Annotated in this window: 44 protein-coding genes and 2 pseudogenes; 21 read left to right on the forward strand and 25 right to left on the reverse strand. The window is 72.6% G+C overall.

Translation table 11 applies throughout. From position 1 onward, the window contains the following. Window positions 1-45: 45 nt before the first annotated feature. From ACFV20_RS33870 to ACFV20_RS33905, 8 genes are all read right to left on the reverse strand, one after another. On the reverse strand, window positions 46-378 hold the full coding sequence (locus ACFV20_RS33870; RefSeq protein ID WP_385664140.1) for a TcmI family type II polyketide cyclase: 333 nt from the start codon (window positions 376-378) through the stop codon (window positions 46-48). Between the two features lie 20 nt (window positions 379-398). After that, complete coding sequence (locus tag ACFV20_RS33875; protein ID WP_385664143.1) at window positions 399-902, reverse strand: SRPBCC family protein; 504 nt, start codon at window positions 900-902, stop codon at window positions 399-401. A 1-nt stretch (window position 903) separates the two neighbouring features. Continuing rightward, window positions 904-1158 (reverse strand): acyl carrier protein, encoded by a 255-nt coding sequence (locus ACFV20_RS33880; RefSeq protein WP_385664145.1) that lies wholly within the window; start codon window positions 1156-1158, stop codon window positions 904-906. Window positions 1159-1191: 33 nt separating this feature from the next. Beyond that, window positions 1192-2445, reverse strand: a complete 1254-nt coding sequence (locus ACFV20_RS33885; RefSeq protein WP_385664147.1) for a ketosynthase chain-length factor — start codon at window positions 2443-2445, stop codon at window positions 1192-1194. Continuing rightward, complete coding sequence (locus tag ACFV20_RS33890; protein WP_385664151.1) at window positions 2442-3710, reverse strand: beta-ketoacyl-[acyl-carrier-protein] synthase family protein; 1269 nt, start codon at window positions 3708-3710, stop codon at window positions 2442-2444. The genes ACFV20_RS33885 and ACFV20_RS33890 overlap by 4 nt, the downstream gene beginning before the upstream one ends. Next, a complete protein-coding gene (locus ACFV20_RS33895) occupies window positions 3707-4150 on the reverse strand; it encodes a cupin domain-containing protein (RefSeq protein ID WP_385664153.1) in 444 nt (147 codons plus the stop codon). The genes ACFV20_RS33890 and ACFV20_RS33895 overlap by 4 nt, the downstream gene beginning before the upstream one ends. 69 nt (window positions 4151-4219) lie before the next feature. Beyond that, a complete protein-coding gene (locus tag ACFV20_RS33900; protein ID WP_385664156.1) occupies window positions 4220-5374 on the reverse strand; it encodes a SchA/CurD-like domain-containing protein in 1155 nt (384 codons plus the stop codon). Window positions 5375-5704: 330 nt separating this feature from the next. Then, window positions 5705-7360 (reverse strand): FAD-dependent oxidoreductase, encoded by a 1656-nt coding sequence (locus ACFV20_RS33905; protein WP_385664252.1) that lies wholly within the window; start codon window positions 7358-7360, stop codon window positions 5705-5707. 285 nt (window positions 7361-7645) lie between these two features. Here ACFV20_RS33905 and ACFV20_RS33910 point away from each other — a divergent pair, with 285 nt between their 5' ends. Both ACFV20_RS33910 and ACFV20_RS33915 read left to right on the forward strand, forming a co-directional pair. Further along, window positions 7646-8107 carry a DUF6325 family protein gene (locus ACFV20_RS33910; protein WP_385664159.1) on the forward strand — a complete coding sequence of 154 codons (462 nt, stop codon included), beginning with the start codon at window positions 7646-7648 and terminating at the stop codon, window positions 8105-8107. 41 nt (window positions 8108-8148) lie between these two features. Further along, window positions 8149-8424, forward strand: a complete 276-nt coding sequence (locus ACFV20_RS33915; protein ID WP_385664162.1) for an SHOCT domain-containing protein — start codon at window positions 8149-8151, stop codon at window positions 8422-8424. Between the two features lie 120 nt (window positions 8425-8544). On the opposite strand, the gene ACFV20_RS33920 is transcribed toward ACFV20_RS33915, so the two are convergent. Continuing rightward, the gene (locus ACFV20_RS33920; RefSeq protein ID WP_385664165.1) at window positions 8545-8985 is read right to left on the reverse strand and encodes a MarR family winged helix-turn-helix transcriptional regulator; all 441 of its coding nucleotides are present in this window, start codon (window positions 8983-8985) and stop codon (window positions 8545-8547) included. 108 nt (window positions 8986-9093) lie between these two features. On the opposite strand from ACFV20_RS33920, the gene ACFV20_RS33925 reads away from it, so the two are divergent. Then, window positions 9094-9621 carry a phenolic acid decarboxylase gene (locus tag ACFV20_RS33925; protein WP_385664168.1) on the forward strand — a complete coding sequence of 176 codons (528 nt, stop codon included), beginning with the start codon at window positions 9094-9096 and terminating at the stop codon, window positions 9619-9621. A gap of 94 nt (window positions 9622-9715) precedes the next feature. Beyond that, on the forward strand, window positions 9716-10756 hold the full coding sequence (locus ACFV20_RS33930; RefSeq protein WP_385664170.1) for a VWA domain-containing protein: 1041 nt from the start codon (window positions 9716-9718) through the stop codon (window positions 10754-10756). Between the two features lie 69 nt (window positions 10757-10825). On the opposite strand, the gene ACFV20_RS33935 is transcribed toward ACFV20_RS33930, so the two are convergent. Next, window positions 10826-11890 (reverse strand): enoyl-CoA hydratase/isomerase family protein, encoded by a 1065-nt coding sequence (locus ACFV20_RS33935; RefSeq protein ID WP_385664173.1) that lies wholly within the window; start codon window positions 11888-11890, stop codon window positions 10826-10828. A gap of 228 nt (window positions 11891-12118) precedes the next feature. On the opposite strand from ACFV20_RS33935, the gene ACFV20_RS33940 reads away from it, so the two are divergent. The 14 genes from ACFV20_RS33940 (at window position 12119) to ACFV20_RS34005 (ending at window position 26571) form a co-directional block, all read left to right on the forward strand. Beyond that, window positions 12119-12541, forward strand: a complete 423-nt coding sequence (locus ACFV20_RS33940; RefSeq protein ID WP_385664175.1) for a DUF350 domain-containing protein — start codon at window positions 12119-12121, stop codon at window positions 12539-12541. A gap of 209 nt (window positions 12542-12750) precedes the next feature. After that, window positions 12751-14655, forward strand: coding sequence for a protein-arginine deiminase domain-containing protein (locus tag ACFV20_RS33945; protein ID WP_385664255.1), 1905 nt, complete (start codon window positions 12751-12753; stop codon window positions 14653-14655). A 280-nt stretch (window positions 14656-14935) separates the two neighbouring features. Further along, window positions 14936-15427: a hypothetical protein gene (locus ACFV20_RS33950; protein WP_385664178.1), complete on the forward strand. Its 492-nt coding sequence runs from the start codon at window positions 14936-14938 to the stop codon at window positions 15425-15427. Between the two features lie 202 nt (window positions 15428-15629). Continuing rightward, on the forward strand, window positions 15630-18329 hold the full coding sequence (locus ACFV20_RS33955; RefSeq protein WP_385664181.1) for a LuxR C-terminal-related transcriptional regulator: 2700 nt from the start codon (window positions 15630-15632) through the stop codon (window positions 18327-18329). Between the two features lie 162 nt (window positions 18330-18491). Continuing rightward, on the forward strand, window positions 18492-20120 hold the full coding sequence (locus ACFV20_RS33960; protein ID WP_385664184.1) for an MFS transporter: 1629 nt from the start codon (window positions 18492-18494) through the stop codon (window positions 20118-20120). A gap of 20 nt (window positions 20121-20140) precedes the next feature. Then, a complete protein-coding gene (locus ACFV20_RS33965; protein WP_385664187.1) occupies window positions 20141-20665 on the forward strand; it encodes a hypothetical protein in 525 nt (174 codons plus the stop codon). Between the two features lie 121 nt (window positions 20666-20786). Further along, entirely contained in the window at window positions 20787-20984 is a 198-nt protein-coding gene (locus ACFV20_RS33970) for a hypothetical protein (protein WP_175437358.1), read from the forward strand. Between the two features lie 261 nt (window positions 20985-21245). After that, complete coding sequence (locus ACFV20_RS33975) at window positions 21246-21908, forward strand: HdeD family acid-resistance protein (RefSeq protein WP_385664190.1); 663 nt, start codon at window positions 21246-21248, stop codon at window positions 21906-21908. Between the two features lie 126 nt (window positions 21909-22034). Further along, window positions 22035-23381 carry a hypothetical protein gene (locus tag ACFV20_RS33980; RefSeq protein WP_385664193.1) on the forward strand — a complete coding sequence of 449 codons (1347 nt, stop codon included), beginning with the start codon at window positions 22035-22037 and terminating at the stop codon, window positions 23379-23381. A gap of 3 nt (window positions 23382-23384) precedes the next feature. Further along, on the forward strand, window positions 23385-24317 hold the full coding sequence (locus ACFV20_RS33985; protein WP_385664196.1) for a ribonuclease BN: 933 nt from the start codon (window positions 23385-23387) through the stop codon (window positions 24315-24317). After that, window positions 24314-24781: an SHOCT domain-containing protein gene (locus ACFV20_RS33990; protein WP_385664199.1), complete on the forward strand. Its 468-nt coding sequence runs from the start codon at window positions 24314-24316 to the stop codon at window positions 24779-24781. Before ACFV20_RS33985 ends, ACFV20_RS33990 begins: the two co-directional genes overlap by 4 nt. 133 nt (window positions 24782-24914) lie before the next feature. Next, entirely contained in the window at window positions 24915-25556 is a 642-nt protein-coding gene (locus tag ACFV20_RS33995; protein ID WP_385664201.1) for a carbonic anhydrase, read from the forward strand. A 122-nt stretch (window positions 25557-25678) separates the two neighbouring features. Then, entirely contained in the window at window positions 25679-26248 is a 570-nt protein-coding gene (locus ACFV20_RS34000; protein ID WP_385664204.1) for a dihydrofolate reductase family protein, read from the forward strand. A gap of 134 nt (window positions 26249-26382) precedes the next feature. Further along, window positions 26383-26571, forward strand: a complete 189-nt coding sequence (locus ACFV20_RS34005; protein WP_385664207.1) for a hypothetical protein — start codon at window positions 26383-26385, stop codon at window positions 26569-26571. A gap of 124 nt (window positions 26572-26695) precedes the next feature. Here ACFV20_RS34005 and ACFV20_RS34010 read toward each other — a convergent pair whose 3' ends face one another. Next, window positions 26696-28519, reverse strand: coding sequence for a thiamine pyrophosphate-requiring protein (locus ACFV20_RS34010; protein WP_385664210.1), 1824 nt, complete (start codon window positions 28517-28519; stop codon window positions 26696-26698). A 195-nt stretch (window positions 28520-28714) separates the two neighbouring features. Between ACFV20_RS34010 and ACFV20_RS34015 the strand changes: the two genes are divergently transcribed. Further along, window positions 28715-29392, forward strand: a complete 678-nt coding sequence (locus ACFV20_RS34015; RefSeq protein WP_385664212.1) for a 2-phosphosulfolactate phosphatase — start codon at window positions 28715-28717, stop codon at window positions 29390-29392. Here the strand turns inward: ACFV20_RS34015 and ACFV20_RS34020 are convergent. The 9 genes and pseudogenes from ACFV20_RS34020 to ACFV20_RS34060 all read right to left on the reverse strand — a co-directional run bounded on the left by ACFV20_RS34020 (window position 29370) and on the right by ACFV20_RS34060 (window position 39818). Further along, window positions 29370-29888 carry a hypothetical protein gene (locus ACFV20_RS34020; protein WP_385664215.1) on the reverse strand — a complete coding sequence of 173 codons (519 nt, stop codon included), beginning with the start codon at window positions 29886-29888 and terminating at the stop codon, window positions 29370-29372. The genes ACFV20_RS34015 and ACFV20_RS34020 overlap by 23 nt on opposite strands. 112 nt (window positions 29889-30000) lie before the next feature. Continuing rightward, window positions 30001-31290 (reverse strand): ABC transporter substrate-binding protein, encoded by a 1290-nt coding sequence (locus ACFV20_RS34025; RefSeq protein ID WP_385664217.1) that lies wholly within the window; start codon window positions 31288-31290, stop codon window positions 30001-30003. Next, window positions 31287-32381, reverse strand: a pseudogene (locus tag ACFV20_RS34030) (branched-chain amino acid ABC transporter permease). The gene ACFV20_RS34025 and the pseudogene ACFV20_RS34030 overlap by 4 nt, the downstream one beginning before the upstream one ends. Window positions 32382-32427: 46 nt before the next feature. Then, entirely contained in the window at window positions 32428-33324 is an 897-nt protein-coding gene (locus ACFV20_RS34035; RefSeq protein WP_385664219.1) for a branched-chain amino acid ABC transporter permease, read from the reverse strand. Further along, a complete protein-coding gene (locus tag ACFV20_RS34040) occupies window positions 33321-34121 on the reverse strand; it encodes an ABC transporter ATP-binding protein (protein ID WP_385664221.1) in 801 nt (266 codons plus the stop codon). The genes ACFV20_RS34035 and ACFV20_RS34040 overlap by 4 nt, the downstream gene beginning before the upstream one ends. Continuing rightward, window positions 34118-34939, reverse strand: a complete 822-nt coding sequence (locus ACFV20_RS34045; RefSeq protein WP_385664224.1) for an ABC transporter ATP-binding protein — start codon at window positions 34937-34939, stop codon at window positions 34118-34120. The genes ACFV20_RS34040 and ACFV20_RS34045 overlap by 4 nt, the downstream gene beginning before the upstream one ends. A 186-nt stretch (window positions 34940-35125) precedes the next feature. Beyond that, the gene (locus ACFV20_RS34050) at window positions 35126-36406 is read right to left on the reverse strand and encodes a PucR family transcriptional regulator (RefSeq protein ID WP_385664227.1); all 1281 of its coding nucleotides are present in this window, start codon (window positions 36404-36406) and stop codon (window positions 35126-35128) included. Between the two features lie 196 nt (window positions 36407-36602). Continuing rightward, the gene (locus ACFV20_RS34055; protein WP_385664230.1) at window positions 36603-38627 is read right to left on the reverse strand and encodes a LuxR C-terminal-related transcriptional regulator; all 2025 of its coding nucleotides are present in this window, start codon (window positions 38625-38627) and stop codon (window positions 36603-36605) included. 249 nt (window positions 38628-38876) lie between these two features. Beyond that, complete coding sequence (locus ACFV20_RS34060; protein ID WP_385664232.1) at window positions 38877-39818, reverse strand: dienelactone hydrolase family protein; 942 nt, start codon at window positions 39816-39818, stop codon at window positions 38877-38879. A gap of 233 nt (window positions 39819-40051) precedes the next feature. On the opposite strand from ACFV20_RS34060, the pseudogene ACFV20_RS34065 reads away from it, so the two are divergent. After that, a pseudogene (locus ACFV20_RS34065) lies at window positions 40052-40580 on the forward strand (hypothetical protein). 313 nt (window positions 40581-40893) lie between these two features. Here ACFV20_RS34065 and ACFV20_RS34070 read toward each other — a convergent pair. Both ACFV20_RS34070 and ACFV20_RS34075 read right to left on the reverse strand, forming a co-directional pair. Next, window positions 40894-41445, reverse strand: a complete 552-nt coding sequence (locus ACFV20_RS34070; protein WP_385664235.1) for a snapalysin family zinc-dependent metalloprotease — start codon at window positions 41443-41445, stop codon at window positions 40894-40896. Between the two features lie 79 nt (window positions 41446-41524). Next, a complete protein-coding gene (locus ACFV20_RS34075; protein WP_385664238.1) occupies window positions 41525-42175 on the reverse strand; it encodes a LysE family translocator in 651 nt (216 codons plus the stop codon). A 255-nt stretch (window positions 42176-42430) separates the two neighbouring features. On the opposite strand from ACFV20_RS34075, the gene ACFV20_RS34080 reads away from it, so the two are divergent. Beyond that, the gene (locus tag ACFV20_RS34080; RefSeq protein WP_385664241.1) at window positions 42431-43825 is read left to right on the forward strand and encodes a hypothetical protein; all 1395 of its coding nucleotides are present in this window, start codon (window positions 42431-42433) and stop codon (window positions 43823-43825) included. A gap of 14 nt (window positions 43826-43839) precedes the next feature. Here ACFV20_RS34080 and ACFV20_RS34085 read toward each other — a convergent pair whose 3' ends face one another. Genes ACFV20_RS34085 through ACFV20_RS34095 form a run of 3 tightly spaced genes read right to left on the reverse strand, consistent with a single transcriptional unit; the run spans window position 43840 to window position 45404 of the window. Further along, window positions 43840-44646, reverse strand: a complete 807-nt coding sequence (locus tag ACFV20_RS34085) for a rod shape-determining protein (protein WP_385664244.1) — start codon at window positions 44644-44646, stop codon at window positions 43840-43842. After that, complete coding sequence (locus tag ACFV20_RS34090; protein WP_385664246.1) at window positions 44643-45017, reverse strand: TraR/DksA family transcriptional regulator; 375 nt, start codon at window positions 45015-45017, stop codon at window positions 44643-44645. Before ACFV20_RS34090 ends, ACFV20_RS34085 begins: the two co-directional genes overlap by 4 nt. 45 nt (window positions 45018-45062) lie before the next feature. After that, complete coding sequence (locus tag ACFV20_RS34095) at window positions 45063-45404, reverse strand: TraR/DksA family transcriptional regulator (RefSeq protein WP_385664249.1); 342 nt, start codon at window positions 45402-45404, stop codon at window positions 45063-45065. Window positions 45405-45585 lie beyond the last annotated feature (181 nt).

The following is a 45585-nucleotide window of genomic DNA, read 5'->3' on the forward strand; positions in this document are numbered from 1 at the left end:
GTCCGCAGCGTCGCGGACCCGGCGACCGGTCGTCACCGGCGGCGGTCAGCCGGCCGGTTCGCGCTCCCAGACGTAGAAGCGCTGCGCCATGGCGTCCTTGGGAGAACGCCAGGTCTCCGGGTCGTACGCGCTGACGTACGCGGCCAGTCGCTCGCTGACGTCCCGGAACTCGGGGTGCCCGGCGACCTTGGCGATGGCCGGTCCGGGGTCGCGCTCGGCCTCGATCAGGTGCATGTAGACATCGCCGAACTGGAAGAGACTGCGACGGGTCACACCGACGAGCCGCGGCAGCTCTCCCCGGTCGGACTCCTCGAAGATCTTGGCGATGTCGGGCGCCGATCCCGGGGCCATCCGGGCGACGATCAGAGCTTGGTGCATGGGATCGTTCTCCGTCCGGCTCAGTCGCCGCGACCGCGCGCCGCACCGCCGTGCAGCCCGTGCGTCGCACCGCGCTCCGCGGCGATCTTCTCGATGCGGTCCCGGATCAGGGCCATCTGCACCTTGGAGTTCCGGTTGATGTTGTCCGTCATCCACGCGTCGTCGACCGGCGCGTCCGGCTTCATCGCGAAGTCCTGCGTCCAGACCATGCGCGTGCCGGCCGGTACCTCCTCGTACTCCCAGTGGATGTCCATGTGGGCGAAGGGGCCCGTCTCGACCCGGCGGGCCTTGACGGTGAGCGACTCGCGGTCCGGCTCGCGCTCCGAGACCCAGCTCCACACGGTGCCGTTCTCGTCGGGGTGCATGGTCAGCCGGAACGTCGTCTTGTGGCCCTCCCGGGAGAGGATCTCGACGGAGGCGTACTCGCTGAACAACTGCGGCCAGTTCTCCAGGTCGTTGGTCACCTCCCAGACCAGGTCCAGGGGCGCGGCGATGGTGATCTCGTTCTGCGTGTGTCCCGTCATCTCACGCTCCTGCCATGAGGGCACTGTTGACCAGGTCGAGGAACTGCCGGGGGCTCTTGCTGCGTTCGGCGTCCGGCGGCATGGGCGTGCCGTACCGGTTCTCCAGCTCGCCGACGATGCCCAGCAGGCCCAGCGAGTCGACGCCCATGGGTTCGAAGAGCGCTCCGTCGCGGCGGAGTTCCTCCGCGGTGACAGTGGCACCGGCGCACTTCTTCATCAGTTCGGCCAGCTCTTCCTCAGTGATGCGGTCAGTCATGCCATTCCCTTTCCTTGCCTGTTCCGCGGCGCCTCACGACGAGGCGTCGGTGGCGGCGTGCCGCAGCACGAGCGCCGAGTTCGACCCCATGAGTCCCCGGCTCAGCAGCAGGGCCGTGCGCACCTCTGCGGTACGGGCCCGGCCGGTCACCAGGTCGAGGTCGTGGCAGATGTCGAAGACATTGGGGGTGGGCGGGATCAGGCCGTGCTCCATCGACAGCACCGCTGTCGCGGCGTCCGTCAGCGGTGCCGCGCAGTAGGCCCTGCCGATCCCCGTCTTCGGGGCGGTGACGGGCACCCGGGTGCCGTGGGCGCCGAGCGCGTCGGCGATGGCCAGGGCCTCGGCGCGGTCCGCCTCCGGTACGCCGAGGGCGTCCGCGAAGACCACGTCGATCTCCTCGGGGGCGCAGCGGGCCTCGGCCAGTGCGCCTCGGACGGCCTGGGCGAGGCCCTCCCGGGACTCCTCCCAGCGGGAGGCGCCGGTGAAGGTCGCCGCGTGCCCGGCCAGGTGGGCCCGCACCCGCGCGCCCCGTTCCCGGGCGGTGTGCTCCGCCTCCACCACGACCATGGCGCCGCCCTCCGCGGGGACGAAACCGCTGGCCGCTGACGTGAACGGGCGGTAGGCGCAGGCCGGGTCGTCGGCCGTGCTGAGTTCCGGGTAGCCGAGCTGGCAGACCACCGAGTAGGGCGCGATCGGCGCCTCGGTCGCCCCGGCCACGATCACGTCGGTGCCGCGGTGCACGGCCCGCGCCGCGTGGGCGAGGGCGTCCAGGCCGCCGGCCTCGTCGGCGGCGACGACCGAGCAGGGGCCCTTGAAACCCCGGCGGATGGAGATCTGGCCGGTGCTGGCGGCGTAGAACCAGGCGATGGACTGGTACGGGCCGACGAAGCGGCTGCCCTTGCCCCACAGCTGCTGCAGTTCGCGCTGTCCGAACTCGCCGCCGCCGGAACCGGCCGCGGTGACCACGCCCACGGAGAACGGCGCCTCGTCGGTGTCGGTCCGGTGCAGGCCCGCGTCGTCCAGGGCGAGGTCGGCCGCGGCCATGGCGAAGTGGGTGAACCGGTCGGTCTGGACCAGGAAGCGTTCCTCGATCGCCGCCGACGGATCGAAGTCGCGCACCTGGCCCGCCACGCGCAGCGGCAGGTGTTCACAGCCGTCGCGGGTGATCCGGTCCAGGGCGCTGATGCCCTCCCTGGTGGACTTCCAGAAGGTCTCGGTGCTGGCTCCGTTGGGCGCGACCACACCGATTCCCGTGACGGCCGCGCGCCGTGTCCCGGGTTCGCTCATCGTGTCTTCTCCCTCGGCCGGTTCATGACCACCGCGGACTGGAAGCCGCCGAACCCGCTGCCCACCGAGAGCACGCTGGTCAGCTTGCGCTCGCGGGCGACGCGGGGGACGTAGTCCAGGTCGCACTCGGGATCGGGGGTCTCGTAGTTCGCGGTCGGCGGTACCACCTGGTGGGCCAGGGCCAGCACACAGGCGACGAGTTCGATCGCTCCGATGGCGCCCAGGGAGTGGCCCACCATCGACTTGATGGAACTCATGGGGGTCTCGTAGGCGTGGGGGCCCAGGACCCGTTTCACCGCGGCGGTCTCGTGGCGGTCGTTCTGCTTGGTGCCCGACCCGTGCGCGTTGACGTAGTCGATCGCGGTGGGGTCGAGCCGTGCGCGCTCGAGGGCGTCCTCGATGGCCCGGGCCATCTCCAGGCCCTCACTGGTCAGGCCGGTCATGTGGTACGCGTTGCCGAAGGTGGCGTACCCGCCGAGTTCGCAGTAGACGCGGGCGCCGCGGGCCCTGGCGTGCTCCAGTTCCTCCAGGATCAGGACGGCGCCGCCCTCGCCCATGACGAATCCGTCCCGGTCGGCGTCGAAGGGACGCGAGGCGTGGGCGGGGTCGTCGTTGTTGGGTGAGGTGGCCTTGATCGCGTCGAAGCACGCCATGGTGATCGGGGAGATCGGCGAGTCCGAGGCGCCGGCGATGCACACGTCGGCCCGGCCCTCCTGCACGGTGTGGAAGGCGTATCCGACGGCGTCGAGCCCGGAGGTGCAGCCCGTGGAGACGGTCTGCACCGGGCCGCGCGCCCCGAAGCGCTCCGCCACGGTCGAGGCGAGGGTGCTGGGCGAGAACGCGCGGTGCAGGTCCGGGCCCGCCTTCCGGTGGTCCACGTCCCAGCGCTGTCCGCTGCTGCTGACCAGGACGTAGTCGTTCTCCAGCCGGGTGGTGCCGCCGACCGCGGTGCCCAGCGAGACCGCCACGCGCCACGGGTCCTCGGCGTCGATGTCGAGTCCGGCGTCCCGCACCGCCTCGTCCCCCGCGACCATCGCGAACTGGATGTAGCGGTCGCACCGTTCGGCGTCACGCGCGTCCAGGCCGTGGGCCGCGGGGTCGAAGTCGCACTCGGCGGCGATCCGTGAACGCAGACCGGCCGGGTCGAAGAACGTGATGGCCCGGGTCGCCGTGCGTCCGGAGGCCAGCAGGTCCCAGAAGGCCGGTACGCCTATGCCGCCCGGTGCGACGATGCCTATGCCGGTGACCACCACGCGTCTGGTCATGACCGGACCTGACGTCGTGCGGCCGCCTCCGCTCCCACCACCGCGGACTCGGCGTCGGTCTCCTCGGTGTCGACGTGGCCCAGTGGCGGGCTCGGGGCCAGCGGGCCGAGGTGGAAGACCAGCCGTGCCTCGACGTCGCCGACGTTGCGGAAGCGGTGGCGCACGTTGAGGGGGATCAGCAGACCCTGCTCGGGGCGCAGCGGGTGCGGCTCGCCGTCGAGGTCGACCTCCAGCTGCCCGCACACGACGTACACGAACTCCTCGGAGTACGGGTGGTAGTGCTCGGCGATGCGGTCACCGGGCTCGATGAGGGCCACGCCCATGAAACCGCTGGTGGCGCCGACCGCGGCCGGAGTGAGCATGGCGCGCAGGTCACCGCCTCGCCGCCGGTTGGGCTCGACGTCGCTCATGCTCACGATTCTGGGACGAGATGTGATCACGCGTTCCTCCGTTGATGTGCTGCACCACCGTGGGAGAGGCGGGCACCGCCTCTCCCACAGGACGGTGAATCAGGCGTCGGGCGACCGGCGGTCGGTGACGAGGTCCATGCGCGCGAGTTCGAGGAGGCGCGCCATGCCGGCGTCCCCGGACGCGGACGCGGGGGTGCCCGCGTCGTCCAGGAGCGTCGTCAGCTCGGCCACCTGCGCCGAGTCGGAGAGGCCCAGGATCCGCACGGGGTCGGCGGCTTCGATTCCGTCGCGCACGTCGATGAGCCGTACGACGACGTCGTCGCGCTGGAAGATGGTGCTGCGCAGGACCGGGCTGTGCGGGTCGTCCGCCGCCGCCTCGTCCTGACGGGCCAGGAGTTCGGCCAGCTGCATGCCGAGGTCCGGCCGGGCCGGGTAGTACAGGGCGTACCGCTCGGCCTGGGGATGCTGTCCCTCCGCCGTCACGTGGTGGACGGCGGGCAGCGCGGCCCTGGTGAAGAAGACCCGGGCGGATTCGGGGTCGTTGAGGTCCCGGTCCTGCTCCAGATGGGGGTTGATGGCCTCCTCGACGGCCCGCACCTCGGGCTGCCGGGCGACGTGGCGCAGCGCGGCCAGCAGGTCGCCCCGTACCTCGATGGCCCGCACCACGCGGTTGCCGTGCATGAACAGGGAGGTGCGGCACAGCCGGGTGGTGTCGTCGACCTGCGGCTCGGGCGAGGCGTAGTCGGCGAGGATCTTGGCGACGATCTCCTCGCTGCCCGGCTTGACGGTGAAGGTGAGCGCGTGCCGGATGAGGCCGTCGCCGATCCTGGGTGCCGTCTGGAGCCGGCGCTCCTCCTGGCCGGCTTCGGCCGCCGGGCCGCCGGTCTCGCGGACGACGTGGAAGCGCAGCGAGCGGGTGTCGCGCACACAGCTGTGCAGCGGCTCCACCATCCGCACGTGCTCCTCGCTGTTGACCCAGGCGAGGAACGGCGGGGCGCTCTCCCACTCGCTGGTGATGAGCCACTGGGATGGGTTCTCGATCGACTGGCAGAGCTGGTCGCTGACATGTCCGGGGACGGACGCGACCTGGTTGCACAACTGCTCGTAGGCCTCGAGGAACTCCTGCTGGGCGCCGTCGTGGACGTCGACCAGGAGGACGACCCGGAGCCGGGAACCGTCGAACACGGACTGCGAGACATGGTGCGACGCCTGCCGCGTTCGCGAACCTGCAACCCGTTCGGATGTGGTGGTCATCCTGCGCACATCTCCTTCGCGGAGGGGAAAGTGAACGTTGGCCGCAGTGATGCGACGTCAGCGTTCCTCGATCCTGTGCCCGTCCCCGCACATCGCGCGACTCGGATGAAGTACGTGAGTGACAAGGCCGGGGGCGTCCGGTCGAGAGAGGCGAAGGGACCTCGGCCGTCGAGGCGGTCCTCGACCCGCCGGCCGCTGTCCCCCGCACAGGTGACGTGCCGTGTCACCGCCTTCGCCACCGGCGCCCGGCATGCCGGTGGCGAAGGCTGCCGACGCGCGACCGCGGGCAGGTCGCGTTCCGCGGCCGGCGCGAGCGGAGCCCGGGGTGCCTCAGCCGACGGCCAGAGCGGTCCGCAGGACCTCGCGCAGCACCGACTCGGCGTCCGTCTCGGGGCCCGGCGCACGCCATGCGACGAACCCGTCGGGCCGGACGAGCACGGCGCCGCCCGGTCCGGTGCCGTGGCGCTGCGCCCAGTCGGCGTCGTCCTCGGGCACCAGGTCGGCCCGGGCGCCGGTGCCCACCCGGTACGACGTGAGCGGGAGGGACAGCTCGTCGGCGAGGCGGAGGGCCGCCTCGTGCCACGCGAGGGGCTCCGTGGCGTCACTGAGCAGCACGAGGGACCGCTCGTAGAGGTCGAGCGTCGAGATCCGCTCGTCCCCGCGGCGCACCCACAGGTGCGGTGCCCTGCTGCCGGGGCCGCCGGTCAGGTCCAGGCTCTCCGGCACGACCGGCACGTCGGGGTCGGCGCCGACGACCGCGCCCTGCGGATAGCGGTAGCCGAGGGCCACGTTGAGGATGCCCTGGCGGGGGCCGCCGCCCGCACCGGGCGGCGGGGCGAAGCCGGGGTGGCTGTGCTCGGCCGACCGGGCCGCGGCCCGTGCGCTGGTGGCCTCGGCGACGGGTCGGCGCTCGGCGTCGTAGGTGTCCAGCAGCCGGTCCCCCGCCCAGCCGTCGAGGACGGCGGCCAGCTTCCAGGCGAGGTTGTGCGCGTCCTGGATGCCGGTGTTGGACCCGAAGGCCCCGGTGGGGGACATCTCGTGGGCCGAGTCACCGGCGAGGAAGACCCGCCCCGACCGGTAGCTGCGGGCGACCCGCTGGGCGGCGTGCCAGGGGGCCTTGCCGGTGATCTCCACATCGAGGTCGGGGACGCCGACCGCCCGGCGGATGTGGTCGGCGCACCACTCGTCGGTGAACTCCTCCAGGGACTGTCCGTGCTCGGGGTGCCAGGGGGCGTGGAAGACCCAGTTCTCGCGGTTGTCCACCGGGAGCAGGGCGCCGTCGGCCTCCGGGTCGGTCAGGTAGCAGACGATGAAGTGCCGGTCGCCCACGACGTCGGCGAGACGGCGGGAGCGGAAGGTGAGGCTGACGTTGTGGAAGAGGTCGCCGGGCCCGCTCTGTGCGATGCCGAGCTGCTCCCGTACGGGGCTGCGGGGGCCGTCCGCGGCGACGAGGTACTCCGCGCGGATGGTGGTGTGCTCGCCGGTCTCGCGGCTCTTGACGACGGCGGTCACGCCGGTGGGGTCACTGTCGAACGACAGCAGCTCGGTGGAGAAGCGCAGGTCGCCGCCGTATCCGCGAGCGTGGTCGAGGAGGACCGGTTCGAGGTCGTTCTGGCTGCACAGGCACCAGGCGCTGGGGCTGAAGCGGGCCAGCCCGCCGCCCGGGTCGATGTCCCTGAACAGCCACTCACCGGCGTCGCCGACCAGGGTGGGCGCCTGCAGGATGCCGTGGTTGACGGACAGGGTGGCGGCCGCCTCGTGGATCGCCTCCTCCACGCCCGCCACCCGGAACAGCTCCATGGTGCGGACGTTGTTGCCTCGTCCGCGCGGGTGGATGGAGGTGCCCGCGTGCCGTTCCACCAGCAGGTGCGGTACGCCCAGCCGTCCCAGGAACAACGAGGTCGACAGGCCGACCAGGGAGCCGCCCACGATGAGGACCGGGACGTCGATGGTCTGGGAGCCCGCCTGTCCGGCTCGATGATTCATCACTCTCGCCTCCAGTGCGTCGATGCCGCCGACCCAGCCGGATACGGCGGAGATCCTCATGCATGCCCCGGGACCGTGGCAGCGGCCCAGGCTTCACCCGCGTGCTGCGCGGCGCGGCCCTGCGGACGGGACCCCCGACGACCGCACTCCGCCTCGCGTGTGATGCCGGCTCCGTCACGCGGAAGGGAACGGCACGGGTCGCACCGGGGGGTGGTCCGTCCACGGAGTGCGAAGCAGGGGGCCCGATGCTGGAATGGTGGCGGGGGCGGTAGGAGAACAGCCGCGATGACCAGAGGTGACGCCGTGAGCGAGGAACTCGAAGAAGTGGGGCCCATCGACTACCTGGTCGTCGAGTTCCCGGGGAATCGCATGACCGGCGAGGGCTTCCCCCTGCTGGTCGATCTGGTGGATCGCGGTCTGATCCGGATCCTGGACCTGACGTTCGTCAGGAAGGACGAGGACGGAACCGTGACCGGCCTGGAGATCGCCGACCTCACCGGTGACGGGGCGCTCGACCTGGCCGTGTTCGAGGGCGCCTCGTCGGGCCTGCTGGGTCAGGACGACCTCGAGGAGGCCGCCACCGCGCTGGAACCCGGGAGCTCCGCCGGCATCCTGGTGTACGAGAACGTGTGGGCCGCGCCGTTCGCCGCCGCCCTGCGCCGCGGCGGGGCCCAGCTGGTCGCCTCGGGGCGCATCCCGGTCAATGCGGTCGCCGCCGCCCTCGACCGGATCGAAGCCCCCGACTGAACGATGTTCGACGACGCCGACGGCCAGAAGGGAACGCAGCCATGCCAGGTCTGATTCGCGGGGTCGCGCGCACCGCCGTCGTCGCGGGCACGGCGACCGCCGTGTCGAATCGCGTCACACGGCGCCAGCAGGGGCGATGGGCAGCTCAGCAGGGCTCCGGGCAGTACGCGCCCGAGCCCCCGGCTGCGGCCGCGCCGTCGTCCCCGGACATGACGGACAAGATCGAACAACTGAAGCAGCTCGGTGAGCTCAGGACCCAAGGGGTGCTTACCGAGGCCGAATTCGAGGAGCAGAAGCGCAGGCTCCTGCAGGCGTGATCGAAAAGGGGGAAGGGCCACTTCGACCTCCCCAGGTGTCGCGGCCCTTCCCGTCCAGCTGCAAACGCTTACCCCGACATCCGGGTCTCATGCCCCGCTTCGGCGTGCGCGACCGCGGAGTCAATCCTGCTGTGCTTCCAGGGCACCGATCAGCTCCCTGAGCGCCGGCAGGGCCTCCTCGATGGCCCCTCGGCGGTCGGGTGCGAGGGCCGCGAGGGCCTGCCTCAGCTCCTGCGTGCTCACCCGGTCGTACCGGCCGAGCAGATCCAGGGCGTGCGGGGAGGCCACGAGGGTCACCGTGCGCAGATCGGTGGACGACTGCCTGCGCTCGACGAGACCCGACGCGGTCATGACGCGGACCAGGTTGCTGACCGTCGAGGAGGCCACCCGCAGACGGGTCGCGACCTCACCCGGCGCGAGGGGTCCGGCCTCGGACAGGACCCTCAGGAGTTCGATCTGGGCCTCGGGAAGATCCGGCAGGTCCTCCGCGCGGCGGGTGCGCAGCAGTACGGCGCGCCGCAGGGGTCCGATGAGGCGGCCGAGATCAGTCGCGGTGTCCATGTGCCCATGATGACGCCGATATGGTTTTGTCGCAAAATACTTTTGTGACAAAATAGATGTCCGCACGGCACGCCCCGACATCACGACGCACGGCAGGAGACGCCCCGCATGACCGGCTACGCAGCACACCGGAACCCCGTCCCGCCGCAGGACCTCTCCGGGATCGTCGGCCACCGCCTCATCTACACCTATGCCAACGGCTGGCAGTACGAGATGTACGTGAAGAACGCGACCACCATCGACTACCGCATCCACTCCGGCATGGTGGGCGGCCGGTGGGTCAAGGACCAGCGGGTCGACCTGGTCCGGCTGGACGACGACCACTACAAGGTGTCCTGGAACGAGCCCACCGGCACCTCGGTGTGCGTGAACGTCATGCCCGGCAAGCGCCGGCTGCACGGCGTGATCTTCTTCCCGCGCTGGGTCGAGGAGCACGGCGAGCGCACCGTCCTCTACCAGAACGAGCACCTCGACGAGATGCGCCGCCTCCGCGACGAAGGCCCGACCTACCCGATCCACGTGGTCCCGGAGTTCGCCGAGATCACCCTGTTCGAGTGCGTGGGCCCTGATGACGACACCGTCATCGCGACGGCCCCGGGCGACCTCCCTCCGGGGTGGTCGGACCGCACCGGCTGACCGCCGGGTTCGGGCCGCAGGGTTCCGCTCAAGATCGATTGTCAGTGGTGGGTGAGAAGGTAGGAACATCAAGCCGGAACGAGGGGGAGCTGTGATGTCCGCAACCCAGAACTACATCAACCACGTTGCTCTGGTGCTGGATGCCAGTTCATCGATGTCGCACCTGAGCCGCAAGGTCGTCGAGGTCGCCGACCAGCAGATCGCGTACCTCGCACGCCGTTCGAGGGAGCTCGACCAGGAAACGCGCGTCACGGTGTACGTCTTCGCCGACAAGGTGGAGTGCGTCATCTACGACAAGGACGTGCTGCGCATGCCGTCCCTGAAGCAGCTGTACCGGACCGGTGGGATGACGGCCCTCCTGGCGGCCGCCCTGAAGTCACAGAGCGAGCTGGCCCGGACGGCCCAACTGTACGGCGACCACAGCTTCCTGACGTTCGTCCTGACCGACGGACAGGAGAACGCGAGCCACCGCTGCCCGGGCACCCCCGGCACGGACCCACGTCAACTGGTGCAGGCCGTGGCGGAGATGATCCGCACCCAGCAGGACAACTGGACGCTGGCGGTGCTGGTGCCCGACCAGATGGGCAAGCGCGAGGCCATGCAGTGCGGCTTCCCCAAGGACAACATCGCCATATGGGACGCGACCAGCACACAGGGCCTGGAGGAGGCCGGGCAGGTCATCCGGCAGGCCACCGAGAACTTCATGATGGGCCGCACCCAGGGCATCCGGGGGTCGCGTGCGGTGTTCTCCACGGGCGCCGAAGCGGTCAACGAGGACACCATCAAGGCAGCCGGCCTCACCCCGGCCGACCCGTCGAAGTACCAGCTGATCCCGGTGGCCCGTGACGCGGCGATCAGGGAGTGGGTCATCGAGTGCGGGCACACCTACCAGACCGGCGCCGCCTACTACCAGTTGAGCAAGTCCGAGAAGATCCAGGCGCAGAAGCAGATCGCGGTGCTGGAGAAGAAGACCGACCGCGTGTACACCGGCCCCCAGGCCCGGGCCCTGCTGGGGCTGCCCCACACGGAAGTGCGCGTCAAGCCCGACCACAACGAGCACTTCACGATCTTCGTGCAGAGCACCAGCGTCAACCGGAAGCTCGTGCCCAACACGCGGCTGCTGCTCATGCTCTGACCATCCGCCGGCCGACGGGTGCCGGAGCCGGATCCGGCACCCGTCATGGTCTTCCGTGCGGGTGTTCCGTCAGCAAGCACCCGGCGACAGCCCGAGCTCGCGCGCGCCGAGCGGGGTGAAGAAGCGCGCCACGTCGGCATCGGTGACCTCGGCCAGGGTCTTCGGCGACCAGCGCGGCGTGCGGTCCTTGTCGACGACCTGGGCGCGGATTCCCTCCACCAGGTCGGAGGTCTCCAGGGCCGCGCAGGAGACGCGGTACTCCTGGTCCAGGACGGGCTCCAGCCGGCCGAGCTCCCGGGCGCGGCGCAGGGAGGCGAGGGTGACCTTGAGGGCGGTCGGCGACCTGCCGAGCAGGGTCTGCGCGGCCTCTTCGGCGGCGGGGTCGCCGTGCGCCAGCAGCCGACGCACGATCTCCTCGACGGTTCCGGCGCCGTAGCAGGAGTCGATCCACTCGCGCCGGGCTGCCAGGACGCCCTCCGGCGGCGTCCGCGCACAGCGGGCCAGGGCCTGCTGCGCGGGGAGTTCGGCCAGGGCGTCGAGGAGGCCCGGCAGCGCGGCCGTCGGTACGAAATGGTCGGCGAGGCCGCACAGCATCGCGTCGGCGGCGCCGATCCGGTCCCCTGTCAGGGCCAGGTGGGTGCCCAGTTCACCGGGGGCGGCGGCGAGCAGGTGGGTGCCGCCCACGTCCGGCACGAAACCGATGCCCGTCTCCGGCATGGCGACCCGGGACCGTTCGGTGACGACCCGCACGTCGCCGTGCGCCGACACACCGACACCGCCGCCCATCACGATGCCGTCCATCACGGCGACGTAGGGCTTGGGGTAGCGGGCGATACGGGCGTTGAGGTGGTACTCCTCGCGCCAGAACAGGGCCGAGGCGCTGCCGTCGCCGTCGCGGGCGTCGTCATGGATGGCACGGATGTCACCACCGGCGCACAGACCGCGCTCCCCCGCGCCGGTGATCACGACGGTTTCCACGGCGGGGTCCCGCTCCCACGCGTTCAGCGCCTCGTCGATGCGGCGGACCATGGTGTGGGTGAGTGCGTTGAGGGCCCGCGGCCGGTTGAGCGTGATGTGGGCGGCGCGCCCGACGGTGTGGAAGAGGACAGGTTCCGTTTCCGCGGCTCCGCTCATCGGAACGTCTCCCCCGGCTCGTGGACCACGGTGACGTGCATGCGCTGTCCATCCCTTCCCTTTGAGGTGGAGGGTACTTCGTCCCCTCGTCGGTGATCTCCCGGGGGCGGGCTCGCCGGTGGTCTCCCAGGGTCAGGCGCCGTTCGCCGCCCGGCACGGGTGCGCTAGATTTTGCCTCTCCTTGACCGCGATCACTCACGATCCCTACGTTTCGGAGTTGGCATCCCCATGAGCGACATCGTCAACGGACTCGGCCGGGCGACTGCATACGGCGGTCTGGGACTGGTCCTGTTGCTCCTCGGCATCGTCCTGGTCGACGTGCTGACACCCGGGAAGCTCGGCCGGCAGATCTGGCAGGAGCGCAACCGCAACGCCGCGACGGTCCTCAGCTCCGCGCTGCTCGGTATCGGCGGCATCGTGTTCACGTCCATATGGACGACGTACGAGGACTTCGGCAAGGGACTCGTCTCGACCGCAGCGTTCGGGGTGCTGGGTCTGATCATGATGGCGGTGGCCTTCCTGGTGGTGGACCTGGTCACGCCGGGACGCCTGGGCGCCACGCTGGTCGAGGAGGAGCCGCACCCCGCGGTCTGGGTGACGGCGTCCTGCAACCTCGCCGTCTCCGCGCTCATTTCGGCGTCCATCGCCTGAACCGGCGTTTCAGGCGGGCCCGTCAGCGGTGCGGACGGGCCGTCAGCGGTTTCCCCGGCTTCGTGGGCAACAACCCGCGCGGCACAGTGAACGCACAGCCGCCGTCCTTCCTCTTGCAGGGCGAAACCCGCAACCGAGAGGAACCTGCTGTGCGTTCACGTAGACGTCTGCGTCCGCTGCTGTACCCGGCCGGGTCGGTGGTCCTGGCCATGGCTGCCGCCGGTTCCGTGCTGGCGGGACCGGCGGGCTCCGCCGTGGCCGCCGAGTCGGGCGGGCGCGCCGATCTGCGGGCGGATGTGAACCGCGACGGGCGGGTCGATGTCACCACCGGCAGCGACACCAGGGGCGAGGACGGCTGGTCCGTCGGGCGGGGGGCTCTGTACCTGCCCAACATCGATGACGACGCCCGGCGGTGCCCGGTCTCCGGGCCCGGCGGTACACCCCTGTCCGACGCTCGGCTGGCCGCGTGCAACGACGGTTCCGACACGAAGGTCAACGGCGCCGCGGACGCCGCCGACCTGGCCCGGATCCGTTCCGTGCCGTTGCCGGACCTTCCCTCCGGGGCGACGGGCAGCCTGAAGGTGGCGGCGGGGGGTGCGCATGTGCACCTCTTTCTCAAGCGGGACGGCAACTGGGTGCTGGTGACGTCCGGGACCCGGCTGACGGCCGCCGAGTTGCGTGCCGGTGCGGAGTTCGGTGTCGAGGCGACGGATGTCGTCCGGGACCGTGCGAAGTGGGACGGCCGTGCGGTGGTCCGGCTGACCGTGACGACCGGGCAGAAGTCCACGTCCGACGCGGTGACCCTGCGGGTGGCACCCCTGCTGACGCAGCATCACCTTCAGGACACCCGGCAGGTGATGGTGTCCGAGGTGCAGGGCGACGGCCCGGACAGCCGCCTGCAGCGGACGTTCGTCGCCGCCCTCGAGAAGGAGGTCCGCAAGGCCGGCATCACCACGCCGCTGGTGACCTTCGAGAAGTACGCCGACCGCTGGGCGCAGGACTTCGTCGAACCGGCCTACGTCAGCATGACCGGGCCGGACGGCCGGCGGCAGGTGATGCGTGTGATGCTGCGTTCCGCCCAGCCGGACCGGGACGCGGGCCGGGAACTCTTCGAGCGGATGCGCGGCCGGGACATCGGCGTCGTGCAGGTGACCGACCGGGCGGAGCCGGACGACTGGTCGCTCAACTCCATGGGGAACCTGGAGACCATCCCGCCCTACACGCACGGCGGACGCTCCTTCCCGGCCGGGCGGATCATCATGGGCGAGCGCAAGGACAGCGGGGCGCGTCCGTCGAAGGTGATGCGGACGCTGCTCGCGTCGCAGGGACTGCAGGACCCGCTGCTGCTGGACACCTCGTGGCTCGGGGTGGGGCACGTCGACGAGTTCGTGCAGTTCCTGCCCGCCGACACGCCGCGGGGCTGGCGGATCGGCGTCGCCGACCCGCAGGCGGGGCTGAAGCTGCTGCGCGACGCCGAGCGGGACGGGCACGGCGGCACGAAGATGTTCTCCGTACCCGGCCGCAGCGGTGCTCCGGCGCCCAAGGAGACCATCGACCAGGCGCTCGCCTCCCGTCATCTCGTGGCCGACAACGAGATGGCGGCGCGACGCATCGCGGCGAACCTGGAGATCCTCAAGCGCGAGACGGGCGTCACCGACGCGGAGATCGTACGCGTGCCCGCGCTGTACACCCGCGACTCGGAGGCGCTGACCGCCGAGGGCCGGGAGATCCCCGTGCCTCGCCTGACGCGCATGGGCGCCGGTTCCGACCTCGTGAACGGGCTCGGGGACCACGGGCAGCAGAAATGGCTCGCCGGGAACCCTGCCGCCGGACGGGCCGGGGCCGCGGCGACGGTGACGACCAGCGCGTACGTCCCGGGTGCGGTCAACGGCGTGCTGCTGACCCGCGACCGCTACCTCGCCCCGCGCCAGTGGGGTCCGGTCGTCGCCGGCAAGGACCTCTTCACGGAGGCCGTCACCGCCGCCTACCAGCGGGTCGGCATGAAGGTGTCGTACATCGACGACTGGTACACGTACCACCTGGGAATGGGCGAGGTGCACTGCGGGACCAACACCCTGCGCGACACGGCGTCCGCGTGGTGGCGGCAGGCGTAGACAGCGGGGCCCGGTCCCGTCGCCGGGGACCGGATCGCCTTCTCGGCCGCCACGTCCAGCCCGTACGTCCGCCGGCCCCCTCCCGCCCCGTACGAGCCACCGGGCGAGCCGCTTCCACAGCGGGTACTGACCGGCGCACACTCACCCGCCTCGGGTGAGGCGGCCCCGCGCTTGCCGTGGGCACGCTGATGGGGACACCGGAGCGGCCGGGGCGGCGGCCTGCACGTCAGGGCGTTGCCTCGCTCCTTCCGCCCCCTGAGCATCGCAAACGAGGCGCACGATGACCGCGACAGACACTGAACCGTCACACAGGGCGAGGGACGAATGGGCCACCGGCCTGACCGCCTTCGCGGCTGTGATGCTCTTCCTGGTCGGCCTGCTCGACATCTTCCGGGGCATCATGGCCATCGCCGAGGACGACATCTTCGTGACGACCCGCAACTACGTCTTCGAGTTCGACTTGACCGGCTGGGGCTGGGTCCACCTCGCCCTGGGCGTACTCGCCGTGATCGTCAGCCTGGGGCTGCTCAAGACGGCGATGTGGGCCCGCGTCCTGGGCGTGGCCATCGCCGGACTCGTCATCATCGCCAACTTCCTCTCGCTGCCGCAGTACCCGGTGTGGTCGGTCGTGATGATCGCTCTCTCGGGATTCATCATCTGGGCGCTGTGCGTCGTGCCGCGCGACAACCTCCTCGAGCCGTCGGAGGACGCCTCCTGGCGTGAGCGTGACGACATGTACCGCCCCACGGCCGCACCCCGCCCGCCCCGCTGACGGGAAGGCCCCACCGGTGGGAGGACCCGCTGGTGCGAAGACCGCGCCGGTGGGTGGACCCCGCTGCTGGGAAGACCCCGCTGATCTGATCGAAAGCGCAGGTCAGCGGGTCGATGACGCGCTCTGCCGTGCGGCTGGGAGGCAAGGCTGGGATCCTGAGGATGAAGCGCTGCCCATGACGTGGCCCTGACCGACAGGGGTGATGAGCGCCGTGGCGGAAATCCATGAGAACGTCCAAGGACCGGCGGTTCACCTCGTTCCGGCACTGTCGCGCACGGACCCCCTGGGGGATCCGTTTCTGCGCACCCGGTTCGCCCTTCCCGCGCGACCCCGCACCTTCCTGCGTCGTCAGCGGCTCGTCGACCACCTCGGCCAGGCCCTGAGGACTCCACTGACTCTGCTCAACGGGCCCGCCGGAGCCGGCAAGACGCTGCTGGCTGCGGACTGGGCCTCGGGGCTGGACCGTCCGGTGGCCTGGCTCACCTGCGACATGGGCGACTGCCGTCCCGGGGTGTTCTGGGCCTACGTGCTGCAGGCTCTGCGGGCCTGTGGCGCACCGGCGTCCGAAGCCGTCGGGGCACCCGTGGACGCCACCGGTGTGGATCACAGGCTCCTGTCGGCACTGGCGGGCGATCTGAACGGCCGTGAGCGGCCGGTCGTCCTCGTGCTCGACGAGTACGACCGGGTGACCGGTACGGCGGTCGCCGAGCAGCTGGAGTTCGTCCTGCACCACGCGGGCCCGGGTCTGCACCTCGTGCTCGTCACCCGCACCGAACCCCTGCTCCCCTTGCACCGCTACCGTGCTGCCGGCGACCTGACCGAGATCCGCTCCGCCGAGCTGGCCTTCACCCCGGAAGAGGCCGCCACCCTGCTGGAACGGCACGGTCTGAGCCTCCCGGTGCAGGCAGCACGGAACCTGGTCGACCGCACACAGGGCTGGGCGGCCGGCCTGAGCCTGTCCGCCCTTGCGGCCCGGGAGAGTTCCGACCCCGAGCTGTATCTGAAGGAGTTCGAAGCGGACCGCAGCACCATCGCGGACTTCCTGCTGGCCGAGGTCCTCAAGAGGCAGACACCGCAGACACAGGACCTCCTGCTGCGGGTCAGCGTCCTGGAGCGCTTCTGTCCCGATCTGGCCGACGCGCTGACCGACCGTGCCGACGCCGAGCCCCTCCTCGCCGGGCTGCACCGGGAGAACGCGTTCGTCGAGCGTCTCGGACACTCCTGGTACCAGCTGCATCCGCTGTTCAGGGAGATACTGCGGGCGCACCTGCGTGTCCGCCGGCCCGGACTGGAGCCGGAACTGCACCGGCGGGCCGCGGTATGGCTGCACCGGCACGGTTTCCTGTCGGAGACCCTCGCCCACGGCGCGGCCGCGGGAGACTGGGACCTCACCGCACGTGCCCTCGTGGACGATCTCGCGATCGGGCTGCTCTTCACGGGCCCGGACTCGGAGAACCTGGCGCGGTTGTTCTCCCCCATGGGGACCGAGGCGAGGAGCCCGGCCACCAGTCTCGTGCGCGCCGCCCGCGACCTGTCCCGGCACGACCTCGATCACGGCCTGGCCGGCCTGCGCCACGCCGAGGAGCAACTCGCGCACGAGGGGGACGACGCTCACGGCGCGGCGGCCGCCCGGCTGAGCTGTGCGCTGCTGGAGGCCCTGGCCGCCCGCCTGAACGGCTCTCCGCCGGAGGTCGAGAAGGCCGCCGAATCGGCCGCGGAGCTGAGGCAGGAGGTTCCGGTCCACCTGCTGGACAAGCATCCGGAACTGACCGCCCTGCTGATGACCCACGTCGGTTCCACGCTCCTGTGGGCCGGGCGCTACGAGGACGCGCGTGCCGTCCTGACCGGTGTGGCCGGCGCTCCCGGCGGGTCCTCGACCGCGCTGCCCCGGGAGGAGGCGCTCGGGCATCTGGCCCTGCTCGACTACATGAACGGCTGGCCCGGCCGGGCCGAGCGCAAGGCACTGGCCGCGCTGTCCGAGGCGGACCGGCCGGGCGCACCGCGGACGTCCGGATCCGGAATCGGGCGGCTGGTGCTGGCCGCCGTCGCGGTGGACCGCAATGAACTGGGCCGGGCGCAGACCCTGATCGACGAGGCCGCCGAGCCCCCCTCCGGGACGCCGGATCCGGTGCTGGCGGCGGGTCGCGCCCTTGCCGCGACGCGCCTGTTGATGGCCCGGGGGAAGGCACGAGCCGCTGTCGAGGCGGCGGATCCGGCCGTCCCCGCCGCCGTGGCCTCCCCGTGGGCGCGGAGCAACGAAGCGCTCGTCACCTCGGCCGCCCATCTGGCCGAGGGGCGGCCGGACGAGGCCGCCGAGGTGCTGCGGGCCGTGGCCGGTGGCCAGCCCGTGTACGCCGTGGAGGCCGCGGCGATCCAGCTCGCCGCCCGGCGCCCCGGGGCGGCCTTCGATCTGCTCGACAGCGTGCACGCCGAGGGCCGCACCGGCCCGGCGGTGACGGTGCGGGCAGCGCTGGTGCGGGCCCGGGCCGCCGCCGCGGCCGGCGACGCGGCGACAGCCCGCAAGCTCGTGGCACAGGCGCTGCTCGACGCCCGCCGGGAGCGGCTGCGACGTCCGTTCCTGGATGCCGGAGCGTGGATACGGCCGCTGCTCGCCACGGCTCAGCTGCACGATCTGGCGGCGGGCTGGCTGACACCCCCCGCCCAGGGTGAGGGGACCCGGCAGCAGCAGCCGCCCGCACCGCTCGTGGCGGTGGAGCTGAGCGCGCGGGAGCGCGACGTCCTGGACCGGGTGGCCCGGATGATGTCGACGGAGGAGATCGCCGCCGATCTCTGCCTGTCGGTGAACACGGTGAAGACCCACCTGAAGAGCGTCTACCGGAAACTGGCCGTGAACCGGCGAGGCGAGGCGGTACGCCGGGCACGCGAACTCCGGATGCTCTGAGCCCCTCGGATCACGCGCGCCGCCCCGGGCCCGAACTTCCCCCGTCGTGGGTGAGGCGCACGGCGCGCACATCGGGTGCGATGAGGAGAGCCGGCGACGTGTTCGCCGGCGCATGCCGGACACTGCCCCGGTGTACCGGTCCGACGCGGCGAGGTGGACACCGTGAAGCGCTGGCGGGCTCTGATCGTGCTGGGCGCGGCCCAGTTCCTGATGGTCCTCGACACCTCCGTGATGAACGTGTCCATCAGTCAGCTGGTCGAGGACTTCGACACGGAGGTCACCGCCATCCAGGCGGTCATCACCCTGTACGCGCTGGTCATGGCAGCGTTCATGCTCATCGGCGGCAGGCTCGGGGACATCGTGGGACGTCGCCGCATGTTCCTGCTCGGGATGGGCGTCTACGGCGTGGGCTCGGCTCTGACGGCGGTGTCCCCCACTCTGTGGGTCCTCATGCTGGGCTGGTCGGTGATCGAAGGACTCGGCGCCGCCATGGTGCTGCCGGCCATGGCGGCCCTCGTCGCGGAGGCGTACCGCGGACGCGACCGGGCCATCGCCTACGCGGTCATCGGCGGGCTCGCCGGGGCGGGCATCGCGGTCGGCCCGCTGCTGGGCGGATGGGTGACCACGTATCTGACCTGGCGTCTGGTCTTCGCCGGCGAGGTCGTGGTCGTCGTGGCCGTGCTGCTGTGCCGCCGGGTGATCGCGACGCCCCCCACGAGCGGACGGCGCCCCCGGCTGGACGTGGTCGGCGCGGTCCTGTCCGCGGCCGGACTCGGGCTGGGCGTCCTCGGCGTGCTGCAGAGCAGCACCTGGGGATGGGTACAGCCCCGCAACCCGCCCTTCACCGTGCTCGGCTTCGCCCCGACCCTGTTCGTCGTCGGGGCCGGGGTCGCCGTCCTGGCCGTCTTCCGCTGGTGGGAACGGAGGCGGGAGCACGAGAGCGCCGATCCACTCGTGCACCTGGCCCTGCTGCGCAGACCCGTGCTGCGGTCGGGCCTGCTGACGCTGCTCAGCCAGAACCTCATCCTGCTGGGGCTGTTCTTCACCATTCCGCTGTACTTGCAGGTGGTTCAGGGGTTCGACGCCTTCGAGACAGGTCTGCGTCTGCTCCCGGTGTCCGCCACCATGCTGGTGACCTCCCTGTGCGCGTCCTCGCTGGGGCGTGTGGTGGGACCGCGCCGGGTGGTCCGGGTGGCCCTGGCGACCCTGCTGGCGGCCATCGTGTGGCTGCTGGCCACGATCGACCCGGCCATCGACGACGGGCAGTTCGCCGGCGCCATGGCCCTGCTCGGCGTCGGGGTCGGGCTGCTCGCCTCGCAGCTGGGCAACGTCGTGCAGTCCGGGGTGGGCGAGGAGGAACGCAGCGAGGCGGGAGGGCTGCAGTTCACGGCACAGAATCTGGGCTCCGCGCTGGGCACCGCGCTCATCGGATCCCTGCTCATCGGCGCGCTGGCCCATGCCTTCACCACGCGGGTGGAGGACAACGCACAGCTGTCCGAGGAGACCCGTACGCAGGTCGGCGTCGCCCTGGAGGCCGGGATCACGTTCGTCCCCACCGATCAGGTGCGTTCCGCGGCCGAGCGTGCCGGGCTGCCGCCGTCCGAGGTCGACGCCGTCACCGAGTCCTACGCCGACGCGCAGTTGCAGGGTCTGAAGGCGGCGATCCTGGCCACCGGCGGCGTGGCGCTGGCCAGTTTCCTCGTCACCCCGCACCTTCCGGCCGCCCGCGGCAGCCGTCCGCGCGAGCAGGACGCCGAGGCCACGGCCGGCGCGGCCGGACCGGCCCACTGAGTCCATAGGAGCCGACGTTCATGTCCAGGACAACCGCCACCCGGTCCGACCGCAGCAGACGACGTGCCGAGCGCCGGGCCGGCGCGGACTACACCGGTGGCGTCTACGGTTCGATGCTGGCGTCGTCCGTGGTGATCGGCGCCGGCTCCCTGGGCCGGTTCCCCCGGGCCGAGCTGGTGGTGCTGCTGCTGCTCACCGGCGTGGCGTTCTGGATCGCGCACGTGCACGCCCAGTTGTTCGGGGCACGTCTGGCGCAGCAGGCCCCGGACCGGCGTCTGGTCCTGCAGGTGTGCCGTGACGAGTGGCCCATCGTCAAGGCCGCGGTCCCGCCGGCCGTGGCGGTGGCGGTCAGCCCGCTCCTGGGACTGGACGTGCAAGGTGCTCTCTGGCTGGCTCTGTGCGTCGCCGTCGTGGGCCAGATCGGCTGGTCGGTGGCGGCGGCCCGCCGTGCCGGTGCCACGCCCCGGCTCATGGCCGTCACCGCGTCGGTCAATCTGTTCCTCGGCCTGCTCATCATCGCTTTCAAGATCGTGCTGAAGCACTGATCCCGGCGTCCGTCACCCGGCGGGTCACCTGCTCCGGGTGAGGTCCGGGACCGCACGGAGGCGCACGATGGCGGAAAGGGCGCCGTCCGCCTGTCCCGGACATCCGTGGGAGGACAAGCTCGTGCGCTATGAGATCCGCGTCGAGGGGCACCTGTCGGAAACGCTGGCGAAGGCCTTTCCGGAGCTGGGCCATGTGGTGATGGCCGGCCAGACCGTCCTGTTCGGCCCCGTCGTGGACGAAGCGCACCTGTACGGGCTGCTGGCGCGCTGCCAGTCACTGGGACTGCGTGTCGTCGAGATGCGGCCGGTGCCGGAGTGACGTGAGCGGCCCGCGTGCCGTCTCAGCTTCCCTGGCGTGCCGCGTGGCATCAACTCAACTGGACCGGAACCTTGCTGACACTCCGTCGGGAGTTCGCACGACCTGCGGACGCCTGCTGCGGCATCGGCAGCTCACCCCTGACGGGTGACCCCGGCGGAGGGTGTCACACGGGATTCTGGAGCCGGCAGAGCTGCGCACCGGCCCTGCCGCACCCTCGGCATCGCAGCGGTCCCGAGACGACCGACCACGCGAGGAGGAGCCATGAGCATGTCGCGTGGTCCGACCCCGTTCCCCGGGCGGGAGCACCGGCCCGACGGGGCGGTCCCCCTGCCGGCGTCCGGCACCGCGTACGGGCTGGCGCGACTGGGCCGTTCCTGGACCTGGCTGCTGGGCTCGGCCGTCGCGACCCTGGTGCCGGGCGTGCTCGTCCTGGCGTGGCCGGAGGCGACCCTGCACGTCCTGGCCGTCCTCATCGGGCTGTACCTGCTGGTGAGTGGAGCGTTCCGGCTGGTGTCCGTCTTCGGCCGTGAGGAGCACGGTGAACGGCTGCCGGGGCTGCTCCTGGCCGTGGTGTACGTCCTGGCCGGGGTGTTGTGCCTGCGCGACCCACTGCAGACGATCACTGTGCTCTCGCTGGTCACCGGCGTCGTCTGGCTGGTGTCCGGGATCCTCACGCTGTACACGGCGGTCGTCGCCGAGAACCTGCCGCACCGCGGTGTCGTCCTGGCTGCCGCGATGCTGGGCATCGTCGCGGGCATCGTGGTGCTCGCCCTGCCCACGGAGTCCGCCCGGGCTCTGACCCGGCTGCTCGGCCTGTGGCTCGTGCTGCTCGGGCTGGCCGAGACGGCGGTCGCTCTCGCGTGGCGGGCCGCGCTCCGCAAGACCCTCACGGCGGATCCGCACCCCCCTGCCGGGGCCGCCTGAGACATGCCGCCGACGCGCTGCGGGAACCACGGCCCGCACCGCACCCCACAGCCGTCCGCCCGAGCGGCGACGAGCGCAGCGCGCCCGGGTGGGACGCCTGTGGAGCCACGCGGAAAGGGCACACCCATGAACTCCGCCGCCACCCCGGAGCCGCCGCACCCCGGCGGGGCCCCGAACGCGCAACACGTCATGACCGCCGAGGAGCGAGCGGAGTACGAGCGGCTGCGCCGCCACGCGGCGGTACGCCACCGGCGGACGCGCCGGGCCGGCTCCTCGGTCCTCCTCCTGCTGACCCTGGTGCTCGCGCCGCCGGCCGTCGTCGCGGCATGGATCCAGGACACGGTCTCCGACACCGACAGGTACGTGGCGACCGTCGCGCCGCTGGCCTCCGAGCCACCCGTGCAGGACGTCCTGATCAACCGGCTCACGGACCGGGTCGTGGAGAACGTCGACGTCAGGGCGGTCACGGACTCGCTCGTGCGGACCCTGCAGGACGCGGGGGCGCCGCCCCGGGTCATCGCGGGTGCCGAGTCCCTGGAGGCGCCGCTGCGCAACGCCGTCCGGACCGTCGTGGACCGCACCGTCACCCGCGTGATCACCAGCGATGCCTTCCAGCAGGTGTGGGAGGGCGCGAACCGGCGCTCCCACGCCGCCGTGGTGAACATGCTCACCGGTGACCGCGAGGGTGCCGTGGAGGCCGTGAACGGCACCGTCCAGCTGGATGTGGGAGCAGTCGTCGACCAGGTGCGGCAGCGGCTCGTCGACGCGGGCTTCGAGAAGGCCGCCGCCATCCCGGACACGGACCGGACGGTCACCCTGTTCGAGACCGAGCAGCTGGGCAAGGCGCAGGACGCGATGCGGCTGCTGGACATCGTCGGCACATGGCTGCCGGTCCTCACCGTCGTACTGGCCGCGCTCGCCGTGTGGACCGCCCCCGCACGCCGGGTCATGCTGATGATCACCGCCACGGGTGTCGGCGTGATGATGGCGGGGCTGCTCGTCGTGCTGGCCCTGGTCCGACGCGTCTATCTGGACTCCGTCCCGCCGCAGGCGCTGCCCTCCGAGGCGGCCGCGGCCGTCTACGACACCTTCGTCCGTTTCCTGCATGACAGCACGCTCACCCTGCTGGTCGTGTCCGTGATCATCGCGCTGGTCGCCTACCTGTACGGTCCCGGGCGTCCGGCCCGTGGCGTCCGGACGGTGGTCGACCGGGGTACGACGGCCACCGGCAGGGCGATGGCGAACGCCGGCATGCGCACCGGTGCCGTGGGACGCCGACTGGCCGACCACCGGCGGTGGATCACCGGCGGGGTGCTGGCGGCCGCGGCTCTGGCACTGGTCCTCTGGAACCATCCGACCGTCGGAGCCGTGGCGCTCGTCGTCGGAGTGGCCCTGGCCGTGCTGCTCCTTCTGGCGGTCCTCGCGTCCGCCGCCCAACCGGCGGACCGGGCCGGGCAGCGGGCGGTTTCGTGAGTCATGACGGTGAAACCCGGACTCGGAGGCCCGACTCGCGGGCGCACGACCACGCGGGTCGCCGCGAGGCTGCGCTCCGGAGCCGCCACCCGGCTGCTGTCCCGCCTGTCCGCCCTCAACATCGTGGAGGGCTCGGTACGGCTGGCCGCCCAGGCCTTCATCACCGCGCTCCCCCTGCTGATGACCGTCGCGGCGTTCGCTCCCGGCTGGATGCAGGAGCTGCTGACCGACTCGCTGCGGGCGGTTCTGGGCATGCACGGCGACACGCTCGACGAGCTGCGCCGGGTCTTCTCCGCGACGGGCACGGCACGGAACACGGCCGGAGCCGTGAGCGCGGTGGTCACTCTGGTGTCGGCCACCGCGTTCAGCCGGGCCCTTCAGGCGGTGTTCGAGCGTTGCCGGCACCTGCCGCGGGCACGGTTCCGGGCCGCCTTCTGGCGCTGGCTCGTCTGGCTGGTGGTCTGGCTGGCCTACCTCCTGATTCAGGCACCGGTGCGCAAGGGGTTCGGCGCGGGCACCGTGACCGGGCTGGTGCTGTCCCTGATCTCGGCGACGCTGCTGTGGTGGTGGTCGCAGCATCTGCTGCTGGGCGGCCGGATCGGCTGGCGGAGCCTGCTGCCGGGGGCGCTGCTGGCCGCCACCGGCACGGTGCTGCTGAGTCTGGGCGCGCGCGTGCTGATGCCCTCGGTCATGGAGCGCAGCCTGCAGGAGTTCGGACCCCTCGGCCCGGTGTTCACCTTCCTCTCCTGGCTCATCGCCGTCTTCCTCGTGGCCGTCTCGGGCCTGGCGCTGGGCGAGTACGTCTCCTCCACCCCCTGGTACCGGACAGCCGCACGCTCACCCGCGCCGGGTGAGGCGGAGCGTCTTGTCCGGACCCAAGCTGAAGGCATCGGCCGCCGGGGGCCCGGCGAGCGTCGAGACGGAGGAGAGAGATGAGCGCGCAGACGTATCTGGCCTACGACTACCCCCTGTTGAGCGTCTTCTGGAGCATGCTCCTGTTCTTCCTGTGGATCATGTGGTTCATCCTGCTCTTCCGTGTGATCGTCGACATCTTCCGCGACGACGACCTGAGCGGCTGGGCGAAGACCGGCTGGCTGGTGCTCACCATCGTGCTGCCCTTCCTCGGCGTGTTCATCTACGTGATCGCCCGTGGCAAGAACATGGGACGCCGCGAGATGGCGCAGGCCCGAGCGCAGCAGGAGGCCTTCGACGAGCGCATCCGGCAGGCCGCGGGCACCGAGGGCCGGTCCAGCAGTGTCGACGAACTCGCCAAGCTGTCCGAGATCCGGGACAGTGGGGCCATCACGGACGACGAGTACCGCAGGGCGAAGGAACTCGTCCTGACGGGACACGCCCCTGCCGGGCAGTCGGGGTTCACCCCGCCCGCGTCGGGGCGTTGACGCCGGCGCCGGGCGGGGGGGGGGGGGGGGCGCGGGGGGGGGGGGGCGCGCCGGCCCGGGAGGGGGAGAGGAGAGCGGGGGCCGAGGGGGGCCCGCGCGGGCGGCGCCCCCCCACGGCCCGTAGGCTGCGATCATGACCGAGCTCCGCACTCCGACGCCCCGCGCCGCCCTCGACCTGCTGCTGGCCGGAAACCGGCGGTTCGTCGCGGGTACTCCCGAGCACCCCGCCCAGGACGACGCACGCCGTGCCGAGATCGCACCGTCCCAGAGGCCCTTCGCGGTGCTGTTCGGGTGTTCCGACTCCCGGGTGGCCGCCGAGATCGTCTTCGACCGTGGCCTGGGCGACCTGTTCGTGGTGCGCACGGCGGGCCACGTCGCGGGTGCGGAGGTGCTGGGCAGTATCGAGTACGGCGTGGGCCTGCTGGACTGTCCGCTGGTGGTGGTGCTGGGTCACGAGTCGTGCGGCGCGGTCGGTGCGGCGCGCGCCGCGGTGGAGGACGGCGTCCTGCCGACCGGGTACGTGCGGGACGTCGTCGAGCGGGTGACCCCCAGCGTGCTGGCGGCGCGGGCCGCCGGGCGGGTCGAGCCGGAGGAGATCCCCGCCGAGCACGTGCGCACCACCGTCGACCTGCTCCTGGACCGCTCGCGGGTGCTCGCCGAGAGGGTCGGCGCGGGCCGGACCGCGGTGGTGGGTCTGTACTACCACCTGACCGACGGCAACGCGCGGCTCGTGACGGCTCGCGGCTTGGACATGGAGGGCTCCGCCACGTCCTGACCGGGCGGCGGAGGCCGCCCGGCCTTGCGGAGGGGTCACGGGGAACGCGTGTCGCACGCACGGCACTGCCTCGGCGTGGCGGGACGTCGTACGGTCGAACCCCGTCAGCGAGGAGGACTGCGGTGCGCAGCGTGACCTATTCGATGAACGTGTCACTCGACGGCTACATCGTCGGACCGGACGGCGGCTTCAACTGGTCCGAGCCCGACGAGGAGGTCTTCCGATTCTGGATCGACGAGATCCGGGAGGTCGGCGTCCATCTGCTGGGGCGACGGCTGTACGAGACGATGCTGTACTGGGAGACCGCCGAACAGGATCAGTCGCTCGACGACGCGCAGCTCGAGTGGACCGCGCTGTGGAACCCGCTGCCGAAGGTGGTGTTCTCCAGGACGCTGTCGACGGTGCGGGGCAACGCCCGCCTGCTGTCGGGGGGCCTGGCGGACGAGATCGAACGCCTGCGGGCCGAACCGGCGGAGGGTGACATCGCGATCGGCGGTGCGACTCTCGCCGCCGAGGCGGCCGCGTCGGATCTGATCGACGAGTACCGGACCATGGTCTATCCCGTGCTGGTCGGCGGGGGCATCCCGTACTTCCCGCGGGACGAACGCAGGGTCGATCTCGAACTCGTCGAGTCCCGCACGTTCGGTTCCGGAGTCGTCTACCACCGGCACCGCGTGGTGCGCCGGGGCTGAGACGGCCGGGCCGAACCGCCCGTAGCCGCCCTCGCCTTCTGCCGCCCGGGTCACCCGAACAGCCGCGCCCGCGCTGTGCCGCGGCCGCGGATGCGTTGTGCTGTTCGGAGAGTCGTCCGTCCCATGGGGGAAGCATGTACGAGATGTGCACCGGCCTCGACGAACCCGGCACGACCTTCGTCTGGCACGTGAAGGCCAAGAACGGCACGGTGGCGCTCTGCGGCGTGCCCCTCGAACCGACCGCGACCGAGCCGGCGGAGACGGACCGTCACTGCCCGTCGTGCATGCTGTCGTTCGGCAGGCTCGTCGACCAGCGCGGCTAGGGGCCCGGTACATGGCCTCGTTCAGGCGCGGCACGTCGAAGACGCGGCAGCCGGCGACGACACCGGCGGGCAGGCCGTCGACGACCCGTGCCGCGGCCGCGGGGACGTAGCACCGCCGCGTCGGTCACCGCTCCTCTCCCGCGCCGGGTCGGTCCTCGCGGTGCCGGCTGCCGGGCAGCATCTCCTGGACCTTGGCCTTGAAGCCCTGACGGACCATCGCGGTGCGGTCGCTGTCGCCCTTGAGCACGGACGCCGCGGCGGCCTCGATCTGGTCGAGGGAGGCGTGCGGCGGGATGGGCGGCACGGCGGGGTCGGTGCGGAAGTCCAGCACGAAAGGCCGGTCGGCCGCCAGCGCCGCCTCCCACGCGCTCCGGACGTCCTGCGGCTTCTCCACCCGCATCCCGTTCAGCCCGAGCGAGCGCGCGAAGTCGGCGTAGGCGACGTCGGGCAGGGACTGGGAGGGCAGGAACTGCGGGGCGCCGGACATGGCGCGCATCTCCCAGGTGACCTGGTTGAGGTCCTGGTTGTTGAACACGGCCACCACCAGGCGCGGGTCCTCCCACTGCTGCCAGTACTTGGCGATGGTGATCAGCTCGGCGAGTCCGTTCATCTGCATCGCCCCGTCACCCACGAGGGCGATGGCGGGGCGGTCCCCGTGTGCGAACTTCGCCCCGATCACGTAGGGCACGCCGGGGCCCATCGTGGCGAGCGTGCCGGAGAGCGAGCCGCGCATGCCGCCACGCAGCCGCAGGTGGCGTGCGTACCAGTTGGCGGCGGAGCCGGAGTCCGCGGCCAGGATCACGTCGTCGGGCAGCAGGCCGTTCAGGGTGTGGGCCACGTACTCGGGGTTGATCGGGTCGGCGTCCACCGCGGCGCGCCGCTCCATGACCTCCCACCAGCGGGCGGTGTTCTTCTCGATCGTCTTGCGCCAGCCGTCGTTCCCGGCCTGCCGCAGGTGCGGCAGCAGCCGCCGCAGGGTCGCGCGGGCGTCACCGACGAGGTTGACCTCGAAGGGGTAGCGCAGGCCGACCATGTGCGGGTCGATGTCGATCTGGACGGCCCGCGCCTGACCGAACTCGGGCAGGAACTGCGTGTAGGGGAAGCTGGAACCGACGACCAGCAGGGTGTCGCAGTCCTGCATCAGCTCGTACGACGGGCGCGTGCCCAGGAGGCCGATCGCGCCGGTGACATAGGGGAGGTCGTCGTCGAGCGCGTCCTTGCCGAGGAGCGCCTTGGCCACGCCGGCGCCCAGCCGGTCGGCGACCTCCATGACCTCCTGGCGGGCCCCGCGAGCACCCTGTCCGATGAGGAGGGCGACCTTCTCTCCGGCGTTCAGCACCTCGGCGGCGCGCTCGACGTCGGCTTCGGCGGGCACCGGGGCGTACTGGGACATGCCCAGGCTGGAGGGCACCATCTTGAAGGCGTGTCCCGGAGCGGAGTAGTCGAGTTCCTGCACGTCGGCCGGGATGATGACGGCCGTCACGGAGCGGCGTGCCAGGGCGGTGCGCATGGCCCGGTCGAGCACGTTGGGCAGCTGCTCCGGCACGGTGACCATCTCGCAGTAGTCCGAGGCGACGTCCTTGTAGAGGCTCAGCAGGTCGACCTCCTGCTGGTAGGAGCCGCCCATCGCGCTGCGGTTGGTCTGCCCCACGATCGCGACGACGGGCACATGGTCGAGTTTGGCGTCGTACAGGCCGTTGAGGAGGTGGATGGCGCCGGGCCCGGAGGTCGCGGCGCACACGCCGACCCGGCCGGAGAACTTGGCGTAGCCGACGGCCTCGAAGGCGGACATCTCCTCGTGCCGGGACTGAACGAACTCGGGCATGTTGTCGGCCCGTCCCCAGGCGGCGAGCAGTCCGTTGATGCCGTCTCCGGGGTAGGCGAAGACGTGCTCGACCTCCCATGCACGCAGGCGCTGCAGGATGTGGTCGGAGACCTTCATCGACATGGTGCTGACCTTTCCGGTGGGGGTGCGGTGTCAGGTGGTACCGGGTGCCCGGCCAGGTCCCGCGCAGACGTCGTACGGCGCTGCGGGCGGCGGGGACGGCGGCTGTGGCGGTGAGGGCCGCGGGTGTCGCAGTCCTGCGTCAGCTCGTACGACGGGCGCGTGGGTGGACGGGCGGGCATACGCGATCATGGGCGGATGGATGCTCGTTTCGCCGGTATCGCCGACGTGACCGAAAGCCCGTCCGTAGCGGTGGTCGTCGACGTCATGCGCGCCTTCACGGTGGCCGCGTGGGCCTTCGGCCGGGGGGCGGAGCGGATCGTTCTCGCCGAGTCGCTGGACGATGCCCTGGCGCTCAAGGCCGCGCATCCGGACTGGGTGGCTCTCAAGGACGGCCCGCCCGCTCCGGGGTTCGACACCGTCAACTCCCCCGGTCTGCTGCGGTCCATGGACCTCGGCGGACGCACCGTCGTGCAGAAGACCACGGCGGGGACGGTCGGCGCCCTCGCGGTGAAGGAGGCTTCGCTGGTGTTGTGCGCCAGTTTCGCGGTGGCGGAGGCGACGGCCCGGCTCCTGCGGACACGCGGGAGCCGGAGCGTCACCTTCGTGGTCACCGGCGAAGGCGGGCGGGCCGCTGAAGACCTGGCGTGCGCCCAGTACATCGCACGAAGGGCCGCCGGGACGGGAGCGGACGCGGCGGAGTACCTCCGCCGGGCCCGTGCATCACGCGCGGCTGCCGAGTTGACGCAGGGGGTACGGCTGGGAACGCACCCCGATGACGTCGCCCTGTGTCTGGAGCTCGACCGGTTCCCCTTCGCCATGGTGGCGGCTGTGGAGGACGCGCTGATGGTCCTCAGTGCCCGGCCGCGGCCTTGACCAGGGCGACCGCCACACCGATCACCGCGTCCAGCAGTCCCGCCACCACCGCCCAGGCCACGCCGCCGCCCAGACGCAGTCCGCCCAGACAGCCCCACAGGAAGAGGGAGACGACCTCCACTCCCGCCGCTGCCAGCAGCGCGGTGTGCAGCGTGAGGACGTCCAGCGCGGCCAGGGCGATCAGCACACCCGGGCCCACGGCGCACGACAGCAGCGGACTGCTGACGTACAGCATGCGGCGCAACTCGTGGCCCGTCGCGAGACGGCCGTGGACCGTGCGGTGTGCCTGCTGGTCGGCGACGAGCGCCGCCAGCCACAGGCCCAGCGCGGTCGTGATGACGGTGGCGACGGCCCCGGGGGGACCCACTTCGCCCAGGGACAGACCGACCACCACCGCGATCATCGTGATGGTGGCGTAGATCCGCTCCTTCAGACGGTCCACCAGGACACCGGCGCCCTCGTCGGGCGGCTCCTCCGCTCGACGGTCGTCCACCACACGATGCCCCTTCACCCGCGGTCGGCACGGCCGTCGCGGTGCGCGTACGCCGGTCACCGCATCAGCATGCCTCCCGGGTGTGCGGGCGGGCCCCATCCACGCCGGGCAGGGCTCACCGGGCCCGGGAGTCCAGGTACTGCTCGACTCCTGGCGCGGTGTGGGCCTTCTCCACGTTCACCGCGGCCCCCACCGCCTTGGCGTCCGGCTTGTGCACCCAGGTCGAGGTGCTGGCCGGGCGGGACTTGTCGGAGAAGTCCTGGGCGGTGCCGAGGCCGACGTCGACGGCGGCCTGGGAGCGGTGGGCCTTGACGACGTCCTCGCGGGCGAGGCTGCCGTTCTCGCAGGCCTTTCGCAGGTCACGGCCCATCAGCTGGGCGGCGTTGTAGCCGGACAGGACGCCGGAGTCGACGAGGGAGCCCGGGTACTTCTTCTGGTACGCGGCGACCATCTTGCGCACGCCGGCCAGGTCCGAGCTGACCGCGGGCGCGGAACTGACCACGTTCAGCAGGGCCGCCAGGGCGGGGGCGGCCGGTGTCTTCATCAGCTGCGGGGCGTAGCCGGGAGCGCTGCTGACGACCGGCACCTTCAGGCCGCGCGACGCCGCGACCCCGACCAGTGACGCCGTCTGGGCCGGTCCCGCGCTGATGAGGACCGCCTTGACGCCCGCCTTGCGCAGGGCCGAGACCTGCGCGGACAGGTCGGTGTCGGTCGCCTTGATCTTCTGGGCGGCGACCTTCAGACCGGCCTTCTTCGCGGCCCACCGGGAGCCCTCCAGCGCGTTCGCGCCGTAGTCGCCCTCGAAGTAGACGTGGCCGATCGTGTCACCCTTGCCGAGCCCCTTCTTGCGGGTGAGGAAGTCGACGGCGGCGATCATGTCGATGTCGTAGGTGGTGCCCAGGACCTGGACCGCGTCCCGGTCGAGCAGGGAGGCGGCCCAGGCCTGCGGGAAGGTGAGGACCTTGTCCCGCTCGATGTCGTCGAGCAGCGCGGCCATCACCGGTGAGCCGATGACCTGGGGCAGGGCCACGACGTCCGCGGACAGGTCGGCGTAGGCCGTGACGGCCTTCTGGACGTCGTAGCCGTGGTCCTTGACGACGATCTCCACGCGCCGGTCGCAGATGCCGCCGCGGGCGTTGACCTCGTCCGCCCACATCTGCTGGGCCTGCACGATGCTCTTGCCGAGGGTGGCGTAGGGGCCGGTGAGGTCGGTCAGCGCGCCGAGTCTGATGGTCTTGTCGGTGACTCCGGGTCCGGTTTTCGTGCCGTCGGCGCCGTCGCCGCCGGTACCGGCGGAGTCCGCCTTGGAGCTGCATCCGGTGGCGGTCAGGAGGAGGGCCGCGAGGGCCGTGGCCAGGAGCCGAGTGGGGCGTGTGCGGTGCGTGGGGTGGGGCGTGGGCTTCACGGGGTGGGCTCCTTGGCTCGTGCGGCTGACGCGGGTGAGGGTGTCGGGGAGGTGGCGTTCGAGGGTGGTGGTGCGCCTCGGCGGCCGCCGAGGCGTGTCCGCAGACGGCGGACCAGGCCGTGCAGTCCGTCGGGGGCGAAGAGGAGGATCAGGACGATCGCCGCGCCGTAGAGGTAGCGGGCGGCCTCGGTCGGGCCGACCGTTCCGTCGGTGGTGCCGGGGGCGGCCACCAGGGGGAGCCGGTCGGCGTAGCGGGTCATCAGCAGGGGCAGCGCCGTGACGAAGACCGCGCCGGCCGCGGCTCCGGCGACCGACCCGAGCCCGCCGATGACGATCATGGCGAGGTAGTCGACCGACAGGACGAGGCCGAAGTAGTCGGGCACCACGCGGCGGAAGGAGAGGGCGAGCAGCACCCCTGCCAGGCCCGCGTACATCGACGAGACGACGAAGGCGGCGGAGCGGTGGCGGGCGACGTCCACGCCCATCACCGCGGCCGCGGTCTCGCTGTCGCGCAGCGCCACCAGGGCCCGTCCGGAACGGCCGCGGAGCAGCCCGCGGGCGGTGAACCAGGTGAGCGCGAACAGGGCGAGTCCCAGGTACCAGAGCCGTTCCTCGGCGCCGAACGGCACGCCGAGCACGGTCAGTCAGGCATCCGAGGAGAAGGAGAAGCCGCCCAGTTCCAGCGGGGGGACCGAGCGGCCGTTGAAGCCACCGGTGACGGAGTCCGCGGTCAGCAGGACGTGGTGGCCGAGGAACACCAGGGCCAGGGTCGCGACACCCAGGTAGACGCCGCGCACCCGCCCGGCGACGGGGCTGAACAGTCCGCCGGCCGCCCCGGCGAGCAGGACCGCGAGGACGGCGGCCACACCGGTCGGCAGGCCGGGGCCGGGCTCACCGGCCAGCCACACGTAACCGTAGGCGCCCACGGCCAGGAAGAAGGCGTGGCCGAGGGAGAGCTGACCCGCTGTGCCGGACAGCAGGCCGAGGCCGATCGCGCCGACGGCCGCCGCCATCGAGAACAGGCCGATGCGCAGCCAGAACGCGTCGAGGTAGAAGGGCAGTGCGCACAGGACGGCGACGGTCGCGAGGATCCGGCCGAGCCGGACCGCAGGGAACGTACGGGCGTGGGAGAGACGCTCAGACACGGACCGCCGCCTTTCCGCCGAACAGCCCGGTGGGCCGCACCAGCAGCACCACCAGCATCACCGCATAGGGGGCGACGTCGCCGAACCCCTCGCCCAGGACGTGCAGTTCGGACTGGTAGCCGGCGACGAGGGCCTCGGTCATGCCGATCAGCAGGCTGCCCGCGAGGGCGCCGGGCGGGGAGGCCATTCCGCCGAGGATCGCCGCCGGGAACGCCTTCAGGGCGATCTGTCCCGTCGTGCGCTCCAGTCCGGGCGCGGGGAACGCGGCGAGGAAGACGGCCGCCAGCGCGGCCAGCGCTCCGGCCAGGCACCAGGCCAGCATGCGCACCCGCACCAGTCGCACGCCCATCAGGGAGGCGGCCTCGACGTCCTCGGCCGCGGCACGCAGCGACAGGCCCCACGAGGTGTACCGGAACAGGGCGAAGACACCGGCGATGACCGCGGTGGAGACCACGATCGCGGCGATCCGGCTGTCCGCGACCGTGACCGGCCCCAGCCCGCTGACCGCGTCGCCCCAGGGGTCGCCGAGCGAGAGCAGGTCACCGCCGATGCGTCGCGACAGGTCGGTGAGGACGAGGATGTCGACGCCGATGGTGACGATGGTCTGCACGTGCGCGCTGTGCGGGTCCGCCCCGCCGGCCTGGAGCAGGAACCGGTCCATGGCCCCGGCCACCGCCGCCGTCACCAGGACGGACACCGCGAGCGCCCCCGCGAAACCGAGGTCGTCGTGGAGTACGGCGGTGAGGTAGCCGCCGAGCAGGAGCAGGGAGCCGTGGGCGAAGTTCATCACGCCGGAGGCCTTGAAGATGATGACGAAGCCGAGGGCGACGAGGGCGTAGACCGCGCCGAGCGCGAGGCCGTTGAAGACGTTGTCCAGGAGGGTGGTCATGCCGCGTCCTCCTGTTCGGCGCCGGTGCCGAGATAGGCGCGCAGCACCTCGGGGTCGCCCCGGACCTCGTCCGGGGTGCCGTGCGCGATGGCGCGGCCGAAGTCGAGGACGGTGACCTCGTCGGCGAGCCGCATCACCAGACCCATGTCGTGCTCCACCAGCACGACGGACAGGCCGAGTTCGGCGCGTACGGCGTGCAGGACCTCGACCGTCCGGGCGCGCTCGGCGGCGTTCATCCCGGCGACCGGCTCGTCCAGCAGCAGCACACTGGGCTCCAGACAGAGGGCCCGGGCGAACTCCACGCGCTTGCGGTCGCCGTAGGACAGCGGCGCGACGGGGCTGTCGAAGTGCCGCCCCAGGCCGGTCAGTTCGGCGATCTCGCGGGCCCGGGCGAGGTGTTCGCGTTGTTCTCGCCGCGCGTGCGGCAGACGCAGCGCGCCGGCGACGAACCCGGCGCGGGACAGGGCGTGGCGGCCGAGCATCAGGTTGTCGGCGACGGTGCCCCCGGTGGTGACGATGTTCTGGAAGGTGCGGGCCACGCCGAGGGCGGCGATGCGGTGCGGTGCGAGCCGGGTGAGTTCGGTCTCTCCGAGCCGAACGGTGCCCGCGGCCGGGCGGCACAGGCCCGACAGCACGTTGAAGCAGGTGGACTTGCCCGCTCCGTTGGGTCCGATGAGCGCGTGGACGGTGCCGGGCGCGACGGTGAAGGACACCGCGTCCAGGGCGGTGAGACCGGCGAAGCGGACGGTCACGTCGGTCACGGCGAGTTCGGGCGGTGCGGTGGTGCGGGTGGTCACGCGGCTCCCTGCCCCTCGCCGGTCCCGGCGCCGGGCGCGGTCCCGTCCTGTTCCTCGGTGGGTTCTCCCAGGTACAGCCGTTTCACGGCGTCCGTGCGGGCGAGTGCGTCCGCGGGTCCGGACAGCCGGACCTCGCCGACCTCCAGCACGTGGGCGGTGTCCGCGAGGGACAGCGCCATGCCCGCGTTCTGCTCGACGAGCAGGACGGCGGTGCCCTGGGCGTTGATCTCGCGCACGACCTCGGCGATCCGGTACACCATCTGCGGTGCGAGGCCCAGGGAGGGCTCGTCGAGCAGGAGCAGGCGGGGCGCGGCCATGAGGGCCCGGCCGATGGCGAGCATCTGCTGCTCGCCGCCGGAGAGCAGACCCGCTGTCTGCCGGGTGCGTTCGGCCAGGCGCGGGAAGAGCGTGAAGACCCGGTCCCGGGCCTCGGCGACCTGGTGCGGGCGGCGTCGCCCGAGGCCGAGTCCGCCGGAGCGCAGGTTCTCGTCGACGGTGAGTCCGGCGAAGACCCGGCGCCCCTCGGGGACCTGGACGACACCGGCGCGCACGGCGGCGACCGGGTCGCGCCCGTCGAGTTCCGTAGCGCCGTAGCGGATACGGCCGGCCGTCACCGCGCCGCGGTGCAGGCGCAGGGTGCCGGACACCGCCCGCAGCAGGGTCGTCTTGCCGGCCCCGTTGGCGCCGAGGAGGGCGACGACCGTGCCGTGCGGGACGGTCAGGGACACGGAACGAAGGGCGGACACGGCACGGCCGTAGGTCACGTCGAGGCCCTCGACGTGCAGGGCGTGCTCTGCGTCCGGTGGTGCTTCGGGCATCACGGCTCCTCGGGTCCGTGCCGTCGGGCACGGGGGCTTCGGGGGCGGGGGCTTCGGGGGCGGGGCAGCCCACGACAGCACGGGCCCGGGCGGGCGGTACAGCAGTTCCGTCCGGGTGGCTGCGCGGTCCCAACGGGGGACGGCGGGGATTGTGCGGCTGCCCAGGCCCCTTCCGGGGAGCGGGCCTCAGCCGTGCAGCAGTCGGCGTGCCGTCAGGGCGAGGGCGATCTCGACCACGTCGTGGGGGCGGGCCAGTGAGCGGCCGGTGAGCTGCTCGCAGCGGCGCAGCCGGTTCAGGACCGTGTTGCGGTGGCAGTACAGCCGCTCGCCGGCCCGCTGGGCGGAGCCCTCGCAGGCGAACCAGGCGGCCAAGGTGTCCAGCAGGACGTCCCGGTCGGCCGGTTCGAGCCGGAGCAGGGGGCCGAGGGTCCGCTCGGTGAGGGCCGCGCCGAGCTCGGGGCAGGAGACGACCAGCGCCTCGGGCAGGCGGTCGGTGAGCCGGACCGTGCCGCCTTCGGGCGGGCAGAGGCCCAGGGCGAGATCGGCCAGGCGCCGGGCGTCGCCGACCGCGGCCAGTCCCGTCACGGCGCTGCCGACGCCGATGCGCTGTCCCGCCGGGCCGTCGCAGGTGAGGTCCGGTGCCGTGGCGTCGTCCTCGCCGCCCCTGTCGGCGACCAGGACGATGCCGTAGTCCACCTCCGCTCCCGGATGCCAGTGGACGGTCCGGCCGGGCGGCAGTGCGACGGCCCGGGTGCCCGGGAGGTGCGGGGGCCGGCCGCCGGTGACCGCGACGACGACGTACCGGCCGTGTTCCGGCAGGCCCAGGCTCTCGGCGGTCTCGGGGAGGTCCGCGATCCGGCTGGTGCCGTCCAGGAGGGCCGCCGCCAGCAGGCGCACCCGGTTCTCGCGTCGCCAGGCGAGCTGCCGTTCGGCCTGCCGGTAGGCGTCCGCGACGAGGGTGCAGTGCTCGTCGACGAAGTTCCACACGTCGGTGGCCACGTGCACGAGGAGCCGGACGTCCTCGGGTTGCGCGCGGGTGGTCTCCTCCACCAGCCGCTGCCACACCAGGGACCCGCCCAGCCGGAACGCGTGCAGCAGCGCGTCCAGCGGCAGTCCCTGCTCGGCCCGGGTGACGCCGATCCGCCAGGTGCAGCGGTGGGCGGCCTCACGGGCGCCACGCGGGTCGAGCAGCGAGGTCACGCTGTGCCGCAGCGAGCCGTACACCTCCTGCCAGGTGGCGGTGCGGTCGTTCTCCAGGCAGGTCCGGTACGCCGGTTCCTGCTCGCCCAGGACCGCCAGCAGCCGGTCGGTCAGATCCGGCAGGTCGTCGAGCAGGACCCGGGCGGCCCGGTGCAGGACGCGCAGCGCGTCGGCGTCGATCAGCGACCGGATCCGGCGTGAGCGCGGCTGCGGGATCTGCGTCGGCCCGGTGCGGAACGTCGTACGTGTGCGTGCGGCAGGGTGCATGGCGGTCCTCCCCCGACTGCGGCCTTCCGGCCGCGCCCGGCGCCGTCCGGGCGCAGCGGCGTCCGGCGGGTGCGCTGCCCGTCCGGCCGTCGTCACCCGCGTGGTGCTGCTCCGAAGGATGACATACCGTCCGGTCGGTCCCCAGGGTCGTGCGGCGTCTTCTTCTCGGAGCGGTGCCGCCGGTGCCGGGCCGCCTTCAGCGGAGCTCGCGGTCGACCATGCGGGCGAGCTCGATGCGGGAGCGCACGCCGAGCACGGCGAAGACGTTGCGCAGGTGGTAGTCGACCGTGCGGGTGCTGACGGCCAGCCGCCGGGCCACCTCCCTGTTGGTGGCGCCCTCGGCGACGTGCCGCGCGATGCGCAGTTGCTGTGGGGTCAGCCGGCCCAGCGTCGTGGCCGGCTGCTGCGCGGACGCGGCTCCGCCCGCGCGCAGTTCGCCGCGCGTCTGGTCGGCCCAGGCGCCGGCGCCGCAGCGCTCGAAGCCGACCAGCGCCGCTCCGAGCCGGCCGCGGGCCTCCCGCAGTCTGCGACGCCGCCTCAGCCATCGCCCGTACAGCAGCTCGGTGCGGGCCCGTTCGAACTCACCGCCCGATGCGTCGTGCAGGGCGAGGGCCCGCAGGTAGAGGCCGTCGGCTTCACGGTCGTCGGCTTCACGGTCGTCGGCGGCGAGCAGGGCGCGGCAGCGCGCGAGCTGGGCGCAGGCGTGCGGGTCGGCGCCGAAGGCCGCCCATCGAGCGAGGTCGGCGAGCACGCCGCGCGCGTCCTGCGGCTCCCCGGCGAGGACCGCGGCCTCCACGTAGCAGGGCACGGCGAGCATCCAGACGGCGAAGTGACCGCGCCGGGAGCCCGCGGTGACGAGCGGGCCGAGCCGGTCGGCGGCGTCGAGGGGCCGGCCGCGGGCCAGGTCGGCCCGGGCGATGGCCCACTCGGCGAGGGTCGCGGCCTGGGCCAGGCCGTGCCGGCGGGCCGTGTCCAGGGCGGCCGAGGCGTGGCCGGTGACCGCGGCGGTGTCCCCCTCGATGGAAGCGGCCAGGGCGAGCATCGCGTGGTGGCTTGCCGCGGTGTTGCGGTGCCCGGCCGTCAGCGCGGCGCGCACGCCCTCCTCCGCGTGGGCGCGCGCCTGGGCGTGGCGGCCGGCCCGCAGTTCGCCGTAGGCCAGGTACTCCAGGGCGCGCGCCTCGGACGCGGCGCACCGCGCGGTGCGGGCGGCCGCGAGGGCACGGGCGCCGGCGGTGCGGGCCGCGTGCACGTCCCCGAGGAGGAGGGCAGCGGCGGCGGCCCGCAGCAGCCGCTCCGGCCGGTCGTCGCGGCGGGCCCGGTCCAGTACGCGCCGCAGCGGTCCGGCGGCGAGTTCCGGCCGCCGGGCCAGTAGGGCACGCATGCCGTCGCGGTAGTCCCGCAGGAACGGGTCGGGGGCCCAGCCGGGCCCCCGCCCGGCTCCGGACGGCCCGGGCCGCCCTCCCCCGGCGGAAGGGAGGACGACGCCGGTCGCACCGGAAGGCGACCTGCCGCAGTGAGCCCCGGCCGAGGCGGGGTCCGTACCGCCGAGGGTGCTCAGGGGGAGGGCGGGGTCCGTGTCGTCGAGAGTGCTCAGGGGGAGGGCGGGGCCCGTGTCGTCGAGGGAGCCCAGACGGAGGCTGGGGTCCGTGTCGTCGAGAGTGCTCAGGCGGAGGCCGGGGTCCGTACCGCCGAGGGAACCCAGACGGAGTGTGCGGTCCGTACCGTCGAGGGAGCCCAAACGGAGGCCGGGGCCCGTGTCGTCGAGGGAGCTCAGGCGGAAGCCGGGGTCCGTGTCGTCGAGAGTGCTCAGGCGGAAGCCGGGGTCCGTGTCGTCGAGAGTGCTCAGGCGGAGGCCGGGGTCCGTGTCGTCGAGAGTGCTCAGGCGGAGGCCGGGGTCCGTGTCGTCGAGAGTGCCCAGGCGGAGGCCGGGGTCCGTGTCGTCGAGGGTGTTCAGGCAGAGGGTGATGTCGCCGGACGCCCAGGCGGCGTCCGCCGCAGACAGGCGTGCCGCCTCGGCCCTGTCCGGGGCGTCGACGGCGAGCAGGGCCGCGGCGAGCAGCAGGGTCTCGTGCGCGTCGCCCACCGGTCCGTCGAACAACTGCCGCCTGCCGCGCTCCAGTTCGGCGTGCCCGCGGTTGGTGGCTGTCGGCGGGGTGGCGTCCGGGCCCTGTCGGCTCCCCCGGCCGGGAGCCGTCCGCGCGTGCTGTCCCTCTGCGGTCATTCCCCGGAGGTTACTTGCGCGTAAGAACCACCGGAAGGCTGTGGTCCGGACGTCCCCCTACGCGAACCCACCGCCCTACCTGCGCGTTGGGCGGGCCGGGCCGGTAGGCGGACGGTGCGGCGGCCCAACGGAGGGCCGCCTCGGCTGTGCTGCCGCACACGGCACGGCGGCGGACGCGTCGCCCGCATCCGCCGCCGGCCCCACGGTTCTCGCTCCCCCCGGCTGCCGAGCGGCCGGGGGCGCCGGACGTCAGGAGCCGTGCGGGCAGTTGCCCCGGTACTCCTCGATGGTCAGGCTCGGCCGGGGCAGCGGGCACAGGAACTGCTCGTAACGGGTGTCGTTGTCGATGAACCGCTTGAGCCAGGAAATGCTGTACTTCGCGATCGTCGTGTTGGACGAGTTGGGCGTGAAGTGGGTCGCCGAGTTCAGTTCCAGGTAGGCCCGGTCCAGGGACGGGGACAGCCCCGCGTAGAAGGGTTCGGCGTGGGAGGCGACCGGGGCGATGGTGTCGCCGTCGGCTCCGAAGATCAGGGTGGGCGTGGTGACCTCGGGCCAGGTCTTGTCGAGGTTCCACGGGGTCAGCGGGATCGCCGCCCGCAGCGCCGGACGGGACTTGGCGGCCTCCAGGGTGCCGCCCCCGCCCATCGAGTGGCCCATGACGCCGAGGCGTGAGGCATCGACGCGCGTCCGCACGGAGCTGCGCTGGGTGAGGTGGTCCAGGGCGGTGAGCAGTTGCCGGCCGCGGGAGTCGGGCTGGTCGAGCGTGGTGAGGGTGTCGATGGTGAACACCACGAAGCCCTGCGAGGCCAGGCGCGGCCCGAGCCAGGCGATGGACGACTCGTAGGCGGTGTAGCCGGGTGCGATGGCCACGGCGCCGAAGGTGCCGTCGGCGGTGGTGGTGGGGTAGTAGATGGTGCCGCCGCCGAACCCGGTGACGGACAGCGCGGAGACGGACGTCTGCGACACGGCGTACGGGCCGCGGGGCGCCTCGATGCCGGAGGCGGTGGGAGCCGGGCCGCGCTCGTAGGGGTTGTCCGCGGCGTGGGCGCCCGGGCCGTTCAGGGGGCCCAGGCAGACGGCGACGGCGAGCGCGGCGGCTGCCGCGGCCAGTCGTCCGGCCCTGCGCCGGGCACCGTGTCCGAGGGAGCCGCCGGGGCGCGGGGGCGAGTCGGTGTGGGGGTGGAATCGCACGACGGATCGTCCTTCCTGTCGTGGCGGTCGGCCCGTTCGCGGGCACGCGGGGACCTGGGGCGTCCGCCGCGTGCCCGCGGTGGGGCACCGCCGTCGGGCTGGCCGTGCCACTGTCAGGGGCGGGCCGTCGCGCGCGGACCGGCGATATCACCGGTCTTGTGCGGCAGCGGTGCGCGGCTCCGAACGGCAGGCAGCCTGTTCGCCCTGACACGACGCCCTTTCGAGGAGGGGGCGTGGGGACGGCACCCGTGTGCCTCGACAGGGGCAGACGCGGACGTGGTCCTCCCTACGGCCGACGGTTCGACCGCATCGACCAGGGGGCCGGTGACTTCGCCTACTTCGCCACCGCCGCCGACCTGCGGCCGAGAAGGCGATCCCGGACGTCATGCGGGCCGCACGGCGGGAGAACCCCCGGTGCTCGGGGAGGAGGACGGACAGCAGGGCACCACCGGCGCCGCACGTCCGTGGCTGCCCGGCCCCCAGTGCGGCACGCCGAACTACGCGGGGGGGGCCACATGCTGGTCGCCGTCAACGTGGCGCCGCGGGATGGGTCGGCGGCGGATCCTAGCGGGCCGCACACGTCAGCGACGGCACCTATCTGCCCGGCAGCGTGCGCTTCGCGATCGGCATCGCGCCGTGCCGGGCCGCCGGCTGTGGCGTCACCGGGATCGACGTGCCCTGCTCGCGGCGGCCGGTGGTGGGCTCGTGACCGCCGCCGACGAGGAGACACACGGAGCGCTGATGTCGGTGCCGGGCGCATGAGCCGGTTGGGGTGACCGGAGGCGCTGGGGCCGTACGCCGGTACTCGCCCTGCTGCCCCGCCGCACCACGGAGTGGCGGGGCAGCCGTCGTAGCCGCCCCGCCACCGGCCGCCGGCGAGGGGGCGCGCGAAGCGCGGCACTTCCTCACGCGCGGTGTCGTACGCCGGTCCGCGATCACCCCGACCCGCGCCGGTCTACGGCCGCCCGGCGCGCGCCGGTATACGACCACCCGGCCCGCGCCGGTATACGACCACCCGGCCCGCGCCGGTCCATGATGACCCGGCGCGCGCCGGTCCACGGTCACCCCGGATGCGTCAGTCCACGATCACCCCCGCACGCGCCGCCGGTGCAGGCCCGGCGAGTGCGCCGCCGAAGTTGCCCTCGACCTCTGCCTTCTCCGCGGCGTTCGGGTACGGGTTCGTGCAGGCGGTGCCCGCGCTGGAGCCGGACATCAGGCTCGAACAGGGACCGGGCTTGCGGTCCGGCAGGCCCAGGATGTGCCCGAGTTCGTGCGCGGAGATACGGATCGTGTCGTACCCCTGGTCGACGGCCTGGCGCCCGATGTACACGGTGCCGTTGCCCAGGGTGCCGGGCAGGGCGCGGGGCCAGCCGTTGTCGGCGAGGACCCGGATGTTCGCTCGCTGTCCTGCCGTGACGGGCCGTAGCTCGACGGCGTCGACGCTCTCGTTCCAGATCGCCGCGCCCCGGTTGACGGCGCTCTTGAACTCCGCGGAGCCACTGGCGTCATAGGTCAGGACACGCGCGGCGACGGGGACTTCGGCCGCGGCCGCGACCTGGCCGCTCGTCAGGGACAGGGACACCAGGCAGGCGGCGGCGAGGCCGCCGGTCAGCGTACGGACGTGCATGATCGACCTCCTTGTGGGGGAAGGGCAGTCGTGCTCATGACATTTCTGGACTTTGCCCAGCCGTGTCCCCGCCGAACCCTCAGGCGACGGCCGCGACCGAGACGCCGATGGCGATGAACAGCCAGCCGGTGGTCAGCTCCCAGCGGTGGCGGACCCTCGGCCTGTCGAGCAGGGTGCGCAGACGCGCGGCGACCACGACCAGGGCGAACCAGTAGGCCACGCCGATGACGACGTCCAGCACGCCGAGGAAGAGGATCTGCCGCGTCATCGCGTCGTCACCGTCGACGAACTGCGGCAGGACGCTGAGGAAGAACAGGGCGGCTTTGGGGTTGAGCACGTTGGTGAGCAGCCCCTGGGTGAATGCGCTCCGCAACCGCCCCTGGCCGGGCCCGCCCGTCTCCGGCGGCTCGGGTGTGGTCCCGTTCGTGTCGCGCCGCTCGCGTGCGGCCCGGCGGGCGGCGAACACGGCCCGGACACCGAGATACACGAGGTAGGCGGCCCTCATGAGTTTGATCCCGGCGTACACCAGGGGTGAGCGGGTGGCGATCACGGAGAGGCCGGCCGCGGCGGCCAGCATGTGCACACACAGCCCGGTCTGGGCACCCAGCGCGGCCGCTCTGCCCTTCGCGGGGTCCTCGGCCGCCGATCTGACCACCACGAGGAAGTCCGGGCCCGGCACGACGTACGCCACCAGCACGACACCGAGGAAACCGAGCAGGTCGACCGTCATCCGCCCTCCACTCCGTCGGCCCGTGAAAGCTCCTGCTGCCGGGCCCCGTTGGCGCCTGTGCGCACCGGCGCCGGGTACCCCCGTGCGGGCCGCCCGGACACCATGGCCGTCGCAATCGCGTACTGAAAGGAACTCAGGCGCCCGCATGACCGCCCGCGTTGACCTGGAACGCAGGTGACCAGCACAATCTGCGGGCCCGCGCCGTCCGCGGGTGAGCCTGGGGGATCAGGCGGTTCACGGGGATCAGGGGGAATCATGTGTGACGCGTGTCCGGACCGCGAGACGATCCGTGCCATCGCGCTGAACCCGGCCGCGCCGGCCGACGTGCTGCTCCGGCTGCTGGCGCGGCAGGCCGTCGCGGCGTGGGACGTGCTGGCCTGGCGCGCGCTGCCGGACGAGGTGGTCGACGCGATCGTCGTCCACCCCGATCGCAGGCTGAGATCGGCGTTCGCCGAGAACCCCTCGGTGACACCGGAACAGCGCGCCCGGCTCGTCGACGATCCCGACCCGCGGGTGCGCGCGGTCCTCGCCCACGGCCCCGGCGGGTTCCGCATCCCCGTGGAGCCGCTTCCCGTGTCCGCGCAGAAGCGGCTGCTCGCCGACGAGGACGCGGGGGTGCGCGGGTGCGCGGCCGACTCCCGGCACACCGCGCCGGAACTGGTGGCCCTGCTCGCCGACCACGACGACGCGCAGCTGCGGCGGGCGGCATGCCGCGTGTGGGACCTGCTCCCCGGGGACGCCCGGCACCGTCTGCTCCACGACGCCGTGGACGACGTACGCCTGGCAGCCATGCGGCAGGCCTGCCGCGACGACGCGCGCTGCACCGACCTCCTGCTCGACGCGGACCTCGGCCCCTTCGAACGGCACGAGGTGATCCGCTACGGGGCCCTGAGCAGGGCGACCGCCGAGCGGCTCGCCGCGAGCTGCGCGGAGTCGGACCGGCGTGAGCTGGCGGCCAACCCCCATCTGCCCGGCGACCTCGTCCGCGAGCTGGCCGGCGACGAGGCGCACAGCGTCCGGCTCGCGGTGTCGGTGCGGCCCGAGCTGACCGAGGCCGAACGCGGCGCCGTCGACATCGCCATCGGCCCGTCCGACCGGCTGTACCCCGTCGCGTGGGTGCTTCGGTGCGCCGATCCCGACGTGCTGCGCCGATGCGCCCGGTCGGCCAACATCCTGCTGCGCCGCAGCGCCGCCTGCAGTGCGCACCTGCCCGCCGACGCCGTCGAACTGCTCTCCCGGGACGACGACTACGCCGTGCGGCTCCTCCTGTGCGAGCACCACACCGGGGTGGACGGCGAGGTCGTGCTGCGGACCTACCTGGACTGCCGGGTCATCACCAAGGGCGCCCTGCTCGGCCACGCCGACTTCCCGCGCGCGGGCGCCGGCCGCCGTTTCGCCGACGACCCGGACCCCGAGAAGCGGCGGCTGGTGGGAGTCGACCCGCACGCCCCCGCCGACCTGCTGGTCCGGCTGCTCGCGGATCCCGACGAATGGGTGCGGGGCATGGCCGCCGCGCACCCCGCCCTGCCGGTCGACCAGATCATGGAGAGCTGCGAGGACCCGGCGCTCTCCTCCCGGGCGTTGAGCAACCCCGGTCTGCCGCCGGAGGTCATGCACCAGTTCCTGGACACACTCGGCGTCCCCCGCTGACGCCGATGCCGGGCCTACCGCGGGTGGGTGACGGCAGAGGGATGGGAATGGGCGGCCTGCAGGAACCTGGCGGCACCCCGGACCGCAGCGGTGTGCGGCGCGGGGACGATGTGCACGGGTGCCTTCAGACGGTCGGTGAGCGGGTAGGTGATCTCCGGCCGCAGGGCTCCGCCGCCGGCCAGGAGGACGCCGCGGCGCAACGCTCCCGCGGTGAGCGAAGTGCGGTCGTGGCGGCGGATCGCGGTCAGCATGGCGACCACCGCTTCGACGATCTGCTCCGGCGCGGCCGTCTCGCCGAGGTCGCCGGTGCCCAGCGCCGTCCGGTGCGCGTCGGTGACGGCCCCGTCGCACAGCAGCACCACCTCCGTGAGATGGGCGCCGATGTCCACCACGAGCAGCGGCCGGGACAGGTCGGCGTCGGCGGCCAGGGCGATGCTCCGGGCGCCGGGGACGGTCAGGACGCTGCGGGGCCGCAGCACCTCGGCCGCGGCGCGGGCCCGGGTGCGGTAGGCGACACCGCCCAGGACGGGCGTGGTGACGATGACCATGGGGCGGGTGAACCGGGGCAGCCGGTTGCCGAGGAGGCGCTGCAGCATCCGGGCGCACCCCGAGGTGTCGACGATGGTGCCGCGCTGGACCGGGTGGAGCCCACCGGTGCCGGGAAAGGTGACGGTGGGCACGTCGACGACCGTGCCCTTGCCGGCGAGCCAGACGCGCGTGCGGGCGCTGCCCATGTCGAGGGCGATGCCGCAGCAGCGCCGGCACCCGGGCCACGGCCGGTGACGGCCGCCGTCGCCGGGCAGGTCCTGGGCGCCGGTCATGGCTGTGCCTGCTTGACCTGCTGGCAGCGCGCGCAGTAGCGGGCCTGCGGCACGATCATGAGCCGTTCGTGTTCGATGGGGCGCCGGCACAGGTGGCAGCGGCCGTAGGTGCCCTCGTCCATGCGGGTGAGGGCACATTCGACGTCGTTGAGGACCATGCGGGCTGAGGCGGCGAGTTTGACGCGGACCTCGACGTGCGCGGCGGCCCGCTGCCGGAGCCGGTCCTCGGCCCGGGAGGTGGCCGGTCCGGCGAGCAGGCGCAGTTGCTCCCGGCGGAACAGCCGCTGCTCGTGGAGGTTCTCCCGCAGCGCGGCGAGGTCCTCGGCGGACAGGTGCGTCGTGCTCGGGTCGATGGTCTGGTGGTTCACCACATCACCCCTTTGCGGCAGGTCGGAGGAGGGCGGTACGGGGGCGGGTCAGGCCGTGCGGCGCTGGCAGGCGACGCAGTGGCGGGTGTAGGGGAGGATCTCGAGCCGTTCCGCTGGAACGGGCTTCGCGCAGCCCACGCAGATCCCGTAGCTGCCGTCGTCGACCCGGGCGAAGGCGTCGTCGATCTCCTTGAGGGCCCGTTCCATGGCGGCTCTCTGCGCGGCCAGCAGGTGATCGTCCGGGCTGTGCCCGGTCTCGTCGAGGGCGCGCAGCTGAGCCAGCCGGGCGGCGCGGGCGTGCTCCAGGCGCCGGCGGGCCTCGTGCAGGTGGGCCTCGTGCAGGTGGGGCTCATGCAGATGGGGCTCGGCCCGGGTGACGTCGAGCGACATGGTCGGCTCCTCTCTCGGCGACGGACGCGGGGTGTCCGCGGGTCCAGTCATGCGCGGCGGGCGGCCCGGGGGTGTCGCCCGGCCTCCCGCCGCCCCGGCGGGTGGTGGGGTGTTTCTCGCCACAGAGCCGGGCCCCGTGAGGCGACCGACGGGGGAGGGGCTCAGTTGGCCCCGGGGTCCG

Source organism: Streptomyces sp. NPDC059696 (assembly GCF_042733745.1).
Taxonomy (GTDB): domain Bacteria; phylum Actinomycetota; class Actinomycetes; order Streptomycetales; family Streptomycetaceae; genus Streptomyces.

Excerpts from the sequence above, each read along its gene's own strand:
- ACFV20_RS33870 (WP_385664140.1), bottom strand. The coding sequence starts at position 378 with ATGCACCAAGCTCTGATCGTCGCCCGGATGGCCCCGGGATCGGCGCCC.
- ACFV20_RS33875 (WP_385664143.1), bottom strand. The coding sequence starts at position 902 with ATGACGGGACACACGCAGAACGAGATCACCATCGCCGCGCCCCTGGAC.
- ACFV20_RS33880 (WP_385664145.1), bottom strand. The coding sequence starts at position 1,158 with ATGACTGACCGCATCACTGAGGAAGAGCTGGCCGAACTGATGAAGAAG.
- ACFV20_RS33885 (WP_385664147.1), bottom strand. The coding sequence starts at position 2,445 with ATGAGCGAACCCGGGACACGGCGCGCGGCCGTCACGGGAATCGGTGTG.
- ACFV20_RS33890 (WP_385664151.1), bottom strand. The coding sequence starts at position 3,710 with ATGACCAGACGCGTGGTGGTCACCGGCATAGGCATCGTCGCACCGGGC.
- ACFV20_RS33900 (WP_385664156.1), bottom strand. The coding sequence starts at position 5,374 with ATGACCACCACATCCGAACGGGTTGCAGGTTCGCGAACGCGGCAGGCG.
- ACFV20_RS33905 (WP_385664252.1), bottom strand. The coding sequence starts at position 7,360 with ATGAATCATCGAGCCGGACAGGCGGGCTCCCAGACCATCGACGTCCCG.
- ACFV20_RS33910 (WP_385664159.1), top strand. The coding sequence starts at position 7,646 with ATGACCAGAGGTGACGCCGTGAGCGAGGAACTCGAAGAAGTGGGGCCC.
- ACFV20_RS33915 (WP_385664162.1), top strand. The coding sequence starts at position 8,149 with ATGCCAGGTCTGATTCGCGGGGTCGCGCGCACCGCCGTCGTCGCGGGC.
- ACFV20_RS33920 (WP_385664165.1), bottom strand. The coding sequence starts at position 8,985 with ATGGACACCGCGACTGATCTCGGCCGCCTCATCGGACCCCTGCGGCGC.
- ACFV20_RS33925 (WP_385664168.1), top strand. The coding sequence starts at position 9,094 with ATGACCGGCTACGCAGCACACCGGAACCCCGTCCCGCCGCAGGACCTC.
- ACFV20_RS33930 (WP_385664170.1), top strand. The coding sequence starts at position 9,716 with ATGTCCGCAACCCAGAACTACATCAACCACGTTGCTCTGGTGCTGGAT.
- ACFV20_RS33935 (WP_385664173.1), bottom strand. The coding sequence starts at position 11,890 with ATGAGCGGAGCCGCGGAAACGGAACCTGTCCTCTTCCACACCGTCGGG.
- ACFV20_RS33940 (WP_385664175.1), top strand. The coding sequence starts at position 12,119 with ATGAGCGACATCGTCAACGGACTCGGCCGGGCGACTGCATACGGCGGT.
- ACFV20_RS33945 (WP_385664255.1), top strand. The coding sequence starts at position 12,751 with ATGGCTGCCGCCGGTTCCGTGCTGGCGGGACCGGCGGGCTCCGCCGTG.
- ACFV20_RS33950 (WP_385664178.1), top strand. The coding sequence starts at position 14,936 with ATGACCGCGACAGACACTGAACCGTCACACAGGGCGAGGGACGAATGG.
- ACFV20_RS33955 (WP_385664181.1), top strand. The coding sequence starts at position 15,630 with ATGAGCGCCGTGGCGGAAATCCATGAGAACGTCCAAGGACCGGCGGTT.
- ACFV20_RS33965 (WP_385664187.1), top strand. The coding sequence starts at position 20,141 with ATGTCCAGGACAACCGCCACCCGGTCCGACCGCAGCAGACGACGTGCC.
- ACFV20_RS33975 (WP_385664190.1), top strand. The coding sequence starts at position 21,246 with ATGAGCATGTCGCGTGGTCCGACCCCGTTCCCCGGGCGGGAGCACCGG.
- ACFV20_RS33980 (WP_385664193.1), top strand. The coding sequence starts at position 22,035 with ATGAACTCCGCCGCCACCCCGGAGCCGCCGCACCCCGGCGGGGCCCCG.
- ACFV20_RS33985 (WP_385664196.1), top strand. The coding sequence starts at position 23,385 with ATGACGGTGAAACCCGGACTCGGAGGCCCGACTCGCGGGCGCACGACC.
- ACFV20_RS33990 (WP_385664199.1), top strand. The coding sequence starts at position 24,314 with ATGAGCGCGCAGACGTATCTGGCCTACGACTACCCCCTGTTGAGCGTC.
- ACFV20_RS33995 (WP_385664201.1), top strand. The coding sequence starts at position 24,915 with ATGACCGAGCTCCGCACTCCGACGCCCCGCGCCGCCCTCGACCTGCTG.
- ACFV20_RS34005 (WP_385664207.1), top strand. The coding sequence starts at position 26,383 with ATGTACGAGATGTGCACCGGCCTCGACGAACCCGGCACGACCTTCGTC.
- ACFV20_RS34010 (WP_385664210.1), bottom strand. The coding sequence starts at position 28,519 with ATGTCGATGAAGGTCTCCGACCACATCCTGCAGCGCCTGCGTGCATGG.
- ACFV20_RS34015 (WP_385664212.1), top strand. The coding sequence starts at position 28,715 with ATGGATGCTCGTTTCGCCGGTATCGCCGACGTGACCGAAAGCCCGTCC.
- ACFV20_RS34035 (WP_385664219.1), bottom strand. The coding sequence starts at position 33,324 with ATGACCACCCTCCTGGACAACGTCTTCAACGGCCTCGCGCTCGGCGCG.
- ACFV20_RS34045 (WP_385664224.1), bottom strand. The coding sequence starts at position 34,939 with ATGCCCGAAGCACCACCGGACGCAGAGCACGCCCTGCACGTCGAGGGC.
- ACFV20_RS34050 (WP_385664227.1), bottom strand. The coding sequence starts at position 36,406 with ATGCACCCTGCCGCACGCACACGTACGACGTTCCGCACCGGGCCGACG.
- ACFV20_RS34055 (WP_385664230.1), bottom strand. The coding sequence starts at position 38,627 with ATGACCGCAGAGGGACAGCACGCGCGGACGGCTCCCGGCCGGGGGAGC.
- ACFV20_RS34070 (WP_385664235.1), bottom strand. The coding sequence starts at position 41,445 with ATGCACGTCCGTACGCTGACCGGCGGCCTCGCCGCCGCCTGCCTGGTG.
- ACFV20_RS34075 (WP_385664238.1), bottom strand. The coding sequence starts at position 42,175 with ATGACGGTCGACCTGCTCGGTTTCCTCGGTGTCGTGCTGGTGGCGTAC.
- ACFV20_RS34080 (WP_385664241.1), top strand. The coding sequence starts at position 42,431 with ATGTGTGACGCGTGTCCGGACCGCGAGACGATCCGTGCCATCGCGCTG.
- ACFV20_RS34085 (WP_385664244.1), bottom strand. The coding sequence starts at position 44,646 with ATGACCGGCGCCCAGGACCTGCCCGGCGACGGCGGCCGTCACCGGCCG.
- ACFV20_RS34095 (WP_385664249.1), bottom strand. The coding sequence starts at position 45,404 with ATGTCGCTCGACGTCACCCGGGCCGAGCCCCATCTGCATGAGCCCCAC.